This is a genomic window from Bradyrhizobium sp. UFLA05-153 (assembly GCF_054185185.1).
This window is the reverse complement of the sequence record NZ_JBBIAM010000003.1, coordinates 1-57115: the sequence shown is the minus strand read 5'-3', so window position 1 is coordinate 57115 and position 57115 is coordinate 1. Positions and strand designations below refer to the sequence as shown.

General features: G+C 64.3%; 52 protein-coding genes (1 of these 52 cut by a window edge). 26 read left to right on the top strand and 26 right to left on the bottom strand.

Annotated elements, in window-relative coordinates:
• Positions 1–1097, top strand: partial view of an NAD-dependent succinate-semialdehyde dehydrogenase gene (locus tag Q2941_RS02940; protein ID WP_458191609.1) — the 3' portion only. Its footprint begins 397 nt before the window's first position; 1097 of the gene's 1494 nt are visible here — the last part of the coding sequence; its start codon lies beyond the left edge, outside the window; the stop codon is at positions 1095–1097.
• A gap of 114 nt (positions 1098–1211) precedes the next feature.
• Here Q2941_RS02940 and Q2941_RS02935 read toward each other — a convergent pair whose 3' ends face one another.
• The 3 genes from Q2941_RS02935 to Q2941_RS02925 form a co-directional block, all read right to left on the bottom strand.
• Positions 1212–3428: an SLC26A/SulP transporter family protein gene (locus Q2941_RS02935; RefSeq protein WP_027528353.1), complete on the bottom strand. Its 2217-nt coding sequence runs from the start codon at positions 3426–3428 to the stop codon at positions 1212–1214.
• Positions 3429–3769: 341 nt separating this feature from the next.
• On the bottom strand, positions 3770–4684 hold the full coding sequence (locus tag Q2941_RS02930; protein WP_458191608.1) for a phosphoribosylaminoimidazolesuccinocarboxamide synthase: 915 nt from the start codon (positions 4682–4684) through the stop codon (positions 3770–3772).
• A gap of 65 nt (positions 4685–4749) precedes the next feature.
• Positions 4750–5667, bottom strand: coding sequence for a pirin family protein (locus Q2941_RS02925; RefSeq protein WP_027528355.1), 918 nt, complete (start codon positions 5665–5667; stop codon positions 4750–4752).
• Between the two features lie 190 nt (positions 5668–5857).
• On the opposite strand from Q2941_RS02925, the gene Q2941_RS02920 reads away from it, so the two are divergent.
• Both Q2941_RS02920 and Q2941_RS02915 read left to right on the top strand, forming a co-directional pair.
• On the top strand, positions 5858–6919 hold the full coding sequence (locus Q2941_RS02920) for an AraC family transcriptional regulator (protein ID WP_027528356.1): 1062 nt from the start codon (positions 5858–5860) through the stop codon (positions 6917–6919).
• A 145-nt stretch (positions 6920–7064) separates the two neighbouring features.
• On the top strand, positions 7065–8492 hold the full coding sequence (locus Q2941_RS02915; RefSeq protein WP_027528357.1) for a serine hydrolase domain-containing protein: 1428 nt from the start codon (positions 7065–7067) through the stop codon (positions 8490–8492).
• Between the two features lie 61 nt (positions 8493–8553).
• On the opposite strand, the gene Q2941_RS02910 is transcribed toward Q2941_RS02915, so the two are convergent.
• Complete coding sequence (locus tag Q2941_RS02910) at positions 8554–9921, bottom strand: MmgE/PrpD family protein (protein ID WP_027528358.1); 1368 nt, start codon at positions 9919–9921, stop codon at positions 8554–8556.
• 119 nt (positions 9922–10040) lie between these two features.
• Here Q2941_RS02910 and Q2941_RS02905 point away from each other — a divergent pair, with 119 nt between their 5' ends.
• Entirely contained in the window at positions 10041–11165 is a 1125-nt protein-coding gene (locus tag Q2941_RS02905) for an FUSC family protein (protein WP_458191607.1), read from the top strand.
• Here the strand turns inward: Q2941_RS02905 and Q2941_RS02900 are convergent.
• The 14 genes from Q2941_RS02900 to rpsT all read right to left on the bottom strand — a co-directional run bounded on the left by Q2941_RS02900 (position 11162) and on the right by rpsT (position 30032).
• Positions 11162–12472 (bottom strand): SMI1/KNR4 family protein, encoded by a 1311-nt coding sequence (locus Q2941_RS02900; RefSeq protein WP_458191606.1) that lies wholly within the window; start codon positions 12470–12472, stop codon positions 11162–11164. The genes Q2941_RS02905 and Q2941_RS02900 overlap by 4 nt on opposite strands.
• 95 nt (positions 12473–12567) lie before the next feature.
• Entirely contained in the window at positions 12568–13218 is a 651-nt protein-coding gene (locus Q2941_RS02895; RefSeq protein WP_458191605.1) for a 2-hydroxychromene-2-carboxylate isomerase, read from the bottom strand.
• Positions 13215–13706, bottom strand: a complete 492-nt coding sequence (locus Q2941_RS02890) for a DUF2867 domain-containing protein (RefSeq protein ID WP_458191604.1) — start codon at positions 13704–13706, stop codon at positions 13215–13217. The genes Q2941_RS02895 and Q2941_RS02890 overlap by 4 nt, the downstream gene beginning before the upstream one ends.
• Positions 13703–15097, bottom strand: coding sequence for an MATE family efflux transporter (locus Q2941_RS02885; protein WP_458191603.1), 1395 nt, complete (start codon positions 15095–15097; stop codon positions 13703–13705). Before Q2941_RS02885 ends, Q2941_RS02890 begins: the two co-directional genes overlap by 4 nt.
• A gap of 212 nt (positions 15098–15309) precedes the next feature.
• Positions 15310–16605, bottom strand: coding sequence for a UDP-N-acetylglucosamine 1-carboxyvinyltransferase (gene murA / locus Q2941_RS02880; RefSeq protein WP_458191602.1), 1296 nt, complete (start codon positions 16603–16605; stop codon positions 15310–15312).
• Between the two features lie 383 nt (positions 16606–16988).
• Positions 16989–19424: a DNA topoisomerase (ATP-hydrolyzing) subunit B gene (gene gyrB, locus Q2941_RS02875; protein ID WP_458191601.1), complete on the bottom strand. Its 2436-nt coding sequence runs from the start codon at positions 19422–19424 to the stop codon at positions 16989–16991.
• A gap of 279 nt (positions 19425–19703) precedes the next feature.
• On the bottom strand, positions 19704–20384 hold the full coding sequence (locus tag Q2941_RS02870) for a hypothetical protein (protein ID WP_458191682.1): 681 nt from the start codon (positions 20382–20384) through the stop codon (positions 19704–19706).
• A gap of 137 nt (positions 20385–20521) precedes the next feature.
• Positions 20522–21313 carry a hypothetical protein gene (locus Q2941_RS02865; protein ID WP_458191600.1) on the bottom strand — a complete coding sequence of 264 codons (792 nt, stop codon included), beginning with the start codon at positions 21311–21313 and terminating at the stop codon, positions 20522–20524.
• Between the two features lie 141 nt (positions 21314–21454).
• A complete protein-coding gene (locus Q2941_RS02860) occupies positions 21455–23632 on the bottom strand; it encodes a hypothetical protein (protein WP_458191599.1) in 2178 nt (725 codons plus the stop codon).
• A gap of 123 nt (positions 23633–23755) precedes the next feature.
• Positions 23756–24892: a DNA replication/repair protein RecF gene (gene recF, locus Q2941_RS02855; RefSeq protein ID WP_458191598.1), complete on the bottom strand. Its 1137-nt coding sequence runs from the start codon at positions 24890–24892 to the stop codon at positions 23756–23758.
• Positions 24893–24966: 74 nt separating this feature from the next.
• Positions 24967–25332, bottom strand: coding sequence for an endonuclease domain-containing protein (locus tag Q2941_RS02850; protein WP_254113540.1), 366 nt, complete (start codon positions 25330–25332; stop codon positions 24967–24969).
• Positions 25333–25660: 328 nt separating this feature from the next.
• Positions 25661–26779, bottom strand: a complete 1119-nt coding sequence (gene dnaN, locus Q2941_RS02845; protein WP_458191597.1) for a DNA polymerase III subunit beta — start codon at positions 26777–26779, stop codon at positions 25661–25663.
• A gap of 253 nt (positions 26780–27032) precedes the next feature.
• The gene (gene dnaA / locus Q2941_RS02840; RefSeq protein ID WP_458191596.1) at positions 27033–28451 is read right to left on the bottom strand and encodes a chromosomal replication initiator protein DnaA; all 1419 of its coding nucleotides are present in this window, start codon (positions 28449–28451) and stop codon (positions 27033–27035) included.
• Between the two features lie 1314 nt (positions 28452–29765).
• The gene (rpsT, locus tag Q2941_RS02835; protein WP_027527812.1) at positions 29766–30032 is read right to left on the bottom strand and encodes a 30S ribosomal protein S20; all 267 of its coding nucleotides are present in this window, start codon (positions 30030–30032) and stop codon (positions 29766–29768) included.
• A 386-nt stretch (positions 30033–30418) separates the two neighbouring features.
• Between rpsT and Q2941_RS02830 the strand changes: the two genes are divergently transcribed.
• The 4 genes from Q2941_RS02830 to Q2941_RS02815 all read left to right on the top strand — a co-directional run bounded on the left by Q2941_RS02830 (position 30419) and on the right by Q2941_RS02815 (position 33071).
• Positions 30419–30736, top strand: a complete 318-nt coding sequence (locus tag Q2941_RS02830) for a hypothetical protein (protein ID WP_027527813.1) — start codon at positions 30419–30421, stop codon at positions 30734–30736.
• Positions 30737–30871: 135 nt separating this feature from the next.
• Positions 30872–31528 (top strand): peptide-methionine (S)-S-oxide reductase MsrA, encoded by a 657-nt coding sequence (gene msrA / locus Q2941_RS02825; protein WP_458191595.1) that lies wholly within the window; start codon positions 30872–30874, stop codon positions 31526–31528.
• A 254-nt stretch (positions 31529–31782) separates the two neighbouring features.
• Entirely contained in the window at positions 31783–32514 is a 732-nt protein-coding gene (locus tag Q2941_RS02820; RefSeq protein ID WP_027527815.1) for a polysaccharide biosynthesis/export family protein, read from the top strand.
• A 236-nt stretch (positions 32515–32750) separates the two neighbouring features.
• On the top strand, positions 32751–33071 hold the full coding sequence (locus tag Q2941_RS02815) for a hypothetical protein (protein WP_458191594.1): 321 nt from the start codon (positions 32751–32753) through the stop codon (positions 33069–33071).
• Between the two features lie 37 nt (positions 33072–33108).
• On the opposite strand, the gene Q2941_RS02810 is transcribed toward Q2941_RS02815, so the two are convergent.
• The 4 genes from Q2941_RS02810 to Q2941_RS02795 all read right to left on the bottom strand — a co-directional run bounded on the left by Q2941_RS02810 (position 33109) and on the right by Q2941_RS02795 (position 35809).
• Positions 33109–33588: a hypothetical protein gene (locus Q2941_RS02810; protein WP_035662825.1), complete on the bottom strand. Its 480-nt coding sequence runs from the start codon at positions 33586–33588 to the stop codon at positions 33109–33111.
• Positions 33589–33835: 247 nt separating this feature from the next.
• Positions 33836–34507, bottom strand: a complete 672-nt coding sequence (locus Q2941_RS02805) for a dienelactone hydrolase family protein (RefSeq protein WP_254109802.1) — start codon at positions 34505–34507, stop codon at positions 33836–33838.
• A 174-nt stretch (positions 34508–34681) separates the two neighbouring features.
• A complete protein-coding gene (locus Q2941_RS02800; RefSeq protein ID WP_254109803.1) occupies positions 34682–35020 on the bottom strand; it encodes a hypothetical protein in 339 nt (112 codons plus the stop codon).
• Between the two features lie 3 nt (positions 35021–35023).
• The gene (locus tag Q2941_RS02795) at positions 35024–35809 is read right to left on the bottom strand and encodes an alpha/beta fold hydrolase (protein ID WP_458191593.1); all 786 of its coding nucleotides are present in this window, start codon (positions 35807–35809) and stop codon (positions 35024–35026) included.
• A 308-nt stretch (positions 35810–36117) separates the two neighbouring features.
• On the opposite strand from Q2941_RS02795, the gene Q2941_RS02790 reads away from it, so the two are divergent.
• From Q2941_RS02790 to Q2941_RS02770, 5 genes are all read left to right on the top strand, one after another.
• Entirely contained in the window at positions 36118–36609 is a 492-nt protein-coding gene (locus Q2941_RS02790; protein WP_027523943.1) for a (2Fe-2S)-binding protein, read from the top strand.
• On the top strand, positions 36606–38897 hold the full coding sequence (locus Q2941_RS02785; protein WP_458191592.1) for a xanthine dehydrogenase family protein molybdopterin-binding subunit: 2292 nt from the start codon (positions 36606–36608) through the stop codon (positions 38895–38897). Before Q2941_RS02790 ends, Q2941_RS02785 begins: the two co-directional genes overlap by 4 nt.
• Positions 38898–39354: 457 nt before the next feature.
• Positions 39355–40449: an HD domain-containing protein gene (locus Q2941_RS02780; protein WP_254109807.1), complete on the top strand. Its 1095-nt coding sequence runs from the start codon at positions 39355–39357 to the stop codon at positions 40447–40449.
• 207 nt (positions 40450–40656) lie between these two features.
• Positions 40657–41499, top strand: coding sequence for an RnfABCDGE type electron transport complex subunit D (locus tag Q2941_RS02775; RefSeq protein WP_458191591.1), 843 nt, complete (start codon positions 40657–40659; stop codon positions 41497–41499).
• Positions 41500–41501: 2 nt separating this feature from the next.
• Complete coding sequence (locus tag Q2941_RS02770) at positions 41502–42827, top strand: DUF2330 domain-containing protein (RefSeq protein WP_458191590.1); 1326 nt, start codon at positions 41502–41504, stop codon at positions 42825–42827.
• A gap of 7 nt (positions 42828–42834) precedes the next feature.
• Here the strand turns inward: Q2941_RS02770 and Q2941_RS02765 are convergent, their stop codons facing one another.
• The gene (locus Q2941_RS02765; protein WP_458191589.1) at positions 42835–43245 is read right to left on the bottom strand and encodes a VOC family protein; all 411 of its coding nucleotides are present in this window, start codon (positions 43243–43245) and stop codon (positions 42835–42837) included.
• A 103-nt stretch (positions 43246–43348) separates the two neighbouring features.
• On the opposite strand from Q2941_RS02765, the gene Q2941_RS02760 reads away from it, so the two are divergent.
• The 4 genes from Q2941_RS02760 to Q2941_RS02745 all read left to right on the top strand — a co-directional run bounded on the left by Q2941_RS02760 (position 43349) and on the right by Q2941_RS02745 (position 46037).
• Positions 43349–44323, top strand: a complete 975-nt coding sequence (locus Q2941_RS02760) for a Bug family tripartite tricarboxylate transporter substrate binding protein (RefSeq protein WP_458191588.1) — start codon at positions 43349–43351, stop codon at positions 44321–44323.
• A 170-nt stretch (positions 44324–44493) separates the two neighbouring features.
• On the top strand, positions 44494–44940 hold the full coding sequence (locus Q2941_RS02755) for an ArsR/SmtB family transcription factor (protein ID WP_254109808.1): 447 nt from the start codon (positions 44494–44496) through the stop codon (positions 44938–44940).
• Entirely contained in the window at positions 44823–45284 is a 462-nt protein-coding gene (locus Q2941_RS02750) for an SRPBCC family protein (RefSeq protein ID WP_156944395.1), read from the top strand. The genes Q2941_RS02755 and Q2941_RS02750 overlap by 118 nt, the downstream gene beginning before the upstream one ends.
• 15 nt (positions 45285–45299) lie before the next feature.
• Complete coding sequence (locus Q2941_RS02745) at positions 45300–46037, top strand: DUF899 domain-containing protein (RefSeq protein WP_458191587.1); 738 nt, start codon at positions 45300–45302, stop codon at positions 46035–46037.
• Between the two features lie 148 nt (positions 46038–46185).
• Here the strand turns inward: Q2941_RS02745 and Q2941_RS02740 are convergent, their stop codons facing one another.
• Positions 46186–47427: a S1C family serine protease gene (locus Q2941_RS02740; RefSeq protein WP_458191586.1), complete on the bottom strand. Its 1242-nt coding sequence runs from the start codon at positions 47425–47427 to the stop codon at positions 46186–46188.
• Positions 47428–47626: 199 nt separating this feature from the next.
• Here Q2941_RS02740 and Q2941_RS02735 point away from each other — a divergent pair, with 199 nt between their 5' ends.
• The 4 genes from Q2941_RS02735 to Q2941_RS02720 all read left to right on the top strand — a co-directional run bounded on the left by Q2941_RS02735 (position 47627) and on the right by Q2941_RS02720 (position 49962).
• Complete coding sequence (locus tag Q2941_RS02735) at positions 47627–48244, top strand: hypothetical protein (RefSeq protein WP_027523952.1); 618 nt, start codon at positions 47627–47629, stop codon at positions 48242–48244.
• Entirely contained in the window at positions 48231–48605 is a 375-nt protein-coding gene (locus Q2941_RS02730; protein WP_254101172.1) for a transcriptional regulator, read from the top strand. Before Q2941_RS02735 ends, Q2941_RS02730 begins: the two co-directional genes overlap by 14 nt.
• A gap of 30 nt (positions 48606–48635) precedes the next feature.
• Complete coding sequence (locus Q2941_RS02725; RefSeq protein ID WP_027523954.1) at positions 48636–49367, top strand: di-trans,poly-cis-decaprenylcistransferase; 732 nt, start codon at positions 48636–48638, stop codon at positions 49365–49367.
• 109 nt (positions 49368–49476) lie between these two features.
• Complete coding sequence (locus Q2941_RS02720) at positions 49477–49962, top strand: cyclic nucleotide-binding domain-containing protein (RefSeq protein WP_458191585.1); 486 nt, start codon at positions 49477–49479, stop codon at positions 49960–49962.
• Here the strand turns inward: Q2941_RS02720 and Q2941_RS02715 are convergent.
• Positions 49901–50728: a metallophosphoesterase family protein gene (locus Q2941_RS02715; protein WP_458191584.1), complete on the bottom strand. Its 828-nt coding sequence runs from the start codon at positions 50726–50728 to the stop codon at positions 49901–49903. The genes Q2941_RS02720 and Q2941_RS02715 overlap by 62 nt on opposite strands.
• A gap of 159 nt (positions 50729–50887) precedes the next feature.
• Here Q2941_RS02715 and Q2941_RS02710 point away from each other — a divergent pair, with 159 nt between their 5' ends.
• The 3 genes from Q2941_RS02710 (at position 50888) to Q2941_RS02700 (ending at position 53053) form a co-directional block, all read left to right on the top strand.
• Positions 50888–51574 (top strand): DNA-3-methyladenine glycosylase I, encoded by a 687-nt coding sequence (locus Q2941_RS02710; protein ID WP_254109812.1) that lies wholly within the window; start codon positions 50888–50890, stop codon positions 51572–51574.
• Positions 51575–51628: 54 nt separating this feature from the next.
• Positions 51629–52357 (top strand): SDR family oxidoreductase, encoded by a 729-nt coding sequence (locus Q2941_RS02705; protein WP_458191583.1) that lies wholly within the window; start codon positions 51629–51631, stop codon positions 52355–52357.
• A 402-nt stretch (positions 52358–52759) separates the two neighbouring features.
• Complete coding sequence (locus tag Q2941_RS02700) at positions 52760–53053, top strand: hypothetical protein (protein ID WP_027523959.1); 294 nt, start codon at positions 52760–52762, stop codon at positions 53051–53053.
• Between the two features lie 231 nt (positions 53054–53284).
• Here the strand turns inward: Q2941_RS02700 and Q2941_RS02695 are convergent, their stop codons facing one another.
• Complete coding sequence (locus tag Q2941_RS02695; protein WP_458191582.1) at positions 53285–53746, bottom strand: hypothetical protein; 462 nt, start codon at positions 53744–53746, stop codon at positions 53285–53287.
• Positions 53747–54294: 548 nt separating this feature from the next.
• Here Q2941_RS02695 and Q2941_RS02690 point away from each other — a divergent pair.
• The gene (locus Q2941_RS02690; protein WP_458191581.1) at positions 54295–55401 is read left to right on the top strand and encodes an OmpA family protein; all 1107 of its coding nucleotides are present in this window, start codon (positions 54295–54297) and stop codon (positions 55399–55401) included.
• A gap of 189 nt (positions 55402–55590) precedes the next feature.
• On the top strand, positions 55591–56007 hold the full coding sequence (locus Q2941_RS02685; RefSeq protein ID WP_458191580.1) for a VOC family protein: 417 nt from the start codon (positions 55591–55593) through the stop codon (positions 56005–56007).
• Positions 56008–57115: the final 1108 nt, after the last annotated feature.

The window sequence follows — 57115 nt, the reverse complement described above, 5'->3', positions numbered from 1 at the left end:
TTGCCCAGGAGGCCCGCCGTGTCTATGGCGAGACCATCCCGACTCAGCGTCCCGACGCACGCCTGCTTGCGATCAAGCAGCCGATCGGCGTCTGCGGCGCCATCACGCCGTGGAACTTTCCCTGCTCCATGATCACCCGCAAGGTCTCGCCTGCGCTCGCGGCTGGCTGCACCGTGGTGCTGAAGCCCGCGAATGAAACGCCGCTGACGGCGCTTGCGCTGGTCGCGCTCGCCGAGAAGGCCGGCGTGCCGAAGGGCGTGTTCAACATCCTCACCGGCAATTCGTCGGCGATCGGCAAGGTGCTGTGCGAGCATCCCGCCGTGCGCTTCGTCGGCTTCACCGGTTCGACGGAGGTCGGCAAGATCCTCTATCAGCAGGCGTCCGTCGGGGTGAAGAAGCTCGGCCTCGAGCTTGGCGGCAATGCGCCGTTCGTGGTGTTCGACGATGCCGATATCGATGCAGCGGTTGAAGGTGCGATCGTCTCGAAATATCGCAACATGGGTCAGACCTGCGTCTGCGCCAACCGCCTCTATGCCCAGGACAAGATCTACGACGAGTTCGTCGAGAAGCTTTCCAAGAAGGTCGCGGCGATGAAGATCGGCGACGGCACCGAGACCGGCGTGGTGCAGGGGCCGCTGATCAATTTGGACGCAGTGCTGAAGGTCGAAAAGCACATCGAGGATGCAGTCAAGGGCGGCGCCAAAATCGTCACCGGCGGTAAGCGCCATGCGCTCGGCGGCAGCTTCTTCGAGCCGACGGTGCTTGCCAACGTCAAACCGGATGCACTCGTTGCGCATGAAGAGACCTTCGGCCCGCTCGCGCCGGTGTTCCGTTTCAAGGACGAAGCCGAGGTGATCGCGATGTGCAACAACTCGCCGTTCGGTCTCGCCTCCTACTTCTATTCCCGCGACCTCGGCCGCGTCTGGCGTGTCGCCGAAGCGCTGGAATCCGGCATGGTCGGCGTCAACACCGGCCTGATCACGACGGAAGTCGCGCCCTTCGGCGGCGTCAAGGAAAGCGGCCTCGGCCGCGAAGGCTCGCATCACGGCATGGAAGAATATGTCGAGATCAAATACGTGATGATGGCGGGGATTTAGGTTTGTAGCCGCGGATGGAGTGCCGTAGCCCGGATGGAGCGAAGCGAAATCCGGGATTCCCGAGTCTGGTGAGAAACCCGGATTGCGCTTCGCTCCATCCGGGCTACGCTTTCGTCAGCGCCGCAGCACCGCGATCGTCCTGTTTGCAAAGCTCAGCCGCTCGGCCATGACCGACACGAAATAAGTCAGGAGCTTATGGCTGAGCTCGGGGTCTTCGTCCCTGATCGCATCGAACTGGTGCGTGTTCAGTACATAGAGCACGCTCGCGACCTCGGCCTGGATGGTCGCGCTGCGCGGCGTATGCGACACCAGACCCATCTCGCCGATCGTGGTGTAGCGGCCAAGGCTGCGCACGCGGGTGGTCCGGTTGTCCTCGGCCGGGACCATGATGCCGACACGTCCGTCGAGGATGAAGTGCATGGAATCGGCTGGGTCGCCGGCGTGCACGATGACCTCCCCGGCGTCGACCTCGATACGCTGGCAGCGGCGGATCAACTCGTCGGCGTCACGCTCGCTATCGAGAATCCGCGCGAACCAGTCCCGCAGGTTGGCCTCTTCCTGCGCCAGCCCCTGATGTTGCGAGATGATCTCGTTCTCACACCACTCCAGCGCATGATCGAGCTCGGGAATGATGGTGACGCCTTCACTGATGAAATCGCTGGACCGCAGCACCTTTTCGGCCGCGGCCGACAGATGCACCAGGATCAGCTCGACGCCGAGGTCGCGTGCGCTGCGCTTGATCTGGGCAAAGCTGTAGGCGGCTGACGAATCGACGCCGGTCACGAGCTTGAAGTCGAACAGCAGATAGCGGCACTCCGGCCGCTCCTGGAGCAGGCGCTTGACGTGCTGATAGAGCCGGTTGGCGGAGCCGAAGAACAGGTAGCTCTGCAGGTTCAGGCCCTGGATCGTGCCGCCATGGGCCAGCAGCACCTCCTGGTCGTCGCGCGAGCGGTCGAGCGAAGAGCGGTATTCCGAGCCGTCAAAGCTGTACTTGATCGACTCCACCCGCGCCGCGCTGAACGCGAATGTCAGGCAGCCGATGATCACCCCGATCAGGATGCCCGGCACGAAGCCCCAGCCGACAATGATGATGATGATGGCGATCAGCGACAGATATTCGAGCTTCGACAGCCGCTTGCGCGATTCGATGATCCATTTGTGGAGCTGATCGGCGCCGAGATAGAGCAGAAGGCCGCCCAGCACGAATTTCGGCATGAACCCGAGCAGGTCGGGGCCGATGGCGAGCATCAGCAGCGACATGGCCGCGACGGTGAGGCCGGACAAGCGTCCGCGGCCGCCGCTGCTGAAATTGAGAATCGAACGGCTGACCGAAATGCAGCCGGTATAGCCGCCGATTGCCCCGGTCAGGATGTTGGCCGCGCCCGTGATGTTCAGCTCGCGCTCCAGATTGGCCTCGCGATGCACGGCGACCTCGATCCCCGTGGTGTTGAACAATGTGCTGGACGCCGTGACGAAGATCACGGCAACCACGTTGCCGAGCAGGTCCGGCACGGCGGACCAGGGATAGCGGACGAGATCATCGCTGTGCCAGGGCAGCATGAAGGCCGCCGGCGGCGGAGGCTGGAAGGTCCAGCCCATGGCGCGCGCGTCCTCCGGCGAGATGCCCGCGATCCAGAACGCCACATGCGCCGTGAGCATGCCGCCGACAAGGATGATGGGCAGTCCGAACGGGCTGCGCGAGCGATGCCAGGTGAGGTACAGCACCAGCGCCATGGCGCAGGCCGCTCCCAGTTCCGACAGGGTGACGCCGCTGGTGAAGCGCAACAGCGTCCCGAGCTGCACCGGATGATTGGTGATCACCCGGATCGCGCCCATGACGATCAGAAGTCCGGTGGCTCCGAGGAATCCGCCGACCACGGGATAAGGCACGTAGCGGATCGCCCGGCCCATCCGCGTCAGCCCCAATCCGCACAGCGTGATACCGGTCAGAACGGTCGACAGGCCGAGCGTGATCAACACGGACGAGAGCAATGGTGCCGGCAGATTCGCCGCATCGATGCGCTCGACCAGCGAGGCGGCCAGGATTCCCGTCACCGCAGCGGTGGAGCTGTCCGGCGCGGCAATCGCAAAGGGCAGGGAGCTTCCGAATCCGATGACGGCCGCAAGCACGGCGGAGCTGATGAAGGTCGCGGCGATTCCGTAGGACAGATAGGGCGAGAGCGGACCGGCGAAGATCAGCAGGGCATAGGAGAGCCCGAAGGTGACGGTCAGCACGCTCGCGGCGCCGCCGCCCAGTATATCATTCAGCGCACGCTTGAGAGTCGGATCGAATCGAGTGGCTGGATCGTAGGTGATTGCTGGATCTGTCACGCCCTTGCGCTCGCCTCTGAAAATTCCCGTCCGAGACGTAGACGACTGCGAGCCTAGCGCAAAAGGATTCTTGCAAATATGAAATCGCCAACAGTTTGGGCGATCTGAAATGATCGGTCGAAGGCGCCGTGTCAGCCTCGGTGTCGTCCTGGCGAAAGCCCGGACCCATTACCCCAGGGAGAAGTCGTGGAGCGAACGTAACCGCGAATCTTCGCCAAACCCTGTCCTGTGGTAATGGGTCCTGGATCAACGCTCGCTCCGCTCGCTTGTCCAGGACGACAGCGGAATGTGAATGGCGGTCAACGTCGGAGTGCGTCCCCGACGATGACTCGCGAGGAGAGCTAGAGCTTCAGCTCCGACCCCGTAATCCGCCGATACGCTTCCAGGTACCTCTTGCTCGTCGCCTCGACGACGCTTGCCGGCAGCGGCGGGGGCGGGGCGTTGCCGTTCCAGCGGCCGGCGCGGCGCTCGACATCGAGATAGTCGCGCAACGGCTGCTTGTCGAAGCTCGCCTGCGGCTGGCCGGGCTTGTAGGCGTCGACCGCCCAGAAGCGCGATGAGTCCGGCGTCATCACCTCGTCGATCAGGATGATGCGGCCGTCCTTGTCGCGGCCGAATTCGAACTTGGTGTCCGCGATGATGATGCCCTGTTCTCGCGCCAGCTCCTCGCCGAGCGTGTAGATCGCGCGCGTCATGCTTTCCAGCGTATAGGCGACCTCGTCGCCGACGATCTCACGCATCCGCGCGATCGTGATGTTCTCGTCATGGCCGGTCTCGGCCTTGGTCGCCGGGCTGAAGATCGCAGGATCGAGTTTTTCGCTCTCCACGAGCCCCGCCGGCAGCTTCTCACCGGCGAGCGTGCCGGAGGCCGCGTATTCCTTCCAGGCGGAGCCGGAGATGTAGCCGCGGATCACGCATTCGATCGGAAACACCGTGGTGCGCTTGCACAGCATGGCGCGGCCGAGGATGTCGGCGCGGTGCGCTTTCAGCGCCGGCACTGCTGCGATGATCTCATCCGTGTTGGCGCTGATGACGTGATGCGGCACCACGCCTTCGAGCTCCCTGAACCAGAAGGCGCTGATCTGGGTTAGCACCGCTCCCTTCATCGGGATGGTCTCGCCCATCACGACGTCGAAGGCGCTGATGCGGTCGGTGGTGACGAGCAGCAGGCGGTCGTCATCGACGGCGTAGATATCGCGCACCTTGCCACGCCCGATCTTGGGGAGCGGCAGGTCACTGGAGAGCATGGTGGTCATCGGCAGGGGGCCTTCGGACAGGAGATCTTAAGCCGCGCGAAAAGGCGGCCCAAGATCGGGATAGCCTATTCCGGCAGCGGAATGAACTCGTGTTCCTGCGGAACAGCCGCAAAGCGGCCGGTTTTCCAGTCCTGCTTGGCCTGCTCGATCCGCTCCTTGCTGGAGGAGACGAAATTCCACCAGATGTGGCGCGGACCCTCCAGTGCATCGCCGCCGAGAAACATCATCCGCGTCGGCCTCACGGCCTTCACGGTGATGCGGTCGCCGGGCCGGAAGATCAGCAGGCGCGGCCCCTCATACCGCTCATTGGCGATCTCGACCTCGCCGTCGACGACATAGATCGCGCGCTCCTCGTGATCGGGGTCGAGCGGCACGCTCGCGCCTTCCGCCGCCGTCACCTCGGTATAGAACCAGGGCGAGACCATCGTGACCGGCGAGGTGATGCCGAACGCGGAGCCGGCGATCACCCGCGCGGTGAAATCGCGCTCGGAGATCATCGGCAGGTCGCCGGCGGCGTAGTGCTGGAACGACGGCGCGATCTCTTCCGATGCTGCCGGCAGCGCGATCCAGCTTTGCAAGCCCAGCATCTTCTGACCCGAGGCGCGCTGCGTATCCGGCGTGCGCTCGGAATGCGCTATGCCGCGGCCGGCGGTCATCAGATTCATCGCGCCGGGCGCGATCTCCTGGACGTTGCCCTCGCTGTCGCGATGCATGATCGCGCCGTCGAACAGATAGGTGACGGTGGCAAGGCCGATATGTGGATGCGGCCGCACGTCCATGCCCTTGCCGGAAACGAACTGCACCGGGCCGAAATGATCGAAGAAGATGAAGGGCCCGACCATCTGCCGCTTGCCATGCGGCAGCGCGCGGCGGACTTCAAATCCATCGCCGAGATCGCGGGTGCGCGGCACGATGACGAGATCGAGCGCATCGCATGTTTTGGGATCGCCGAGCACGGGATCGTTGTCGGGCATCCAGCTCATGGGAGAACTCCTGTTGGCCGTCTTTGGCGCAATCGTAGCAGGATTTGGCATTGCCGTCGCAATAATACCCGGACCGCTCATCGCATGCGCGTGATGAGGCGTCGCTAACTCTGATAACCTGCGGGTGCTTGAAAAAATCGGCCTGACGGACGATGTTCGGGCTGCCCAAACCCATCGGTCGCAACATTTGATGACTACAGCCGCTCTCGAGCTTGCCTTCCGCTCCGCCAGCGTCGCGCTGCTACTGGTGCTGGCTGCGTCATTGGTCGCCGATTTTCGCAACGTGTTGGCGGGGCGGCTCGGTGCTGCTCTCGCACTGGGCTTGGCCGCGCATGCGGTTAGCTATTCGGTTGGTGTCACGTCGCGGATCCCGGCATCGCATGCGCCGCTAATTGCGCTATCGACCGGCAACATCGTGGTGTTCTGGCTGTTCACGCGCGCGCTGTTCGACGATGAGTTTCGCTTGAGCTGGTGGCACGGATGGGTCTGGGCGCTGGTGACGGCGTTCAGCTTCGTTGGATGCCTCTGGATTGCACCGGGCGGCCACGTGCGGTTCTCGGTGACGGTGGTCAATCTGATCGTGCTCGGCTTCATCGCGCTTGCGATTGGGCAGACGATCGCCTCGTGGCCGGCCGACCTGGTCGAGCGCCGCCGCCGCGTTCGCGTCTTCCTCGTCTGTGCCGGCGCGCTCTATGGCGGAGTGAATGCACTGCTTCAGATCTCCGTCGCGGGTTACCGCGTCGGCGATGCCGCCGACACGATCAATGCCGGCGTGCTCGCCTGCATCGTCGCGGCCATCGCCTATGCCATGATGCGCGTCGATGCCGCCGATCTGTTTCCGGTTGCCGCGGAGGCCGCACCGGCGGTCATTTTCAGCCCGCAAGGAGCCGAAGATGCCGCTGACCAGAAGCTGATCGATGCCCTGATGCGGCTGATGGCGGATGAGCGGATCTACCGCCAGGAGAACATCACCATCGGCGTGCTGGCGGGCCGGCTGAAGATCCCGGAATACCGGTTGCGTCGGCTGATCAACCAGCGGCTCGGCTACCGCAACTTCAATGTGTTCCTGAACAACCACCGGATCGAGGAGGCGAAGGCCGCGCTGGCCGATCCCACCCAGGCCGAGGTTCCCGTTATCACCATCGCGATGGACGCCGGCTTCCAGTCCCTCGGCCCGTTCAACCGCGCCTTCAAGGCGGTGACCGGCGTGACGCCGACGGAATATCGCCGACTCAAGGCCGATGCGGCTTAGATTTTTAGATCATTGAAATCACAGATAAATTTCAAAATCGGCTAGGTCCGATCAGTTTCAACCAGGTCATTTTCCAAATCCGGCGAGCGCTTCCCGCCCGCATCCGGCTCCCTCTCCGGCACTCGCCTCGAACCGGAGAAAGCCTGTGACCCGCCGCCGAAAAATCCTCCTCCTCACCACCGCCATTGCCTGTGCCGGCCTCGCGCTCGGCGCGGCGCGGGCGCGCGATGTGCCCAAGGTTGCCACCGGCTTCATCGCCGACACGCTCTGCGCGGAAACGTTCGTCTCCGGCCTCGATCCCCAGCACAATCTCGCCGAGACCACGGATGCGATGCCGGGCGCCGGTCTGTTGACCTGGGCGATGGATTTTCAGGTCGATCGCGTGCGCAAGGATGTGACGGTGTCACTGTTCGGCATCGGTCGCAGCCACGCCGTCTATCGTGAGGGGCTCGGCTGCACGCTCGAGCACGGCCAGCGGATCACCGACGTGGCACTGCCGCCTGACGACAAGCAGCCCGCCTTGCTGCCGGAGATCGCCGGCCCGGGACTGGTGGAGCCGCAAAGCGAAGGACTGTCAACCGCGCTCGACCGCGCTTTCACCGAACCCGCGCAGCCGCCCTATCGGCGCACGCGCGCGATCGTCGTCATGAAGGCCGGCCACATCATCGCCGAGCGGTATGCCGACGGTGTCGGACCGCAGACGCCGCTGCTCGGCTTCTCCATGACCAAGTCGGTGACCTCGGCGCTGACAGGCATTCTAGTGCGCCAGGGCAAACTCAAGCTCGACGGGCCCGCGCCGATCGCCGCCTGGCAGAATCCGGATGATCCGCGCCATGCCATCACCGTCGACCAGTTGCTGCGTCACACCGCTGGGCTCGCGCTCGGAAGCTCGTTGCAGGCCTCGCTCGGCTCTGCGCTCGAGCCGGTCAACACGATGAAGTATGCGGAAAACGACATGGCAGCCTTTGCCGAGCGTGCGCCGCTTGCGACCGCGCCGGACACGGCCTGGAATTATCACGACGGCAACTTCGTCATCCTCGCGCAGCTGATCCGCAATGCCGCCGGCGGTAAGCCCGGAGATGCGCTCCGTTTCGCGCGCCGCGAACTGTTCGCGCCGCTCGGCATGGTCAACGTCACGCTTCAGCTCGACGGCGCCGGCACGATCGAGGGCTCCGGCGAAATGCTGGCGTCCGCACGCGACTGGGCTCGGTTCGGCCAGCTCTATCTCAACGACGGCGTCGTTGGCGGCAAGCGTATCCTGCCCGAGGGCTGGGTCAGCTATTCGGCATCGGCGACGCCAAATGCCTGGGTCGGCATCGGCGCCGGCTTCTGGACCAATCAGGGCGACAGCTTTGGCGCGAAATTCCGCATCGAACATGGCTGGCCGCGCGATGCGTTCTTCGCCAAGGGGACGATCGGGCAATATGCGATCGTGATCCCGTCCGAGCGCCTGGTGATCGTGCGCCTCGGCCGCTCGCCGAACTGGCCACCGGAGGTGGACGGCGTGTTCGACCTCGTCCGCGACGTGGTCGCAGCCACGCATGACAAGAGCAAGATGGCGGGTGGGAATTAGTGGGCTCTTCCCTTCTCCCTTTGCGGGAGAAGGTGCAGCGCCGATGCGGGGCGAGCTGGGCTTATTGCCTCCCCAGCTCCGTCGCCTTCGCCACGCGATCGAATCGTTCCAGCGACAGGATCGCATCGGCAAATTGCTGGGCACGCGCGTTCAGCACGGGGCGTGCCAGCGTCAAGAATTTCTGCTGCATCGCCTGCGCATCCGGGAACGAGTTCGGTTCGCCCGAGGGATCGGCGTAGAGCCGCTCGTGCACGCCGTCGTCGGTGGTGATGCTCACGCGCGCGCCGAAGGGATGGACGCGGCCTTCCAGGCGGGCATCCTGCACGACGTCGAACTTGTCGGCGAGCGCATCGATTGCGGCATCGCCGAGCCTGCCATAGTCGTCCCAGCCGAAGCTGCCCTGGTCGAGGGCGAGCGCGCCGGTGAAAAACATCGAGAACTGGCCGCCGACGATCGAGCGCGGGTGCCGCTTGGTCGCGGCATCGCCGGTCAGCGTGATGCCGTTGCGATGCAGGCCGATCTCGACACGCTTGACCTGCTCGGGCGTCAAATTGTGCTCGCGCCGCATCGCGATCAGCGCGTCGATCGCGGCGTGGGTGTAGCGGCAGCTTGGATAGGGTTTGACGCCGATCTTCATGGTCTCGTAGCTCTTGCCGAGCTCGGCGACCGCTTTGTCCGGATGCGCATCATCTGTGTAGCCGACCAGGAGGCCGTGCTTGCCCTCGACCGATTCCGTCGAGCCGATGAAATCGTTGCGCGCCAGCGTCGCGGCGATCACGCCGTTCATCGCGGCGGCGCCGACCTGGTAGCGCTTGTTCCAAGCGCCGTTGAGCAGAAATTGCAGCGAGCCCGCGGCCTGGCTGCCGGAGACGCCGAAGGCCGAGATGATCTGCTTTTCGCTGAGGCCGAACAGCTTGCTAGCTGCGGCCGCCGCACCATAGGTGCCTGCGGTCGCGGTCGGATGGAAGCCGCGGGCATAATGTGAGGTCGGGTCGAGCGCGTTGCCGAGCCGGCAGCAGACCTCGTAGCCTGCGACGATCGCGGTGAGCACGTCGCGCCCGGAGGCGCCGACCATCTCGCCGACTGCGAAAGCCGCGGGCACCACCGGCGCGCTCGGATGCAGCGAGGAATCCGCATGCGTGTCGTCGAAATCGAGGGAGTGGCCGAGGGCGCCGTTGAGGAGCGCGGCGACCGCCGGCGTCCAGGTTTTGCTGTCGCCGAACACGGTGGACTCGCCCTTGCCGTCGAGCGCGAGCACCTCCAGCATCTTCAGCAGCGACGGCGTCGATTCCGCCTCGCGGCGCGCGCGAATCGCGCTGCCGAGGAAATCGAGCGTCAGCACTTTTGCGCGCTCAAGCACCTCCGCCGGAATATCCTCGTATTTCAGGTTGCAGACGAAGGCGGCGAGCGTTGCGGTTTCGTGGGCCATCGTGTTTCCTCGTTTTGGCCGGCAGGGTAGGCGGGCGGATTTTTCCTTTCAAGCCGCCTGGCGGCTTGCGGGTATCAGCTATGCTTTGGGCCGGGTTACGGGGATCGGGATATTCGACGATGGCATTCGCACGGCAGCTATACGACCGGGTTCGGTCGCGAAGGACGCAACTGGGGCTGGCGATCCGGGTCACGGTGGCGGCAACCGCGGCCTATGTGATCGCAACCGCGCTGCACCTATTGCTGCCGCTCTGGGCGGTCCTGACCTCGCTGATCGTGACCCAGATGAGCGTCGGGCGCTCGCTGAAGGCGACGCGCGACTACATGCTCGGCACGATCGGCGGCGCCATCTATGGTGGCGCCATCGCAATCCTGATCCCCTATTCGAGCGAAGCCGGGCTGTTGGGGCTTCTGGTCTTGTCGGTCGCCCCGCTCGCCTTCATCGCCGCAATCAATCCGAGTCTCAGCGCTGCGACAGTGACCGCCGTGATCGTGCTTTTGGTTCCCACCTTGCATCATTCCGATCCCATGACTTCGGCGATCGATCGCGTCAGCGAGGTCGCGGTCGGCGCGATCACGGGGCTGCTCGTCTCTTTCCTGGTGCTGCCGTCGCGCGCGGCCCGGCAGATTCGTGCCGGCGCTGCGCGCCTGCTCGAGCTGATCGCCGACGCTCTCACCGAACTGATGGCAGGCCTGACGCGCGGCCGCGACAACGACGCGCTGCATCGGATCCAGGACGGCATCGGCACCGCGATGGTGGGACTCAACGCCACTGGCGCCGAGGCCGAGCGCGAGCGCGCGGCGCGCCTGTCGAGCGGGCCCGACACCGGTCCTCTGCTGCGAACAGTGCTGCGGCTGCGCCATGATGTCGTGATGATCGGCCGCGCCACCGTGGTGCCGCTGCCGGCCGATGTGCAGGTCAGGCTCGCCGCGCCCTTGTCGGAGGTCGGCACGGTGATCGCGCAATTCCTGCGCTCCGCGGCTGCGGCGCTGCGGGCCGGCGCCGGTGCGCCGCCGATCCATCCCGTGCACGTTGCGCTGCAGACCTACGCCGATGCGGTCGCCGCCGTTCGTCGCGACGGCCTGATCCGCGGCCAGCCCGGCGATACCGCCGAGCGCTTCTTCGCGCTTGGCTTCTCGCTGGAGCAGATGCACCAGAATCTCAGCGACCTCGATCGCGTCATCGGCGAGTGGTCGGAGGCGGCGGCGGACAAGCCGGCGCGGGTTGCGGATCAGTCGAGCTAGATGTTGAGGAAGCCGAGGGTCAGCTTGTCGCGCTGCTCGATTCCCTGAATGAGGGCTGCGAGCGCTGCATCAAAATTCGGTTCCGGCCTCTCCAGCTCCCAGGCGCCGTCATGATCCCAGCGATAGCACCAGCCGTAGCGCTCGCCCGGTTCGAGATGGAGCAGAAGGCAACGGCTGGCCTGTGCCGGCTCGGCTACGGGCAGCAAGTGCCGGAGCGAAACGCCGTATTCCGCGCGGAAATGCGCGACGGCCTCCTCGAGCTGCTCGGCGTCCGCGAAAGAGACAAAGCTGAGAATGTTGCTGCGCTGGGTGGCGAGATCCGCAGGCCGATAGAAGCGAAGCTCGGCGGAGTCCTCGGGCAGCCGGACCAGGAGCTCGGTCTCGCCGCGCGACAGCAGGAATTTGCGATAGTCGTCCGGTAGCTGAAGGCCGAGCTCGGTTTCCGCCTTGCGCACCTCTTCTTCGCGCGCGGGTTCAGCGGCCTTCCAGCGCCACTGTTCGTTTGCGTCCGCTTTGCGCCGCGCTTCGTAGTCGGCGTAACCGGGCAGCGCCATGATGTCCTCATAGCCGCCATAGCGTGACCGGCGATAGGCATCGTCGAAGGCATCCTCCGTGCGCTCCGGAAAATAGACGCAGAGGATGACGACGCGCTGCAGGATGCGCTTGTGATTGGCCGCGACCCTGCAGGCCCGCTCGATCGCCGCGAGTCCGGCCGATGGATTGCCCGCGCGCACATAGGCGTCGCTGAGCGATTCGAGGATACGCCCCTCCAGCTCGCTCTCGTAAATCGACCAGGCGTAATGCGGTTGTTCTGCGGCACGCCGCGCAGCCAGCGTATCGCGCGCCCGTTCGGCAATGTGCAGCGTCCGTTGCGCGTCCGCATCGGCCGCGAGGCCGTGATGAGCGGCAAGCCACAGATACAGCGGCTCGTGCTCGGCCGGCGTGCCCTTCAGCGCCCGGAGATGTTTTGCCTGCTCGGCGAGCGGTGCGCCCAGTGCGGCCATCATCAGTTCGTCCAGGCCCTTCTGCCAATCCGGCTTGGCTTGCGGATCGGGCAAGAGGTTGCGCAGCGTATATTTGGTGTGGCTGGTCTCGAAATAGCCGGCGTCGACGAGCCTGGCCCCCTCGCGCCGGAACGAGGAGATCGCCACGGTGACGTCCGAATAGGTCTCGCGCAGAAACTCGTCCGATCCGTACTCTCCCTCGCGCATGTGGATGCCGATGATCATGGGGTCGCCGCCCAGGATCAGCAGCAGCTCGCGGTCGTCATCACCAGGCGGACGATGGAAGAATTTGGCCAGATACATCGGATCTCCGAACGCGAGCAAAACGTAGGCCGGCATAGCTGCCGGCCGTCACGTCTCAGTCGCTTGCGCGGAGAAACTGGTTCACGGTCGCGGGGTTAGCGCCGCCTCAGACCCTTGCTTTGCATGCGCCAGACCAGGAGATCGATGCGGTCCTGGCCGAAGAACGGCTCGTTCTCGAAAACGAAGGTCGGCACGCCCCAATGGCCGGAGGCCGCGTGATCCCTTTCGTTGTCAGCGATCACCTGCTGGTAGCTATCAGGATCGGCGCTGATCGCCGCATCCATCGCGGCGAGATCGAAGCCGGCTTTTTCGGCGGCACGCGCGAGATGGTCGCCTTCGTTCCATCCCTCGACCGAGCCGTCCCACAACACGCACGCGATCGCGGAGGTAAATTCGAGCGCGCGACCCTCGAGCTGGGCCATGGCGCCGAGCCGGGTCAGGCGATGGATGTAGGGTTGCTCCGCCGCGACCTCCAGCGTCGTCCTGTCCTGTACGACCGGGTCGGGACGGGGAAAGCGGAACGGAATGTTCTCGTGCTGAGCCACGCGGCTGCTGTCAAGGATGACATAGGGGATGAACTGCCGGTTGGTTCTCTTGAAGAAGCCGGGCACGCGCACCGCGAGCGGATAGACCGGCCGCAGGTTCACCGTGAGATCATAGCCCGCGACGAGTTTCAGCGTTCTGGGCAGCGCCAGATAGCTGTAGGGACTTCGGAAGGAGAAGAAGAGGTCGACTGAGAGGGTCATCGGACTGCCTCCACGATCCGCCCCATCATGCTGCGGACCACCAGCTTGTGGAAGGGCATGATCAGCGTGAGATAGCTTCGGCCGAGCAGATTATGTGTCCGCACCAGCGTGGTCGAGGTCACCTGCTTCTGCTTCTGCGTCGCGTCGCCGGCGACATCGACCACGATGCGGAAATCGAGATGATAGTCATCGAAGCCGGCGACGAGTCGCTCCGGCGTTTCGCTGACCACCGGAAACAGCCCGATCAGGCCTCCCGGCGCCGGCGCGCCTTCGCCCGACGTCTTGAGCCCGAACGGCGTGACCAGGATGTTACGCAGGCGCAGCAGCGCATCGATCCAGCGCGGTCCGTGCAGCACCATTCGGACACAGGCCTCGCGGGCGGTAAGCACCTTCCCGCCGATCTCAACGCGATGGGCGTCGATGAATTGCGCGCCGGCAAGCAGTGCGTCGGCGTCGACCTCTGGGGTAACTTCGCGGACGGGCGTCATTCCCCCAATCTGCGCGCCAGCCGCTGGAAGCGCAAGATCAGAAGGGCGGCGTAGACGAAGGTCCCGAGCGACAGCCCGATCCAGACGCCGACCGCGCCGAGATGGATGTTGAAGGCGAGCAGCCAGGCACTCGGGAAGCCGACGCACCAATAACCGATGATGGCGAAGACGAGCGTCATCGTTGTGTCGTTGAGGCCGCGCAGCGCCCCGCCCATGATGGTCTGCAGACCGTCGGCGATGAAGAAGGTCGAGCCGACCAGGAGCAACGTCGCGGTCAGCTCGATCGTCTCCGAGCTCGTCTCGCCACCGCCGAAGAACAGCCGCGCCAGCGCATATCGGCCGATCATGATGGCAAGCGTTAGCGCCGCGACGAGCGCAACTCCGAGCAGCGCCGCGACGAGGCCTGCGCGCTGCACCGCCGCCGGCTCGCTGCGGCCAAAGGCGTGTCCGACCCGCACTGTCGCCGCCATGCCGATGCCGAGCGGGATCATGAACAGCACGGCGGTAACCTGGAGCGCGACCTGATGGGCGGCAAGCGCGGTCGTGCTGATCAGTCCCATCAGAAGCGCGGCCGAGGAGAACATGCCGTATTCCATCAGCAGCGCAAACGAGATCGGCGCGCCGATCGCGATCAGCTCGCGCGTCAAGGGCCAGTCGCCACGCCAGAGGTGTACGAGCGGATGATAGTCCGAAAACGGCTTTCGAAACGCGACGATGGCCAGCGCTGCGAAGAAGGTGCCGAAGTTGATGAGCGTGGTCGCGAGCCCTGCGCCGAGCAGGCCGAGCTGCGGCAGGCCGAACAGGCCGTGGATCAAGAGATAGACCAGCACCGCATTGGCGGGGATCGCGGCAAAGGTGATCCATAGCGGCGGTTGCGGCCGGTTCACGGCGCCCATGAATCCGCGCAGCGCAATGAAGCCGAGCGCCGGTGCGATGCCCCAGGCAAGCCCGAACAGATAGCGCTGCGCCAGCGCGGCCGAATGCGGCGTCTGTCCGAGCGCCAGCAGGATCTCTTCGCCATAGAGCGGGGAGGCAATCATCGGCAGCGAGATGAGCAGCGCGACCCATAGCCCGATGCGCAGGGAGCGCCGGATGCGCCCGACGTCTCCGGCGCCAAAGGCCTGTGCCGCCAGTGGTGCCACGGCGGCGACGAGGCCGAGGCCGAAGGTGAAGCTGATGAAGTAGACCGTGTGTGCCAGCGCTGCGGCCGCGACCGCGTCCTGGCCGAGCCGGCCGATCAGCGCGAGGTCGGTCGTCATCATCGCGATCTGCCCGAGCTGCGTCAGCATCATCGGCACGGCCAGCCGCAACGTCTCGCCGAATTCATCGGCGAGGTGGTTGGGCTGCATACCGAGTTGTGGCTGCGGACGAGGTTCGACGGTATCGAGCATGGGCGCACGATAGCATCGCCACGCGTCGAAAACATGGCCTGCGCTTTTCACCCTCTCCCCTTGTGGGAGAGGGTGGCTCGCCGCGTAGCGGCGAGACGGGTGAGGGGTCTTTCTCCTCGCGCGAATCTCTCTCAGTCGTCGTGCGGATAGATACCCCTCATCCGGCGCTTCGCGCCACCTTCTCCCACAAGGGGAGAAGGGACGTCATAGCCTCAGCTCTTCCGTTCCGGCACGCGCTTGATCCTGGCGCCGAGCGCGTTCAGCCGCTCGTCGATGCGCTCATAGCCGCGCTCGATCTGGTCGGCATTGTTGATCGTCGAGGTGCCCTCGGCGCAGACTGCCGCAAGCAGCATCGCCATGCCGGCGCGGATGTCGGGCGAGATCATCGAGGCGCCGCGCAGGCGGCTGGGTCCCGCGATGATCGCGCGGTGCGGATCGCACAGCACGATGCGCGCGCCCATCGCGATCAGCTTGTCGACGAAGAACATCCGCGATTCGAACATCTTCTCGAACATCAGGATCACGCCTTCGCATTGCGTGGCGGTGACGATCGCGATCGACATCAAATCGGCCGGGAAGGCCGGCCAGGGCTGGTCCTCCAGCTTCGGCACGTGGCCGCCGAAATCGTCCTGGATCTTCAGCGTCTGGTTGGAGGGCACGATCAGGTCGTCGCCCTCGACGCGACAGACGATGCCGAGCCGCTCAAAACCCATGCGGATCGAGCGCAGATGCTCGACGCCTGCGCGGACGATGCGCAGGGGCGAGCGCGTCACGGCGGCAAGTCCGATCAGCGAGCCGACTTCGATATGGTCGGGCTGGATCGCGTAGGTCGCCGAACCGAGCGGCGCCTGCCCATGAACGATCATCGTGTTGGTGCCGATGCCCTCGATCTTCGCGCCGAGCGCGACCAGGAAATTGGCGAGGTCCTGCACATGCGGTTCGGAGGCCGCGTTGCGCAAATAGGTGACGCCGTCGGCAGCCACGGCCGCAACGAGCGCGTTCTCGGTCGCGGTGACGCTCGGCTCGTCCAGGAACACGTCGGCGCCGGTCAGCTTTGGCGCGCGAAACTCGAGCCGGTCGGTCGCGGTGACCTTGGCGCCCAACTGTTCCAGCGCCAGCACATGCGTGTCCAGCCTGCGCCGGCCGATGACGTCGCCACCGGGCGGCGGCAGCATCACCTCACCGCAGCGGGCGAGCAGGGGGCCCGCGAGCAGGATCGAGGCGCGGATGCGGACGCAGAGCTCGGGATCGAGATCGGCGGCGCGGATGCTCTTGGCGTGAATGACGAGCGTGTTGCGCTCGCGCCATTCGGCCGACGCGCCGACCGAGCGGATCAGTTCGACCAGCGTCTCGGTGTCGCGGATGCGCGGCACGTTCTGAAGCGTCACCGGATGTTCGGTGAGCAGGGCAGCCGCGATGATCGGCAGCGCCGAGTTCTTGTTGCCGGACGGCTCGACCGAGCCCGAGAGCCGGTGACCGCCCTCGACGATATATTGAATGGGCGCCACGTCGGTTTTCTCCGTCCTGTTGCTGTGGGGCGGGCTGCTTCGGGAGCGGAAACTACCGAGAATTGAGCAGGGTAGCAATTCTGCACTTGTCGCGGCGGGAGGCCGCTCATTGGCCCCGAACAGGCCCGCTGGACCCGGCGTTTAGAACAAGCCGATGATATTGGCCACCACATAAAGGATGACGATCAGCATCAGCACGCCCATCGCCAGGAAGGAGCCCCCTCTCCCGCTTACGGGAGAGGGGCGGGGAGAGGGTGTCTCCACAACGGGGCACTCCCCAAGAGGAGAAAGCCCTCACCCGGCGCTTCGCGCCGACCTCTCCCGCAAGCGGGAGAGGTGCAGCGACGCCGTGGCCAGCAGACATAATCCGAAGCCGCTTCGCCTCAGATATCGATCGTTGCGCTTAGCGAGTGTTCCTGGATGAAATCGCGGCGCGGCTCGACCACATCGCCCATCAGCTTGGTGAAGATGTCGTCGGCCTCGTCGACCTCCCTGACCTTCACCTGGAGTAGCGAGCGCACTTCGGTGTCCAGCGTGGTTTCCCAGAGCTGCTCCGGGTTCATCTCGCCCAGACCTTTGTAGCGCTGCAGCGTGATGCCTTTGCGGCCGGAATCGGTGACCGCCTCGAACAGGTCGACCGGGCCGTGGACGACGTGCTCGCTGTCCTTGCGTCGCAGCTTGCCGGAGCGGGCGTAGACGTCCTGGAGCTTCGTCGTGTACTCGTCGAGCTTGCGGGCCTCGGCCGAGCCGAGCAGCGCGTCGTCAATGATAGCCGCTTCCTTGACGCCACGCACGGTGCGCTCGAACAGGAAGCCCTGGCCCTCGACGAATTGCCCGACCCAGCCGCGTTCGACCTCTTCGGCCTGGTTGTCCAGCCGGCTGGCGATGTATTGCGCGGCGGCCGTGGCGTTCTCGGGATTGCCGTAGATCGACTTGTTCAGCACGCCGGTGATGGCGGCCTGCTCGACGACCTTGCGGTTATAGCGGCTGTGCAAATTGCGCAGGATGCTGCGGACGACGCGGGCGTCGTCAACCAGCGAGCGCAGGTCGCGGCCGGTGCGATCGCCGCCGGTTCCGGGAACGAACACGCAATCGTCGAGCCCGGCGTCGATCAGATAGTCCTCGAGCGCGCGCTCGTCCTTCAGGTACTGCTCGGACTTGCCGCGCGTGACCTTATAGAGCGGAGGCTGGGCAATATAGAGATAGCCGCCGTCGATGATGTCGCGCATCTGCCGATAGAAGAAGGTGAGCAGAAGCGTGCGGATGTGGGCGCCGTCGACGTCGGCGTCCGTCATCACGATGATCTTGTGATAGCGCAGCTTCTCGACCGAGAAATCGTCGCTGATGCCGGTGCCGAGCGCGGTGATCAGCGTGCCGATCTGCTCGCTCGACAGCATCTTGTCGGGGCGCACGCGTTCCACGTTGAGGATCTTGCCGCGCAGCGGCAGCACCGCCTGGAACTCGCGATTGCGGCCCTGCTTGGCGCTGCCGCCTGCCGAGTCGCCCTCGACGATGAACAGCTCGGACTTCGCCGGATCCTTCTCCTGGCAATCGGCGAGCTTGCCGGGCAGCGAGGAGACCGAGAGCGGGCTCTTGCGCGTCAGCTCGCGCGCCTTTCGCGCGGCCTCGCGGGCAGCGGCGGCCTGGATCACCTTGCCGACGATCATCTTGGCTTCGCTGGGGTGCTCCTCGAACCACGCCGCAAGCGCCTCGTTGAGCACGTTCTCGACCACGGGACGCACTTCCGAGGACACCAGCTTGTCCTTGGTCTGCGACGAAAACTTGGGATCCGGCACCTTCACCGACAGCACGGCCGTCAGGCCTTCGCGGCAGTCATCGCCGGTCAGCGCGATCTTTTCCTTCTTCGCGTTGGCCTCGGCATAGCCGTTGACCTGGCGCGTCAGCGCGCCGCGGAAGCCGGCGAGATGGGTGCCGCCGTCACGCTGCGGGATGTTGTTGGTGAAGCATAGCACGTTCTCGTGGTAGCTGTCGTTCCACCACAGCGCCGCCTCGACGCCGATGCCATTGGCTTCCGAGCGCACCATGATCGGCGAGGGCACGAGTGCCTTCTTGTTGCGGTCGAGATATTTGACGAATTCCTCGACGCCGCCGGAATAATGCATCTCCTCGCGCTTCTCGACCGCATGGCGCATGTCGGAGAGGATGATGTTGACGCCGGAGTTGAGGAAGGCGAGTTCGCGCAGGCGATGCTCGAGCGTCGCGAAATCATACTCGACGTTCTTGAAGGTATCGGTCGAGGCCAGGAACGTCACTTCCGTGCCGCGCCTGCCCGGCGCATCGCCGACGACCTTCAGCGGCGCGACGGCATCGCCATGGGCGAACTCGATGTAGTGCTCCTTGTCGTCGCGCCAGATGCGAAGCCCGAGCTTGCTCGACAGCGCGTTGACGACGGAGACGCCGACGCCGTGCAGGCCGCCGGAAACCTTATAGGAATTCTGGTCGAATTTTCCGCCGGCGTGGAGCTGGGTCATGATGACCTCGGCCGCCGAGATGCCTTCGCCCTTGTGGATGTCGACGGGAATGCCGCGGCCGTCGTCACGCACGGTGACGGAATTGTCGGCATTGAGGATCACGTCGACGCGCGTGGCGTGGCCCGCGAGCGCCTCGTCGATCGCGTTGTCGACGACCTCGTAGACCATGTGATGCAGGCCCGAGCCGTCGTCGGTGTCGCCGATATACATGCCCGGGCGCTTGCGGACGGCATCGAGCCCCTTGAGCACGCGGATCGATTCCGCGCCGTATTCGCTCGCGTTGGAGGGCTCGTTTTCGGCACGCGGCTGCCGAGCAGGTTCTGTCATGAGAGGCCTTCGAGGTGACGTCCGAATCAGCGGCGCAAAGGCGCTGATTTGGGAGGTATTTGTGCCATGAAAGGAGGATTGCGCCTAGCGCAAAGTATCCTTCCGCAACCCTTTGAGCAGATAGGGATTTTTAGGCACTTTTCAAGGCGCTCGAAGCCCGATTCTCAGGCTCACAAAAAGCCCGATTCGAGGGCGCGTTCTTGGCTCCCGAAGGAGTGGATTTTGCGGGCCGGAGAAGCGCGTTCCGAGATGCCGTAGGCCTCTGGAACAGCCACGGGTTCAGTATATCTGGGACGGCTCCTTATCGTCGTGAAGATCCCAGGTCTCGCCTGAGGCCAGGGTGATGGTATCGGTGCGCACCAGATGGCCCGACACGAGCAACTGGTAGGAATACGTGCCGGGCGGCAGATCCAGCACCTGTGGATGATTTTCGCCGCCCGCGATCTTGATGGTCTGATCGTTGATCACAAGCGAAGCCACGTCCGGCACGAGATAGCCGAATATCAGCCGCGCTTGTCCTGATATCGGCAGGAAGTTGGCCTTGGCTGCGGCCTCCGTATTCCGCTGCACCAGGCTGACCGTGGTCTCGCCCTTGGCGTGGTCGAGCGTCAGCATGCCCGGCCCCTTCGGGGAGGCGAAGACGAGCCGCGCGCGATCGGCGGCGACCATCGCGCCCGCCGGCTTTTCCCGCCAGCCGTGCTTTCCGAGTTCCGTGCGGTAGAAGGCCAGTACGTCGCTGAGCTCCGCGGGCACGTGGGCTTTGAGCTCGAGCTGTAACGGGACTTCGATGCCGGTCTTGTGCGTGGTACTGAAGCTTGTGTGGCTGGCTCGCGTCGGCACGGGCATGTCGGCGTTGGGATCTGCTGCGGTCAGCGGCTCCTGCGAGCAGCTTGTGAGAAGAGCGAGGCCGCACACCCACAGTCGCCATCGTGCCGGGACATTCGTAGCGCGCTTGACCATCGTCACACTCACTCTCCAGGGATGTCGCGCGTCTTGATCCTCGCGCGACGCCGCTTGCATCGCCAGCTGCCGCTGGACGCTAGTCGCCCCACGGATCGGCCAGGTTCAATTTGACCGATTCGGCAAGGGCTGCGGGGTCAGTACAGATGGAACGGCGACCGGACGTCTCCGTCGCGCCCCACCGTGAGCTCCCAGGCGTCGCCGACGGCGAGCGTGAGGGTGTCGGTGCGGGTCGGATGGTCCGGCACGCGCAGCTCGTAGGAATACTCGCCCGGTGGCAGATCGAGCCTCAGCGCGTGTTGGTAGCGGTCCGCGATCGTGATCGTCTGCTCGTTGATGGTGAGCTCCGCTTCGTTGTCGCCGGTATTGGCGAACACCAGCGCCGCCTGGCCGGGTTTGGGCATGACGTTCGCCTTGGTCGCGGCGTCCGAGTTCTTCTGCACGAGACTGACCGAGGTGTTGCCGTTCTTGCGACCGAGCTTCAGCACCGCCGATCCCTCCGAGACGGTGAAGGCAAGCTGCGCCTGATCGGCGGCGATCACCGTGCCGTCCGGCTTTTCCTGCCAGCCGAGCTTGCCAAGCTCCGTGCGATAGAAGGCCACCACGTCGCCAAGCTTCGCGGGCACGCAGGCTTCGAGCGTGCTCCGAAGCGGAGCCTTGCTTCCGGGCGTCACGGTCGTGTTGAAGCTGCTGAAGCTGGATGCCGTCGGCACGGGCACGGCCTTGTCGGGATTTGGCGTGAGCGTCTGCCAGCCGATCGCAGCCTTGATCCTGGCGAGCGGGCTCGGCGCGACGCAGTTGCGATAGGCCTCGACGTTCACGTCCATGATGGCGCCAGCCTGTGCCGCGATTGGCGAGCCCGCCAAGAGGAAGAGGCTGCACGCAACCCGCCGCCATCGTGCCGAAACCTTCATCCCGCGCCTGACCATCGTCGTACTCACTTTCCAAGGGTATCGCGCGTCTTCGCGCGATGCAGAGGCTGCGACACGGTGGCCGCAGCCTCTAGACGACTAGTCGCCCCTCGAACCGGCCAGGTTCAACCTGGCCGGATCTCGGCAAAGGCGGCGAGGTCAGTACATCTGGAGCGGCAGCACCTCGCCGGTCGGACCCACCATCAGGCCCCAGGCATCCCCGGCGCCGAGCTCGATCGCCTCGTTGTGGGCCGGGCGCCCCGCGACCTTCAGCGCGTACTGGTACTTGCCGGGCGGCAGATCGAGCATCGGCACTTTCGGCGATTGCGGTCCGCCCGCGCCGGCGGCGATCTTGATGGTCTGCTTGTTGATGGTGAGCACGGCTTCCTGGTTGCCCATGTTGCCGAGCAGCAGCTTGGCCTGGCCCGGCTTGGGCATGATGTCCGCTTTCGTCGCGGCATCCGGGTTCTTCTGCACCAGGTTGACCGAGGTCTCGCCATTGGCGCGGCCGAGCTTCAGCGTTGCCGGCCCCTGCGGCGAGGCGAAAGCGAGCTGCACGCGATCGGCGGCGACCACCGCGCCATCCGGCTTCTCCTGCCAGCCGAGCTTGGTGAGTTCGCTGCGATAGAACGCGAGCACGTCGCTAAGCTCCGCGGGCACGCTGGCTTCGAGCTCGCGACGGAACGGGGCTTCGATGCCGGGCAATTTTGCCGTGCCGAGTGAGGTCGAGGTGCGCTGCTTCGGCACGGGCAGCGCGGACTCCGGGTCTGCTTCGAGTGGCGCGGACGCTTTGGCCTGCGCGCCAGCCTGATCGCTGCCGGCCTGCTTGCCGGTGGACGCAGGCTTGGCCGCGGCCATGCGCAGGCCGGACCCGTCGGCGCTGACATTCACCTTGGCGCCCATCTGCATCACCGTGAACGAGATCGTCTTGCCGCCCTTGGCGAACTCGAGGACCGCCATGTTCGGCTGGTTGATCACCGAGGGCTGCTCCTTCCAGCCCGCCTGCTTCAGCGCTGCACGGTAGAAGGTGGTGATCGCCTTGACGCTGGAGGTGGAGTTGAATTCGAGCCGGCCGTCATCGCCCTTGAAATCCACCTCCTGAGCGTTCTCCGGCAATGGCACCGGCGTGGTGCTGCCGGCCTGCGCCTGCAACGGCGAATCGGACAGCGTAGCGGCCTGCGCCTTGCGCCTGACTTCGTCCGCGGCGATGACCTGTTTCGCCATCTGCTCCGCGTCTTTCATGAATTGGTCGTCGGCGTCCTTCTTTGCCTTGGCGCGGGCGGCCAGCACGGACTCCTTCACCTGCGCGGTCAGCGTGACCATCGTGAAATCATATTTGCGGCCAAGGTGCAGCACGCCGGCTTCCTCGGGCGAGGAGAATTTCAGCGCGACGTCATCGCCTGCGGCAAGAGGTGCATTTCCCTCTTCGGTCCAGCCGCGCGATGCAAATTCGCGATGGTAGAAAGCGAGCACGGCGGGCAGTTCGGCAAGGGCGGCGACCGTCAGCTCGCGCCGGTTCGATCGGGCATCGCCCCGGCCACTTGCGGACTTGCGAGGGGTTGGTGCCGGCAGACCGGCCATGTCCTCGGCGCGAAGATCGGTCGGCAAGGCGAACGGCGCGATCTTGATCTCGACATTGGTGCGGCCGTCGTCGCGGCGCATCAGCGTCAGCATCACCGGCTTCTGACGATAGAATCCCGTCGCGTTGTCATCGGGATGGTCGTAGAACGCGCGGACGCCGTTCGGCATGGTTTCGGTCAGGTCCGCATTCGGCCAGCTTGCGGCCGTCTCGGGCGTGAGCTTGCGCCAGCCGATGGCGGCCATTTCCTTCGTGTAGAACGCCAGCGTCGCATCGAAAGCGGTGGGCGCGATGCAGCCGAGATAGGGCCGGGTCTCGTCGAACACGAGATCGATCGCGCCGTCGGGGAAGGGCACATTCGAATAAATGCGGTCCGGGGAGTAATAGACCGCCGATTGGTCGGGGCGACCGAGCCACTGCGTGAAAGAGACCGACAGTCCCTGCCGCCCCTTCTTGAAGACGAGACCGGTATTGTTTTCGTCGAGCGGCCTGACATAAGGTACCCAGCCGTCGGCTGCGAGCATCTTCTTGACGGCAGCGCGCGTCACCGCGACCACAGTCGGCACGCCATACTGCATGCGATTGGGATCGGGGCGGGAATTGTCCTCGAACGCGCCCTCCAGCCTGGGAAGCCCGTGGACGTCGACGATGCCGTCGTCGGCCCTGGCCGAAATCGATCCGCTTGCGAGAAGAGCGAGGCCGCACGCAAACAGCCGCCATCGTGCCGGAACTTTCGCCCCGCGCCTTACCGTCGACATCGTCAAATCTCCAAGGATGTCGCGCGTCCAAAATCCTCGCGCGATTGCAACGGCTGCGACACTGCCGGCGCGGCCTTAAGAGACTAGTCGCCGGGGGAACCCGCCAGGTTCAACGGTGAGACCCTACCGGCGCGCCGTGATGCGTCCGTTCTCGACGTCGAACACCTCGCCGGAGCTGCCGATCTCGGCGAAGGCGGCCGGGTCCGCGCCGGTCAGCCACACCTGCGCGCCGAGCTTTTGCAGTTCGGCAAACAGCGCGGCGCGGCGGTTGGGATCGAGATGCGCGACGACCTCGTCGAGCAGCAAGAGCGGCGCGATGCCGGTCATCTCGGCGACCAGCGTCGCATGCGCCAGCACGAGCCCGATCAGCAGCGCCTTCTGCTCGCCGGTCGAGGCATCGCGCGCCGGCATGCTTTTCGGCGCATAGACGACCTGGAGGTCGGTCAGGTGCGGACCGTCTGTGGTGCGCCCGGCGATCGCATCACGCGGGCGGTTGCCGCGCAGGATCTGGCGGTAGCGGTCCTCGACCGAGGTCGCGGTCTCTGTGAGCAACGCGTTCTCCATCCAGCCGTCGAGCGCGATTTGCGCCGACGGGAAGGCGGAGGATTGCGCGCGGGCATTGAGCATCTCGGTCAGCTTCGCCGCGGTCTGGCCGCGCGTCGCTGCGACCGCGACCGCTAGCTCCGCGGTCTCGCGCTCAATGGCGTCGCACCAATGGTCGTCATAGTTGCGTACTTCAAGGAGCCGGTTGCGCGAGCGCAAGGATCGTTCAAGCGCCGAGATGCGGCTGGAATGCTCGCTGTCGATCGCAAGCACCAGGCGGTCGAAGAAGCGCCGCCGCTCCGAGGCCGCGCCCATGAACAGGCCGTCCATCGCCGGCGTCAGCCACACCATGCGGATGTGGTCGCCAAAGGCGCTCGCCGAGTTGACCGGCTCGCGGTCGATGCGGCAGCGCCGGCTCGCCGCGCTGTCGGCGCGCGGCGCATCGATGCCGGTGCCGAGCGTGGCAAGGCCCAGCGCGCCCTCGACCTGCGCGGAGACCGCCCAGGAGCCGTCGCCCTGATTGTCGGCGACGTCTTCCAGCGTGGCCCGTCGCAAGCCGCGGCCCGGCGACAGAAATGAGATCGCCTCGATGCAATTGGTCTTGCCCGCACCATTGGGCCCGACCAGCGCCACCATGTCAGCAGCCGTCTCGAGCCCCGCCGCCCGGTAATTGCGAAACTGCGTCAGCGTGAGGCTATGAATGCGGGAAGGGGTCATGTGGGTCCTCTTACCCTCCCCCCTTGTGGGGGAGGGTGGCGCCTCACGAAGTGAGGCGACGGGTGAGGGGTATCTTACCGCGCGCTGAGCTTTGCAAGAATGTCCTCCAATACGGCCGCGGGTTGTTGCAACACATCGTTGTTCCAGTAGCGCGCGATTTGAAACCCCTCCGTGGCGAGCGCTGCATCGCGTCTCGTGTCGCTTTGCAGTTCTGCGTGCTGACTGCCGTCGATCTCGATCACAAGCCGCTTCTCGAAGCAGACGAAATCGAGAATGTAGTTCTTGAAAGGAACTTGTCGGCGAAACTTGACAGTGGAGAGCCGGCGATCCCTGAGCAGCCGCCACATTGCGGCTTCTGCATCCGTCGGTTCTTGTCGCATCTTCTTCGCGAATTCACGCAGATGCGTGGCGGTCGGTCGATGATGCGGGTCTTGCGGCACCAACCCCTCACATCGCACATCTGTTCGTGAAGCGGCGGTGGTGTGCCTTCACCTTCTCCCACAAGGGGCGAGGGCACAGCAACGCGCATCACGTCTTTGGCGTGAGGCAAAGCCGGTGCTTCACCCTCTCCCCTTGTGGGAGAGGGTGGCTTCGCGAAGCGAAGCCGGGTGAGGGGTTGCCTCCGCATTGCAGGTGCGGAGAGAGGACCCCTCACCCGAGTGAGGTTGTGTCGACGAGCGGAGCTGCCCTCTCCCGCAAGGGGAGAGGGCACAGCAATACGCAGCGCAATCGGTTCATGAGTTTGGCGTCGACGCGGAGCCACGCGGCTCACACCCGCATCGGCATCAGCACGTAGAGTGCGCTCTTGTCGTCGCGGTCCTGGACGAGGGTCGGTGAACCCGGGTCGGCGAGCTTGAGGGTTGCGACTTCGCCCTCGATCTGGGCGGCGATGTCGAGCAGGTAACGCGAGTTGAAGCCGATATCGAGCGCATCCGAGGCGTATTCGACCTCGAGCTCTTCGGTCGCGCTGCCGGAATCCGGATTGGTGACCGACAGCACCAGCTTGCCGGCGGAGAGCGAGAGCTTCACCGCGCGGCCGCGCTCGCTGGAGATCGTCGAGACGCGGTCCACCGCGGCCTCAAAATCCTTCTTGTCGACGACCAGTTCCTTGTCGTTGTTCTGCGGGATGACGCGGCCGTAGTCGGGGAAGGTGCCGTCGATCAACTTTGAGGTCAGCACCACATTGCCGATGGTGAAGCGGATCTTGGCCTGCGACAGCTCGATCGTGACTTCGGCCTCGCTGTCCTCGATCAGGCGCTGCACCTCGCCGACGGTCTTGCGCGGCACGATCACGCCAGGCATGCCGGCGGCGCCCTTGGGCTGCACCAGATCGAGCTGGGCGAGGCGGTGGCCGTCGGTGGCGACGCCGCGCAAGGTCGCAGCCTTGGCTGAGCCCGCGGCATGCAGATAGATGCCGTTGAGATAGTAGCGCGTCTCCTCGGTCGAGATCGCGAACTGGGTGCGGTCGATCAGCCGCTTCACGTCCTTGGCGGCAAGATTGAAGGAGTGCGACATGTCGCCGGCCGCAAGATCGGGAAAATCATTCTCCGGCAGCGTCTGCAGCGTGAAGCGCGAGCGGCCGGCGCGGATCGCCAGCACCGAGCGGTCGCCGTCGCCTTCCAGCACGATCTGCGAGCCGTCGGGCAGCTTGCGCACGATGTCGTAGAACATGTGCGCCGGCACGGTCGTGGAACCGGCGGTCGCGGTTTCGGCGGCGAGCGTCTCCGTCACCTCGAGATCGAGGTCGGTCGCCTTCAGTGACAATTTCGCGCCCTCTGCGCGGAGAAGCACGTTGCCGAGGATCGGGATCGTGTTGCGGCGCTCGACCACGCGGTGGACGTGGCCCAGCGATTTCAGGAGTTGCGCGCGTTCGACCGTAACCTTCATTGCACTACCCGCCCGATCCCAGGATGGAAAAGCCGGGCGGCCGAAAGCGGCGCCGCGGCACGGAAGAAACCCGACAAAGCCGGATCATCCAGCCGATATGATCAAAGCCGTCAGGGTCGCGCAAGGTGGCGCGTAAAGCCATCCGATTCAAGGGATTGGGGTGCTGTTCCCCACGATTTACATCCCGATTTTGCCCCTCGCCCCGGCGGCAAAGCCGGGACGATCGATGGCAGGTCGGAATGGCCTTAGGGGTTTATTCCTGAAGCTGGCGCTTCAAGGATTCGACCTCTTCGGACAGCGCCGCATCCTTGCTGACCAGTGCCTCGATTTTGCGCACTGCGTGCAGCACGGTGGTGTGGTCGCGTCCGCCGAAGCGGCGGCCGATCTCCGGCAGCGAGCGCAAGGTCAGCGTCTTGGCGAGGTACATCGCGACCTGCCGCGGCCGGACCACGTTGGCGGTACGGCGCGAGGACAAGAGGTCGGAGCGGCTGACATTATACTGCCGCGCCACCACGCGCTGGATGTCCTCGATCTTGATGCGCTTGGGCTCCTGCGGCCGGATCAGGTCGCGCACCTCGCGCTCGGCCATTTCCAGCGTCACCGGCTGGTTGTTGAGCTTCGAATGAGCAAGCAGCCGGTTGATCGCGCCTTCGAGGTCGCGGCCGTTATGGGTGATGGTGCGCGCCAGATAGTTCAGCACCTCCTCGGGCACGTCGAAGCTTGCATGATGGGCGCGGGCGGCTGCGACACGCGACCTGAGAATGCCAAGCCGCAAGTCTTCCCCGAGCGATCCCATCTCGACCACGAGGCCGCCGGCGAGCCGCGAGCGAACGCGATCGTCCAGGCTCTCGAGATCGGACGGCGGGCGGTCGGCCGCGATCACGACCTGGCGGCCGGCATCGATCAGCGCATTCAGCGTGTGGCAGAACTCGGCCTGCGTCGACTTGCCCTGGAGGAACTGGAGATCGTCGATGACAAGCACGTCGATGCCGCGCAGCGCTTCCTTGAAGGCGAGCGCCGTCTGCGTCTTCAGCGCAGCGACGAAGCCGTACATGAATTTTTCCGCGGTAAGGTAGAGCACCTTGCGCTCGCTACCGGAATTGCCGGCCCAGGTCACCGCCTGGAGCAGATGCGTCTTGCCGAGGCCAACGCCGGCATGGATGTAGAGCGGGTTGAACATCACGGGATCGCCGCGGCGTCCTTCCGCGACCTGGCGTGCCGCCGCATGCGCCAGCGTGTTGGCGCGGCCGACGACGAAGCTTGCAAAGGTCAGGCGCGGATCGAGCGGCGAGCCACCGAGCGCGTCATGGCTGGCGGAGACTGGCGCGGTCGCGGTTGCGCGCAGCTCGGCCGAGGGGCGGCCGTCCATGCGCTTGGCCTCGATCGGCGCCGGCGCTTCCTTGAGCGCGATGGTCGGGCGCACAGCGGTGCGCACGGTGAGGTCGATACGATGCACTTCCGGCAGCTCGGCCTGCCAGCAGGAGAGCACACGCTCGGCGTAATGCGCCTGGATCCAGCTCTTCAGGAAGCGCGTAGGGACCGACAGCCGCACGCTCTCCTCCTGCACCCCTTCGAGATCCATGCGTGCAAACCAGCTGGTGTAGACGTCCTCGCCAACGCTCGAGCGCAGCCGCCCCTTCACGCGTGACCAGCGATCCTGTTCCGATGTCATTGTTTGTAAACTTTTCTTTGGAGATAAGGTTGCGTTGCGAGTGCCGTTGCAGGTTTCCTGCCACGGCACGACCTCAAGCGAGGCCATCCTGAAGGCACAGGTCACCCGTTCGGCGCGAACGCCGCGAGGCAGACCAGTGATGTCAAGGATGGAGGGTTCGCGAGGTCAGCGCGTACTCAGCGCACAAGGACTCGCCGGAGGCTGGTCGGAGGACGAACTCGAAACGGCATCGTTGGATGATGAGATGTGATTCAATACCGCGTTACGTTCGTTCGACATGGTGCCTCCCCGTCCTGCCGTGATTGCTCACGGCAAGGTCCTGCGTGTCGTCTATGAACTTCGTGCAGGAACTCCACATTCCCAGCACGAGGCCCGCCCGTCTTTCCTAACTCGTCCGCGTGGCGCTGCCTTCGCGCTTGTCGGGTCGCCCGTCGCTGTCTCTCCGTTGCGTCTGAACGCGAACGAGACACGAATGCCCCGCTAGGAGACATTTCGACAAAGAACCACCCTTCCCATATTGCTATGGGTTTCAAACCGACAATCGCTTGGTAAAGCGTCGCCCACGTGCACACCGCCGCCGATTTGCACGCTCGCCCCGTTTCTAAAACCGCGCTGGTCTCAAGATCGTGGGCGCTGCGGACGGCTTTAAGAAATACACGATGCGCAGAGACTCGCAACGGAATTGATTCACAGTTGAGGAGCTTAAATCCTGATCTGCGTTAACGCGGCGCGGGAGTTGTTCACAGGGTCGAGAACCAAGTTTTTGAATCGCCGTGCAGAATCGAAAGCAATGCGCGTCATGTGACAATTCTCCGACAGCGCGCAAAAAAAATTTACAAAAGCGTCACGCGAGTGCCGTGTGAGCCAATTTTCCAAATGCTTCCCGGCGCTATGTGGATAAGTGATTATCGAGACATCGTTTTTCGAGTCTCGTTTTGCAGGGTAACCCTGTCTTTGCACAGCTCCCGTGGAAACTACGGTGTTCAAATGCCGAGGCAGAAACTCGTTCTGCCGCGCCACACGGGCCTTTCGCAACTGCGATGAAAGTTTCCGGTGTGACGGAATCGCCAGCAGGTAAACTACGAGAGGTAAAATAGCGCGCCGAAAAATTTTTCCAAGAGCCCATCCAAGAGCCCATCCAAGAGCTCGTATCTATCGGCGCGCTTGTGTCAAAGACCAGGTATCAACGAGCTCCGGCCGCAGAGCTCTGAATCAGAAGCCCCGGCTCGCTCTGATATTCGTCGCGTGCAGCAACAAAAAGAAAAAGCCCGGCGCGTGCCGGGCTTCATCCGCGTTCCGCGATGTGCGGTCGGATCACTTGCCGAGCTTGGCGATCTGATGCGTCAGCCGTGACACTTTGCGGCTCGCATTGTTCTTGTGAATGATGTTGCGCTGCGCGGCACGCATCAGGGCGGGCTCGGCGTTCGCCAGCGCCTTCAGCGCGGCGGCACGATCGCCGGACTTGATCGCCTCTTCGACGGTGCGGACTGCGCCGCGCATCTGGGTGCGACGCGACTTGTTGACGGCGGTACGACGGGCAATCTTGCGCGTCGCTTTCTTGGCGGAAGTGGTGTTGGCCATAGTCTCAAAAATCCTCTGCGGTGACCGGTCGCTTCTTGCTCGGATTAGCGCCGGCTGCTTGAACCGCGAAATCGACGCTCGGTTTTAGGGTGTTCGGTTGCTAAGGCTATTCCCGGAGCTTGCGCGCCAGCCTTACGGCCATTGCCTTATACGGCTGCCTCACACGGCTCAAAGAACAGCGGCGGCGGGATTGCGCCCGCCGCCAGTTGGCGCCCTTATAGAGGGGGCCTGCGGCACCGTCAACGGCTTCGGGAGGCCGCAAAGGCCCCCCCTGCCAGCCCGGGAACTGCCGTAACGTACTGACGAGGTTGAATTTCCGCTCTCGCCCCGGTATTGGCTGGCGGCGTTCGCCTCGTCCCGGCCGGACGGGCATATTAAGGTGATGCATGATCCGCGGCTTTTTCCGACTGATCGGCCTGTTGCTGCTGGCTGGCGGCTTCATCTTCATGGTCTATGACGGCGCCCGCTGGGTGGCGGACCAGACCCTGCGGTTCACCCGGTTCGGCCAGTTCTGGAACGATATCCATCAGTCCAGCCAGCAGGCGTTTCGGACCTGGGTCGAGGCCAAGGCCCCCTGGCTATGGACCTCGGTGATCCGCCTGGTGCTGGACCAGCCGGTTTTCGCCGTGCTGGGCATTCTCGGCATCCTCCTGATGATCCTGTTCCGGCCGCGGAAACCCCTGATCGGCTATTCGCGGGACTGACCGCTCCTGGATAAGGAGGCGGCGTAACAGGGCTGCCTCTCCAGCCGTAAATGCCTATATTCAACTGGCATCGCGAGCACGCCGCCTCAAGCACCCCTGCTTGGGCGACGGACAGCTCGTTTCGGAGATCCGACCATGCTGTTCATGCGCAAGACCACTGCACTCCCGAGCGCAGCCGAGGCGCTGCCGGGCCGTGCGCAGCCTTTACCGACCGCCACCACCCATTTCGTCAACGGCCAGAAGCTCAAGCCGCCTTACCCCGCGGGTCTCGAGCAGGCCGTGTTCGGGCTCGGCTGCTTCTGGGGTGCCGAGCGCAAATTCTGGGAGCTCGGCGAGGGCGTCTACGTCACCGCGGTCGGCTATGCCGGCGGCCATACGCCCAATCCTACCTATGAAGAGGTCTGTTCGGGCCGCACCGGCCACACCGAGGTGGTGCTGGTCGTGTACGATCCGAAGAAGATCTCTTACGAGCGGCTGTTGAAGGCGTTCTGGGAGAACCACAACCCGACGCAAGGCATGCGCCAGGGCAATGACGTCGGCACGCAATATCGAAGCGCGATCTACACCTATAACGATGCGCAGAAGAAGGCGGCCGACGAGTCCAGGGCGCTCTATCAGAAGGCGCTCGCAGCCAAGGGGCTCAGCGCCATCACCACCGAGATTGCGCCCGCCGGCGAGTTCTATTTCGCCGAGGACTACCACCAGCAATATCTCGCCAAGAATCCGGCGGGCTATTGCGGCCTTGGTGGCACCGGCGTGTCCTGTCCGATCGGCGTCGGTGTGAGCGCGTGATCTAGCCACGAACTCGGTGCACCTCTCCCGCTTGCGGGAGAGGTCGCATCGCATCGTGAGATGCAATGCGGGTGAGGGCTCTCTATTCAAAGAGCGTTCATTGCGGAGGCACCCTCATCCCAACCCTCTCCCGCAAGCGGGAGAGGGAGCGCACCGCGCCCGTTGGCCGCATTGTCGGGCCCTACGACCCTCAACGCTTTATTAACCATAACCGGTGCAAGACTGGAGCTATCTCGGTTCAAGGGATGGCTCCAGTGCGGGTTGCGCACGCGTTTCGATTGTCGATCCTGGCAGCGTCCGCCGCGCTTGCCCTTGGCGGCTGCATGCAAACCGTCGGTCCCGTCGCGGTCGCGCAGCCGCGCAGCGATCTCGACTACATGGCCTATGGCCAGCCCGCCGGGCCGCAACCGGTCGCCGTCGTCGACAATTCCGGTGGCGGCGCCATCGGCGCGCTCCGCAATTCCTTTGCCGCAGCTCCCGCGCCTGCAGCGGTCGGCTATGCCGCGCCGATGCCGGTGCGCTATGACGCGTCCTATCATCTCGATGCCGGCGACAAGCTGCGCGTCGTGGTCTACGGCCAGGAAGGTCTTACCAACACCTACGCGATCGATGCCGGCGGTGCGATCACCATGCCGCTGATCGGCGCGGTGCCGGCGCGCGGTCGCACCACGGCCGGGCTCGCCTCCGAAATCGGCGTGCGGCTGCGCAACGGCTATATCCGGGAACCGTCGGTGGCGGTCGAGATCGAGGCTTATCGTCCCTTCTTCATTCTGGGTGAAGTCGCCGCGCCCGGCCAATATCCCTACGTGCCGAACATGACGGTCGAAAGCGCCGTCGCGATCGCCGGCGGCTTCTCGCCGCGCGCCAAACGGGACGTGGTCACGGTGACCCGCAGCGATGCCGGCGGCGCGATGCGAGCCGTGGTGCCGCTCGGCACTCCCGTCGGCCCCGGCGACACCGTCTACGTCGGCGAACGCTGGTTCTGATCCTCTCTCATCACCGTCAGTCCGGGGCGCGAAGAAGTCGCGAGCCCGGAATCCATTTTGCCACAGTCTTTGGGGCATGATGGATTCCGGGCCTGCGCCTTCACGCATCCCGGAATAACATCAAGCTGATCCTGCAATTGGCGGCGCAAGAACGCTCGCCGGCGACGATGCCGCGCGGCAGCTCTACGATACGCGCGTGATCGGGTACTGATCGGACATAAGGGAGCAAAGAACGAATGATATGTCTGCTTTACGAGGTCCGGCCGTCGGTCGAGCAGGTCGGGCATGTGTACCCCGACGACATCGGCGCCTCCATGGACCAGTTCGTATGGGCTTCCGGTCCATCGGAAGCCGTCAGGCTGTGGCGCGATCACTGGGGCATCGACGGCGACCTCGGCATCACCGAACCCGTGATGGTGATCGAGTGTCCGGTCATGGTGCAGGGCTCGCCTTCCACGGTCGTGAGCTGGGATGATATTCTCTCGTTTCTCGCCACCGTCACGCAATACGAGTTCGTCGAGCCATTCCACATCGCGCAATTGCGCAATGTGGAATGACGACGTTAAGAGTTGTGTTCCCGCCAAGACCCACGCCTCACCGCCTGAAATCAAGTCGCCCGTTCGGAAAGCATCCGTCGATGCGCGCCGCGTCGACCACGCGCCCGACCCATGGCCGCGTGATGCCGGGGTCCGTCAGGTTGATGTATTTTCCGACCAGGCGATCTGCACCGTCGCGCACGGCATCGATGAGCCCGTGCCTTCGGCCATCGTCCCAATCGAAGCGCAGATAGATCCGGTTCCCCGCGACGCGGAGCTCGGCGCGGCCCTGTTTCCACTTGTCCGGCGCATCGCCCAAAATGGTCGGATCGGCGCCGCCGCTCCACCGGCTCGCCCAGGCGCCGTCCAGAGGATCGGATGCTGCAGGCATCGAGGCCCATTGTGCCGCGTTGCCGTCGTCCTCGCCGCCGCCGAGTGTCGCCGTCGCGGCATAGGTGATCACGTCATGGTCGTTGGGTTCCGGCACGTCCATTGTGCCGAACGGGTTGCGGATGACGCGGCGCATGGTGTCTTGCATGACGATGTCCCGAGATGAGTTGGCTTTGAAACAGCTCTATCGCCAGGACCAGTCATCGCCCACCCGATTTCCGCAAAGGCAAACGCGATCCTCCCCCTCCGTCATTCCGGGGCGCGACGAAGTCGCGAGCCCGGAATCCATTTCGTTACGATCTCTGAGGCGCGATGGATTCCGGGCCTGCGCCTGTCCGCGCATCCCCATTGCGCAAGTGCGCAATGTGGAATGACGACGGTGAGAGAGTCGCGCTCTACTTCAAATGCTTCGCAAAGAACGCCATGCTGCGCGGCCAGGCGATGTCGGCGCTGGTCTTGTCGTAGCTCGCGCGCTCGTCGCAGTGGAAGCCATGTTGAGCGCCGGGATAGATGAAGACCTCGACGTCCGCCCGCTTGCCCTTGATGGTCTCGACGTCAGTCAGGGGAATGCCGGCGTCTTTCTCTCCGAAATGCAGCTGCGTCGGCACCTTCGGCTTCTCGTCGGCAAAGCGCACGACGGCGCCGCCATAATAGCCGATCGCGGCCGAGAGGCCGGACAGCCGTGCCGCCGCGACATAGGCGATGCTGCCCCCCAAGCAGAAGCCGATGATGCCGACCGGGCCGACACTCTTCACCGCGTCGATCGCGGCCTGCGTATCGTGCAGCATCGCTGCCCAGTCGGGGTTGACGACGAACTTGCGTGCCTCGGCGATCTCGTCGGGCGAATAGCCCGACTGGAAATTGGGCGAGGTGCGATCGAAGATCGACGGCGCGACCGCGACATAGCCTTCCTTGGCGAGCCGGTCGCACACCGAGCGGATGTGATGATTGACCCCAAAAATCTCCTGGATCACCACCACCGCGCCTTTCGGCGCGCCGGTGGGGTCGGCGCGATAGGCGCCAAGCTGGAAATTGTCGGAGGCCGTCAGTTGGATGTCCTGTCCCACGAGGTTGTCCTTCGTTGTTGGTTGTTGATCCAGAATACCGCTCCGACTCGTCATCCTCAGGAGCGTGCTCTTGCGCGCGTCTCGAAGGATGAAGGCCCTGTTGCTTCAGCGGGGGCTGCATGGTTCGAGAGGCGCCTTCGGCGCTCCTCACCATGAGGAGTGAGAGTCGCGGTTCTACTCCCACATCCAGTTCTCGCCGTAGTCCTCTTTCCAGCCTGCGAGGCGACCATGGCGGAATTGCAGGAACAGGCGGTTGCGGTGGGGGATGAGCCGGCTGCCGCCGAGATTGCGCAAGGCGAGGTAGATCTCGTTGCCGGGGCGTCCGCGAACATATTGCAGCGGCTGGCCCAGCGCCTGCGCGGCCTGGGCGGCGTCCATCCCGAAGGCGAGCGGCGTGGTGTTCGACAATGTCGTGACGAAGGGCAGGCGCGGCGGCGTCCATTGCTCGGCTTGCGCCGCGGCCGTCATCATGCCCAGCACTATCGCGACAGTTGCCATCATCGTCGGCTTCATCGTTCAGGTCCCTTCGCGGCCCGCCTCGTGCGGCAGATTTTTCAGGAAGGGGACCACTGCGTCAACAAAAGCCTGCGGCTGATCGATGTTGACGGCATGCCCGGCTGCGGGAATCACGACCTTGTGTGCGCCGCGGATTTTTGCCGCCATGTAGTCGGACGCGGCGAGGAACGGGGTGTCGTCGGCGCCGACCACGATTAGCGACGGCACCTCGATGTCCGGCAGCAGCTCCATCACCTTCGCGTCGCGCTGGGTCAGCATGCCGCGCGCGGCGAGCGCAAGCCCCCTGGCGTTGCGGTGGCTGGCGGTCGCGCGCTCGCGGGTCGCCGATGTCAGCACCTCGAGACCTTCGCGGTCGAGCTTGTCGGCCGTGGCGCGTGCGCGCGCGTTCCAGGCCTCGCGCGCATCGTCCTTTTTGAAGCCCGGACCGGTGTCGACGATCAGGAGCGCACGCACGCGCTTCTGATGCGCGCGATAGAAGGCGAGCGACATGTAACCGCCGAGCGACAGCCCGCCGATGATGGCGCGCTGCGCGCCGACCGGATCGAGGATTGCGGCCATGTCGCCGACGGTCAGCGCTTCGCTATAGGCATTGGGGTCGTCGGGATAATCCGACTGGCCGTGACCGCGCATGTCCCACAGCACGAGCGTGGTGTGCCTGGCGAGCGCATCGATCTGCCCATGCCACATCGCCGACGTCGATGAATAGCCGTGGGTCAGAAGCAGCGGCGGCCCGCTGCCGTGGACTTCGTAGTGGATGGCAACTCCGTCCCGATCGATCCGTGGCATCGCGCCCACCTGTGTTGATGTCGAACATCCTAGCGTGATGAGTTACTTCGAGGAAACTGCCTCAGCGTGACGGCATGCATGCGTCATGCGAATTTTACGCTTATTCCGTCAGGCGGTTGCGTCAGATCGTTGTGGCAACGCACAACGGTGATGCCAGCATCATGTTTGTTTCGATCGTTTCCAAATTGCATTTGCCTCGGCAAACGAACGCGATCATTCTCGCGCCCAAGGCCGACGCCAGCCCGGTGGGTTTCGGTCAGACAAGTTGCCGCCGTAAGCGGCTTCATGCACCGGCAGGGGAAGAAACCATGCCTACTCTCACCATCAACGGGCGGAGTATGTCCGTGGATGCGGCGCACGATACGCCGCTCCTTTGGGCGATCCGCGAGCAATTGCAGATGACCGGCACGAAATTCGGCTGCGGGGCCGGTCTGTGCGGTGCCTGCACCGTGCACGTCAACGGCGAAGCCGTCCGCTCGTGCCAGACCATGGTCGGTGACGTCGCCGGCAAGAAGATCACCACCATCGAAGGCCTCTCCGCCAAGGGCGATCACCCCTTGCAGAAGGCGTGGATCGCCGAGCAGGTCCCGCAATGCGGCTACTGCCAGTCCGGTCAGATCATGCAGGCCGCAGCGCTGCTGTCGAAGAACTCGAACCCGACCAAGGAAGAGGTCGTCGCGCATATGGACGGCAATCTCTGCCGTTGCATGACCTATTCGCGGATTCAGAAGGCGATCATGCGTGCCGCATCCGAGATGCGCACCGCGTCCGCCTCCGGCAATGAGCGGAGGCCCACATGAATCAGCACGTAAAGAACGTCACCGCCGAGACGACTGATCTCAGCCGCCGCTCGTTCCTGGTCGGCACTGCGGCCACCGGCCTCGTGCTTGGCTATGCCGGCGTCCCCGGCGTCAGTGAGGCGCTTGCCGCGCCTTCGAATTTCGAGCCGAGCGTCTGGTACTCGATCTCGCCCGAAGGTCTCGTCACCGTGACCTGCGGCAAGGCCGACATGGGCCAGCACATCGCCTCCACCATGGCGCAGATCGTCTGCGAAGAGCTGGGCGCGAAGTGGAGCGACATGCGCGTGCAACTCGCCTCCAACGATCCGAAGTTCAACGACCCCGTGCTGGGTGCGCAGATCACCGGCGGCAGCTGGTCGACCATGATGAACTTCGACGCGATGAGCCGTGCGGGTGCCGCGGGCCGCATTGCGCTCACGGAAGCTGCGGCCGCCGCGATGGGCCTGCCGCCCTTCTACAAGGACGAGCTGGTCGTGCGCGACTCCGTGATCTCGCATCCGAAGTCGAAGAAGCAGATGACCTTTGCCGAGATCGTCAAGAGCGGCAAGGCGACCAAGACGTTCACGGCCGACGATCTCAAGGCCATCAAGCTGAAGACGCCGGACCAGTACACCATGATCGGCGTGTCGGTGCCGCAGCTCGACATCCCCTCCAAGACCAACGGCACGGCCAAGTATGGCATCGACGTCATGCTGCCGGGCATGGCCTACGGCAAGGTCGTCACTCCGCCGGTGCGCTTCGGCGCCACGGTGAAATCGGTCGACGACAGCGATGCCAAGAAAGTGCCGGGCTTCATCAAGGCGGTCATCGTCGACGACAAGACGCAGACCACCTCGGGCTGGGTCGTGGCGGTGGCCAACACCTACGCGCAGGCCCGCAAGGCGGCGGACGCGCTGAAGATCGCCTATGACGGCGGTCCGAACGCAAAGCTGTCGAGCCAGTCGTTGCTGGACGAGGCGAAGCGGCTCCAGGGCCTCGACGATTCCGGACAGTATTTCGTCAAGGACGGCGATCCGAACGCGGCGTTCGGCTCGGCGGCCAAGGTGCTGGAGGCGGAATACACCACCAACATCAACATCCACGCGCCGATGGAGCCGATGAACGCCACCGCGGAGTTCAAGGGCGACATCCTGCACATCTATTCCGGCAACCAGTTCGCAACGCGCTCCGGCGCGATCGCCGCCGGTGCCGCCGGGATCGATCCGAAGTTCGTGGTCATGCACCAGATGTGGCTCGGCGGCGGCTTCGGCCGGCGGCTCGATGCCGACATGATGGTGCCGGCGGTGCAGGCGGCCAAGGCCGTGGGCAAGCCGGTCAAGGTGATCTACTCGCGCGAGAACGACATGACGATGGATTTCTCGCGTCCGCTCACCTACCAGAAGGTCAAGGCCGGCGTGGACGGCGACGGCAAGATCGTCGCGATCAGCCACGACGTAGTCTCGGCCTGGCCGACCGCGCGCTGGGGAATCCCCGATTTCCTGACACCCTCGGTCGACAAGAAGGGCCCGCTCGATAGCTTCACGGTGAACGGGTCGGACTTCTTCTACACCGTGCCCAACCACTATGTGCGGGCGATCAAGAACGAGATGGCGCACAACGCCACCCCGTCCGGTCAGCTGCGTTCGGTGGCGCCGGGCTGGACCTTCTGGGCCGTCGAAAGCATGATCGACGAGATCGCGGCTGCGACGGGCAAGGACCCCGCCCAGCTCCGCATCTCGCTGCTCGACGGCGCAGGCAAGAACGACGGCGGCGCGCAGCGGCTGCGCAACACGCTGCTCGCTGCGATGGGCCTTGCCGGCTACGGCACCAAGAAGCTCCCCAAGGGAGAAGGCATGGGCGTGGCCTGCGTGTCGTCGCAGGAGCGCGCCACCGCAAGCTGGACGGCGTGCGTCGCGCACGTCGCCGTCGCGCCGTCAGGCGCCGTGACCGTGAAGAAGCTCACGGTCGCGACCGACGTCGGCACGCAGGTACATCCCGACAACATCCGCGCCCAGGTCGAGGGTGCGGCGCTGTGGGGCCTGTCGCTCGCGTTGTACGAGAAGGCGACGCTGAAGGACGGTGGCATCGAGCAGACCAACTTCGACAGCTACACGCCCTTGCGCATGAGCCAGATGCCGGAAGTCGCGGTCGCCGTGATCGCCAATGGCGAGAAGGCGACTGGCGTCGGCGAGCCCGCGGTGACGGTGGTCGCACCCGCCATCGGCAATGCCATCTTCAACGCCTCGGGCGCCCGCGTGCGCAGCCTGCCGATCACGGCGGAGGCCGTGAAGGCGAACATGAAGGCGTAAGGCCGGCCGCAGACTGCAATTGAGACGATCCGCCGGAGGGCGACCTCCGGCGGATTTGTTTTGCGGGTCGGCCTTGCCACAAACTCAACGTCATGCCCCGCGAAAGCGGGGCATCCAGTACGCCGCGGCCTGTCCGTATCCTCGCGCTGTCTCTGGAATACTGGATCACCCGCTTTCGCGGGTGATGACGGCCGAGAGTGGGGTTGGCATCCAGCACGGTCTCTTTGGCCGACCTGTCAAATGGCTTCGGCGACTGCCGCGTTACTTTGCATGGGGTTGTTTTCGACATTTTTGGCCGAGCCGTCGGCACCTCGGCAAAATCCCTCAAACTTTAACAAACCCCGCAGGTTCCCGTTCAGCACGCGCATTAAGGGCCGGAGAACCTGATGCCGCTAGGGTGGTGCAGTCGAGCGCAGTGCTCTTTTCAGTTGCCTGTTCAGTTGCTTTTGGGGAAGCCATGACCGCCTCAGCCAAACCCGCCGCCAAACGCAGGCTCCTCCTGGCCTCCGACCGCAGCGACCAGAGCAGCGAGCTCGCCCACATCCTGCAGTCCGTCGGCGACGTCGCAACGGTCTCGACTGAGGAGATCCCCGAGCAGCCGGCGCGCGATCTCTCCGGCATCGTCGTCGACATCAACCTGCGCTCGCCCGAGAGCGTGCAGCGGGTGCGCAACAAGCTGCGCGGCGATGCCTATCGTTCGATGCCGCGTCTGTTCGTGCTGGCGGATGCGCTTCACCACGGCACCATGCAGGCGTGGGCGCTGGGCGCCACCGACACGATCTCGCGGCCACTGCAACCCGAGGCCATTTTGCAGCGCATCCGCGCCGCGTTTCCGGACACCACCACTTACGACGCCAGCGATCGCGGCAAGACGCTGAACCGTGGCGTCGAGGCGGCGCATGGCGTGCTGGCGAAAATGTTCGAGAAGCTGCCGCTCGGCGTGCCCCTGACCTTCGACGACGTCATCGCCGCCGAGAGCAAGATCCTCAAGGCGATCAAGCATTCCTCGCTGCGCGAGTGGCTCACCACCGTCGGCTGCCATCATGTCGGCAGCTACCGGCACTGTCTGTTCGTCACCGGCTTTGCGGTTGCCTTCGCGCAGCATCTCGGCATGCGCGAGGACGACCAGCGCCGCCTGACCCGCGCCGCTCTGCTGCACGATGTCGGCAAGGCCTTCGTGCCGTCACAGCTTCTGGACAAGCCCGGCAAGCTCACCGACGAGGAGATGGACGAGGTTCGCCAGCATCCGCGCCGCGGTTACGAGGCGCTCGCGGCGCAAGGCGGCTTTCCGCCGGAAATGCTCGATGTGGTGCTGCACCACCACGAGTTCCTCGACGGCAGCGGCTATCCGAACAAGCTCTCGTCGAACCAGATCAGCGACATCGTCCGCCTGACGACCATCGTCGACATCTACGCGGCGCTGGTCGAGAAGCGCGCCTACCGCATGCCCTTCACCCATTCCCGCGCCTTCGCGATGCTGGAGGGCATGGCCGGCAAGCTGGACCAGCAGCTCGTGCAGGCCTTCCGCCCGGTGGCGTTGGGATCGTTCTGATGAACTCGCGGCCGTAGGGTAGGCAAAGGCGCGCTCTTCGCGCACCGTCCCACCCCATGTCCTCCCGTGCAGCCTGCTTGTCGTCTGCGGCCGCTTTCATTGGTCCCGTCACCTTTCTGCCATCGGAATAGTCGCCAAACAAACATGGCCGACCGTATTGGTGTCGCAATTTGCGGGAACCTTCCCGCTCCGGAGGCAGGAGCGGTGATGAACAAGTCGGCGTTGCAGGACGGAAGGGGCGGCTGGCTGTCGCGCAGTCCCGACCCGCGCTACTTTCAGATCGCGGCACTGGCGTCGCTGCTCGCCGTCAATTTCGTCCTGGTCGATTTTGGGGCGCGGCCGCTGCCGACGCTCGCTGCGATCGGCGGTGCGGTGCTGACCCAGCTGGTATGCGCGAGGCTCGCCGGCCTGCCGGATCTCGATCTCCGTTCGCCGTTGATCACCGGCTTGTCGTTGAGCCTGCTGCTGCGTGCCGATGCGGTCTGGCTGCATGCGGTCGCCGCAATCATTGCGATCGGCTCGAAGTTCGTGATCCGTCTCAACGGCAAGCATGTTTTCAACCCGGCGGGATTGGCCATCGTCGTGCTGCTGCTGACGGCCTCCAGCCATATCTGGATCTCGCCGGGACAATGGGGCACGGAGATCTGGTTCGCGGTGTTGACCGGCTTCTTCGCCATCCTGGTGCTGAGCGCCTCGCGCCGCGCCGACATCGCCGTCTTCTTTTTCGCAAGCCACGCAGCCTTGCTGCTGGTACGCGCGTTCTGGCTCGGCGATCCCCTGGCGATCCCGTTGCATCAATTGCAGAGCGGCTCGCTCCTGATCTTCACCTTCTTCATGATCTCGGATCCACGCACGTCCCCGGATTCGATGCTAGGCCGCTTCCTGTTCGCGTTCGCCGTGGCGGCGTCGGCGCATTATCTCGCCTTCTTCATGCAGATGCGGCCGGCGCTCTATATCGCGCTCATCGCGCTCTCGCCGGCGACCATCCTGCTCGACCACCTGATCCCCGCAGCGCAATTCCGCTGGAAACAGTCCCCTCAAGGAGCCTGATGATGAGCCGCAAGACCAAGCAGTCGCTGAAAGGTTCGGTGGCCGCACTGGCCATCCTGGCCCAGCTCGCGAGCGGTCCGGCGCAAGCCTTCTGCGGCTTCTACGTTGCACAGGCCGACGCCAAGTTGTTCAACCAATCGTCCAAGGTCATCCTGGCCCGCGACGGCGACCAGACCGCCATCACCATGGCGAGCGACTATGAGGGCGACGTCAAGGAATTTGCCGTCGTCATTCCCGTGCCGACCTTCATCGAGCGCAAGCAGATCGGCGTGGTCGATCCGAAGACGGTCGATCATCTCGATCGCTACACCGCCCCGCGTCTGGTCGAGTATCACGACCCCGATCCTTGCAATCCGCCGGTGATGATGTTGAGGCCGGCGGTGGCGAGCGCGGACCCGATGCTGTCAGCCGAATACACCATGCGCAGGCGCGCCAAAGGCGTCACCATCGAGGCCAGCTACGATGTCGGCGAATACGACGTGCTGATCCTGTCCGCGAAGGAGAGCACGGGCCTGGTCGAATGGCTCGTCGACAACAAGTACCGGATTCCCGACGGCGCGGAGGCCGTGCTCGGCAGCTACATCAAGCAGGGCATGCGGTTCTTCGTCGCCAAGGTCAATGTCGAGCGGATGAAAGGCATCGGCAACGGCTATCTGCGTCCGCTGCAGGTCCGCTACCAGAGCGCAAAATTCATGGTCCCGCTGCGGCTCGGCACGGTCAATGCCAGGGGGCCGCAGGACCTCATCATCTACGCGCTGACCAAGAAGGGTCGCGTCGAGAGCGCCAATTATCGCAACGTTAAAATTCCCTCGGACATCGACGTGCCGCTCTACGTCAAGGATCAGTTCGGTCCGTTCTACAAGGCGGTGTTCGACAAGGCTGTCGCCAAGGAAGGGATGAAGGCGGTGTTCGTCGAATACGCCTGGGATATGGGCTGGTGCGATCCCTGTGCCGCCGATCCGCTGAGCAGCAAGGAGCTGGTCGAGATGGGCGCGCGCTGGCTCGACAGCGACGCCGACGTGCCGTACCGGGCGCCAAGAGGTTCGAACGCCTATGTGACGCGGCTGCATGTCCGCTACGACGCGGCGACCTTTCCGGAAGATATCGCCTTTCTCGAGACCGCAGACCGGACCAACTTCCAGGGCCGCTACGTGATGAACCATCCCTGGCGCGGCAGTGCCGCCTGCGCGGCGGCGGAGGCCTACCGCAAGCAGCTGCCCGAGCGTTTTGCCGCGCAGGCCAAGAACCTCGAGAGCATCACGGGCTGGCCCCATGGCCAGGTCGCGGCGCAGATGGAGAAGACCGGGCAGCCACTCGAGGGCAAGTGAGGCCGGCTCAACCCTCGTACGAGGAGATCTCGATCAGGCTCCCGTCCGGATCGCGGCAATAGACCGAGCGCAGCGTGCCGCGGGAGCCTTGCTTCTCCACCGGGCCTTCCTCGATCGCGACGCCATGCGCCGTCAGATGCGCCACCACCTCATCGGGCGTGGCCGTGGTGAGGAAGCACAGATCCTCGCTGCCGGCAGTCGCGTGGTTCGCGGTGAACCACTCCACCCTGTCGGCATCGCGCGGCCGGACGTTGATCTTCTGGTTGCCGAACTGAAGCGAGGTCCGCGGCGCTTTGCCGCCGCCCGGATCGAACACCCTCACTTCCATGCCGAGGATTTTGCGGTACCACTCGGCGGTAGTTGCGACATCTGCGACGTTGATGACGAGGTGATCGAGGGCCTGGACCTTGACGGACATGCCTTATCCTTTCGTCGCGATGCAGCTAGCGCACTTCTCGTCGCTGGCGCGCTTTGTTACAACGCGCTGCCTTCAAGAACAACAAACCGGGAGACGACTTCAGATGATCACACGCCGCACCGCGCTGCGCCTGCTCGCCGCCAGTCCGCTTGCAACCGCGCCGTTCTCAAGGGCCTTTGCGGCGGAGTATCCGGCGCGGCCGGTGAAATGGGTCGTCGGCTATCCGCCGGGAGGCGCCACCGACATCCTGGCGCGGCTGATCGGCCAGCGGCTGTCCGAAAAGTTCGGCCAGCAGTTCGTGATCGAGAACAAGCCCGGCGCCGGCAACAACATCGGCACCGAGTCCGTCGTCAATGCCGAGCCCGACGGCTACACGCTGCTGCTGGTCAACCCGGCCAACTACATCAACGCCTCGCTCTACGCCAATCTCAAGTTCAACTTCGTGCGCGACATCGCGCCGGTCGCCTCGTTCCAGCGCGTGCCGAACGTGATGACCGTGAACAAGGACGTGCCGGCGAAGAACGTCGCCGAGTTCATCGAGTATGTGAAGGCCAATCCCGGCAAGGTGAACATGGCCTCCTCCGGCAACGGCACCTCGGTGCATCTGTCCGGCGAGATGTTCATGGCGATGACCGGCTGCAAGATGCAGCACGTGCCCTATCGCGGCGCAGCGCCCGCGATCACCGACATGCTGGGCGGTCAGGTGCAGGTGATCTTCGACAACATGCCCTCGATCATCCAGCACATCCGCTCCGGCTCGCTTCGCGCGCTCGGCGTCACCACCGCCGACAGATCCTCGCAATTGCCCGACGTGCAGGCGATCGCGGAAACCGTTCCGAACTACGAGGCGAGCGCGCTGTTCGGCATGGGCGCGCCGAAAAACACGCCGAAGGAGATCATCGCGAAGCTCAACGGCGAGATCAGCGCCATCATGAAGGAGCCCGACATGACCAAGCGCCTGGTTGAGCTCGGCGGCGAGCCGCTCGTGCAGACGCCGGACGGGTTCGGCGACATGATCAAGGCCGAGACCGAAAAGTGGAAGAAGGTCGTTGAGTTCGCCGGCCTGAAGGTCGACTAGCGATCTCGGCTAGCGCATCACGACGCTGACGAAGCCCCGCCGCGAGGCGGGGCTTTTTAATGTGCGGTCCGGAACAGGTTCCCGAGCCTGCGCGCGATCACGCACTCGTGCGGAGGAGTGTGCGCGCGGTCCGGCTTGACGTCCTCGCGCTTTCGCTTATACTAAACCATATGGTTAAGTATCAAGACGAGACGCTGGACCGAACCTTTGCGGCGCTGTCCGATCCGACGCGGCGTGCGCTGCTGGCGCGGCTCGGCGAGGAGGACAGCCTGTCGGTGAGCGAGCTGGCCGCGCCGTTTTCGATCTCGCTGCCCGCGATCATGAAGCATCTCGAGGTGTTGTCGGATGCAGGCCTGATCGTGCGGGAGAAGACCGGGCGCACGGTCGCCTGCCGGCTCACCGCCAAGCCGATGGAGCAGGCGATGGACTGGCTCAATCGCTACGCACGCTTCTGGTCCGACAATTTCGATCGCCTTGCAGCTTTTGTGGAGGACGACCCATGGCCATCAACCAAGCAGCCGCCCGCGCCGATGAGCGCCCAAGCCTCACCCTCACGCGCCGCTTCCGCGCGAGGCCGGAAAGGGTCTACGCCGCGTGGACGCAGGCCGAGCAGCTAGCGCAGTGGTTCGGCCCGCCGAACATGAAGCCCGCGACGGCGCAGGCCGACCTCGACGTCCGCACCGGCGGCCGCTACCGGATCAGCTTCACCCGCGACGATGGCGAATATTTCGAGGCCGGCGGCATCTACCGCGAGGTCGTGCCGAACGAGCGGCTGGTGTTCTCCTGGGCCTGGCACTCGACGCCGGAACGCGAGTCGCTCGTCACCATCTCGTTCAAGCCCGACAACGGCGGCACGCTGATGATCTTCCACCATGCCCAGTTCTTCGACGAAACCGCACGCGACAACCATCAGCGCGGCTGGAGCTCGTTCTTCGACAAGCTCGATGCCTTCGTCGCCTGATCAGCGGAGTTCATCATGCAGCAACATCAGATCGTTTCCCGCCAAGAGTGGATCACGGCGCGCAAGGCCCATCTGGCGCGTGAGAAGGAGCTTTCGCAGGCGCGCGAGCGCCTCGCTGAGGAGCGTCGCCGGCTTCCCTGGGTCAAGATCGACAAGGAGTACGTATTCGACGGCCTGAACGGCAAGGTGACGCTCGCCGACCTGTTCACGGGACGTCCGCAGCTCGTCATGCAGCATGTGATGTTCGCACCCGACTGGGAGGCGGCCTGCAAGAGCTGCTCGTTCTGGGCCGATGGTTTTGAGCGCATGGTGCCGCATCTTGCCGCGCGCGACACCACCATGGTCGCGATCTCGCTCGCGCCGGTCGCCAAGCTCGAGGCGTTCAAGCAGCGCATGGGCTGGACCTTCGACTGGGTGTCCTCGGGCGGCAACGACTTCAACCATGACTTTGGCGTGACGTTCACGCGCGAAGAGATCGAGAAAGGCGAGCCGAAATACAATTTCGGTACCACGCCGTTCTACGGTCCCGAGCTGCCCGGCATCAGCGTGTTCTTCCGCGACGAATCAGGTGCCGTCTTCCACACCTACTCGTGCTTTGCCCGCGGTCTCGACATGATGAACGCGGCCTACCAGTACCTCGATCTCACCCCGCTCGGCCGTCACGAGGAAGGCCTGCCCTATCCGATGGACTGGGTGCGCCTGCGCGACCAGTATCAGCCAGAAGCGGCGAAGGCGGGGTGCTGCCATAGCTAGATCCCGGACGGCGCTGCCGTAGGGTGGGTAATGGCGCGAAGCGCCGTGCCCACCATCTCTCCGAGATTGCGAGAAAAGAGGTGGGCACGCTTCGCTTTGCCCACCCTGCGGCTCCTGAGTTGAACGGGTCGTCCTGAATACGCGCAACCTACCGCTTCGCGTCGGCCTGCTCCGTGCCCGTGCACGAGATCAGCGTCGTATAGGCGCGTGCGTTGCCGGCGATGTCGGTGGTCTTGAGCTCGCCTTTCGGCTCGGCGGTCTGGTATGGCACCACGGAATTGTCGAGGAAGTCGCGCACCGCCCCGGTCTTGATCGCGAAGTTGATGTTCTCGGGGATCGTCCCGGTCGCCTTGATCACTGTCCTGGCATCGAGCTTCGCCACGACGACGCCGACCAGCTGGCCGGACGTGTCGAACAGCGGGCCGCCGCTGTTGCCCGGCTGGACGGCCGCGCTGATCTGGAGGTGACGGGTGTCGTTGAGAATGCCGCTGAGCGAGCTCACGATTCCCGTCGTGACCGTGAAGTCGGAGGTCAGGAGGCCATGATAGGGAAAGCCGATCGCCACTACGGAATCGCCGGAACGAATTGAACGATCGCGGATCCTGGCAAAGTCCTTGAACGTGGCTGTCGCGGGCGCCTGGAGCAGCGCCAGATCGTTGATCGCATCGCGCGACACGACGCGCAGCACCATCGTCGCTTCGCCGGTGAGATTGCCCTTGATATCCCCGACGCAGCCGTCGATGACATGATTGTTGGTGACAATGTGCCCGCTGGCGCTGACCACAAAGCCCGTGCCGCTGTAGGTTCCGGTCTTGCCCGGCTTGGCGGCGGGCGGCGCGGCTGGTTTCTCTCCCGCCGCCGGCTTCGCCGCGACCTTGGTGAAATCGCCGGCCTTGCTGAGTCCGTCGGCCTTTACCTTGGTGACGCAGTTGGCCAGCGCCGCGATCACGGGCCCGCTCGACGTCAACTGGAATTGCAGGACGGTGTGGCCGGCCGTCGCGACCATCAGGCTCGCCTTCTGAAACGACCGCACGACATTCGGCGGCATGATCGCGGTGAGCATGTCGGATCGATTGGCTGTGGCAAACACGCGCGCTTGCTCCTGGCCGTCGAAGATCACGTCGATCGCTGCGTTCTCGCCCTTGTTGAATTTGTAGCCGGGACTGGCGAAGCTCAGCAGCCACGAGCCCGCTGCATTCTGGGCGACGACGAGAATGACGCCGTTGGCATAGGGCGCCGTTGCTGCGCAATGCGAGAACGCGCCGGACTCATCATTGCTGAACGCGCCGCCGACCCAATTGCCGATATTGACGGACCCGAACGGCCCCGCGGCATTGGCAAACCCGACAAGAAGAACGTGCAACACGCACGCAACAGCCCACTTCAGCATCGCAAAGCCCCCGGAACGCCCTTGGGCCGCATCTTACCTGTCCGATCCGGCCAGGCGCAACCGGCAGTTGTCCGGCGCCGGCCGTCGCCCGGCCGGACGGCGGCGCCCTTGCATTTACTTTGCGACACGGTATACTTTGCATCACAAAGTAAGGCTCGCACCCGTGGGTGCGAGGGTGGAACGAGGCTCGACGTTGCAGATGCGCGATCTCGACAAGGCGCTGGCGGATATCGTGGCGATCCGCAGCCAGATCGCAGCCGGCACCGCCTTTCGCGGCTACGGTCCCGCGACGATGGTCGCAACCGGAGCGCTCGCACTGATCACCGCCATCCTGCAATATCTCTTCATCGACGACCCGACCACCGAGCCGCTCGCGTTCTTCCTCGGCTGGGGTCTTGCGGCGGCGCTCTCCGGCGCCATCATCTGGATCGAGATGCGCGCGCGCTCGCGCCGTCATCACTCCGGTCTTGCCGATGTCATGATCTACCAGGCGATCGAGCAGTTCCTGCCGGCCGGTGTCGCCGGCGTGCTGCTTGCGGTGGTGTTGTGGAAGTTCTCGGCCGAGACGCTCTGGTTGTTGCCGGGCTTGTGGCAGATCCTGGTGTCGCTCGGCATTTTCGCTTCCGTCCGCTCGCTGCCGCGCAGCGTGGCGCTGGCGGGCGCCTGGTATTTCGTGTCGGGATTCGCGGTCGTTGTGCTGGCGAGCCAGACCCACACGCTTTCGCCCTGGACCATGGGGCTACCCTTCGTGATCGGGCAGTCCGTGATGGCCGGGATTCTCTATGTTGCGTCTGGAGACAATGATGTCGAAGACTGAAAGCGCGCCCTTCTCCTACGAAGGCCTCGACCGCGTCATCCACGAGAAGGCGAGGCTTGGCCTTTTGACCTCGCTGATGGCGCATCCGAAGGGTCTTGCCTTCGCCGATCTCAAACAGCTTTGCGGCCTGACCGACGGCAATCTCAGCCGGCATCTCGCCGTGTTGCAGGAGGCCGGCCTCGTCGACGTGACCAAGGGCTACGAAGGCAACCGCCCCCACACCACCTGCCGGCTGACCAAGGCCGGCCGCCGCCGCTTCCTCGATTATCTCACAGTGCTCGAACGCCTGGTGCGCGATGCCGCCAAGGCCGCCGGCCGCGAGGCGCCGCCGCTCGGCCGCCTCGGCATCATCTCGACCTGATCACCCCCTTTTTTGACCGGAGACTTTGCGATGCAAAGTGACGTCACGCAGGCAAACGAAAAGCTTCACGTCGGCATCATCATGGACGGCAACGGAAGATGGGCGACACGGCGCGGCCTGTCGCGCGTCCGCGGCCACGAGGCCGGCGTTGAGACGATCAGGCGCATCGTCGAAGCGGCACCGAAGCAAGGCATCGGCACGTTGACGCTCTATGCGTTCTCGACCGACAACTGGCGCCGGCCCAAGGCCGAGGTCGCAGCGCTGATGACGCTGCTCCGCTTCTATCTCGCCAACGAGGTACAGAGCCTGGTCAAGAACGGCGTGCGGCTCTCCGTTATCGGCCGCCGCGACCGCCTGCCCGAGGGCATCGCCGCGGCGATTGCAGGTGCGGAGCGCGCGACCGCCCGCGGCAAGACTCTGCATTTGCGCATCGCCGTCGACTATTCGGCGCGCGACGCCATCCTCAACGCCGCCGCGAAGGCGGCCGCGCTGACGAGCCTGACCCGCGAGGCCTTCTCGCAGCTCGTCACCGGCGAAGCATCCTTGCGCGACGTCGATCTCATCATCCGCACGTCTGGCGAAAAGCGGCTGTCGGACTTCCTGTTGTGGGAGGGCGCCTATGCCGAGCTGCATTTCACCGAGCGGATGTGGCCCGAATTCGATGCCGGCGATCTCGCCGAGGCGCTTGCCTCCTTCCATCGCAGGGAACGCCGCTTCGGCGGCTTGCAGTCCCTGCCGCTGGAGCCCGCGCCGAGCATTTGACGCGATGCGGCATGGCGGCCGATGCCGAAAAGTTGAGCAGCTTCGCCGCTTTTATCCCTTCGACGCCGGACGTGCCGGTGCCTAGTCTCCCGGAGATGGGGATATCGATATGCGCGCAGTCCTTGACTATTGCACTGGCGGAACGCAGCGGCAGGTGCCAGCCGGAACCTTGATCCTCACCGAGGGCGGCGCCTCCGGGCACCTCTACGTGCTGATGGAAGGCAAGCTCGAGGTGATCAAGGGCGGCACCGTGGTTGCGACCATCGCCGAGCCCGGCGCCGTGTTCGGCGAGATGTCGGTGCTGCTCCAGCAACCCCATACCGCGACGGTACGTGCTTGCGTCGATTCCGTCATCTACGAGTTCGACGATGCCGCCTCGTTCCTGATCCAGAAGCCGGAGGTCGCGCTTCTGCTTGCGCGCCTGCTGGCGCAGCGGCTCAATGTCGCCAACACCTATCTTGCCGATCTCAAGCGGCAATATGCCGGCCAGGGCAACCATCTGGCGATGGTCGGCGACGTCCTGCAAAGCATGATCAATCTGCCGCCGCAGGAGGTTTCGCCAGGCTCGGATCGGCAATCCGATCCAAGAATATGAGCCAGTCGGGCGGCTGCGTGATTGCTGCCGCAGGCCGCCGCAAAGGCGCATCGAGATCGATCCATTGGGCTTCGCCCGCCGCGAGCCAAAAGGCCTTGCCCGCGTCGAGATCGAGCACGATGTGGGTCGGCGGCCGGCCGTGCTGGAGGCCTGCATTGAATACCCAGGTGGTGCCGAGCCGGTCGTACCACGAGCCTTCGGTGATGAAGGGCGATTGGTGCACATGGCCCGAGATCACCATCGCCGGCTGGTACTGCGCGATCCATTGCACGAGATCGACGTCACCGAAGAAGCGCTTGCCGCCCCAGCTCGTCGGCGAATTCGCCGGCGGCGCGTGATGCGCCCAGATCCAGCGCCGCGGTCGTCTTGCGGCGGCCTCGCGCAGTTGCTCGGCGATGCGTGCCTTGGCCAGCGGCCCGTCCCACCACGGGCAGACCGTGAACAGCGTGTCGCCGATCCTCAAGTCGTCGCCGTCGCAGGCAATGCCGAGCTCGCGCACGTCAGCGATCCAGCGCGAGATTTTCTCGCCCTCGGCGCTGCGCTCGTCGAGGTCATGATTGCCCGAGCACAGGATGACGCGCGTCTGGCGCACCAGCGTCGCGAGGTATTTTTTCACCACCACGATCTGCGCGCGAAAATCCACCTGTGAGGAGATGTCCAGCGCATCGCCTGCGAAGATCACGAGGTCGAACTGCGGCGCCGCGCTGACGAGCCAGTCGAGCTGCGGCAGCGAGTAATGCAGGTCGGCGACGACCAGGCAGCGCATCGAAAATCCGTCAGGTCAGGAAATAAGGCGCGGGAATTCCGTATCGGAAAAGCAAGAAGCAGACCAGCGCGGCCAGCCCGCGGCCGCGGCAAATTGGCAAGGGCTGGACCTTCCCGGCGAAGTCTGATGTCGTAACGCGGCCTCATCGCAGGTGATCGCATGACCTCGTTCAAAACCATTCGCGCCCGCGCCGAGAAGCGCAAGGGTGGGCCCAAACAGCTCGAGAAGCTGCTGCCGGCAAAGCCCGATGCAAAGGCGCTCGCCAAACTATCTGACGATCGCATCCTCGCGGAGATGACGAAGCGGGTGTTTTGCGCGGGCTTTGCCTGGAGCGTGATCGACCAGAAATGGGACGGCTTTGAGCAGGCCTTCCTGCGCTTCCAGCCGGCCAAGCTGAGTTTCCAGCCCGAGGACTACTGGGAAGGCCTGATGCGCGACGCCCGCATCGTGCGCAACGGCGCAAAGATTATGTCGGTGCGCGAGAATGCCGCCTTCGTGCAGGAGATTGCAAAAGAGCACGGCAGCTTCGGCAAGTTCCTGGCGAAATGGCCGGCTTCTGATGAGGTCGGGCTGCTCGATCTGCTTGCAAAGCGTGGCAGCAGGCTGGGGGGCAACACCGGCCAGATGCTGCTGCGCTTCGTCGGCTGGGACGGCTTCGTCACCTCCCGGGACGTCGTCGCGTGCCTGCGCGATGCCGGCCTCGATATTGCCGAGGAGGTGAAATCGAAGGGCGATCTCGCCAAAGTGCAGGCGCAGTTCAACGCCTGGGCCAAGGAGACGGGCTTGCCCTATGCGCACCTCTCGCGCATCTGCGCGTTGTCGGTGGGAGAAAACCGCGGGGAGTGACGGCCGCCACGCCACGGCAGGCGCGGACGAAGCGCCCAACAGGGAGAAGCGTCCATGGCAAAAGATCTGGAAGGCAAGGTTGCCGTCGTGACCGGGGCTGCGTCGGGCATTGGCCTTGCGAGCTCCGAGGCGATGCTGGCTGCGGGCGCGCGCGTGGTGCTGGTCGACCGCGACGACGCAGCCCTGAAGGCGGTTTGCAACAGGCACGGCGACGCCGCGATCCCGCTCGTCATCGACCTGCTCAATCCGAAGGACTGCGCCACACTGCTGCCGCGCGTTCTGGAGAAGGCTGGTCAGCTCGATATCCTGCACGCCAATGCGGGCACGTATATTGGCGGCGACCTCGTCGATGCCGACAGCGGCGCGATCGACCGGATGCTGAACCTGAACGTCAACGTCGTGATGAAGAATGTCCACGACGTGCTGCCTCACATGATCGAACGCCGGACCGGCGACATCATCATCACGAGCTCGCTGGCGGCCCATTTTCCGACGCCGTGGGAGCCGGTTTATGCGTCGTCCAAATGGGCGATCAACTGCTTCGTGCAGACGGTGCGGCGCCAGGTGTTCAAGCACGGCATCCGCGTCGGATCGATTTCGCCCGGTCCCGTCATCACCGCGCTGCTCGCGGACTGGCCGCCGGACAAGCTGAAGGAAGCGAGGGACTCCGGAAGCCTGCTCGAGGCCGGTGAAGTCGCGGATGTGGTGATGTTCATGCTGACGCGGCCGCGTGGCATGACCATTCGCGACGTGGTCATGCTGCCGACCAATTTCGATCTCTAGAGCATGATCCGGACCCGAAGGGCCGCGTTAGCGCAAAGTGCGAAGCGGTTTTCCCTCGCGACAAACGCGGAACGCGTTTGCGCGGAGATCATGCTCAAACAACAACCTAAAGCGCGATGACGATTCTCCCTAATCTCATCGCGCTTTAGACGCGTCCTGATCTCCAGACGCGTCCTGCGGGCAACCGCCGCAGCGTGTCGACTACGTTGAGCCGCCATCTCGATGTCGCCCCAATCATGCCACGAGCACGGCACACGCAACCGATCGCCTCGGACATGGTGGCGCGGGGGAACAATTGCGCGCGCGATCTGTTCGGAAGTCTAGGCCGGGGCGGCCAGTGCTGGAACAAAGTCCGCCACGGTTACGCCGGGGACAACAGACAAGCGCGAAATGGAGCGGCTCATGAAGCTGAATCCCATCCAGGTCAAAGAGACCATGAGACAGTTGGACGCCCAGGTGCTTCCCGACGGACACCCGGCCGTGCCTCAGCTCAACAGCCTGTTCGGAGACCATACGTTTTTCGTCGACGAGAGCGGACTGAAAGTGCTGGAGCCCACCGATTCCTCCGAGATGGAGAGCCGGACCGGCGAAGTCGTCAGTCTTGCCGACTGGAGCGATCCGGAGCTGACCAGCCTCCGGGCGCACGAGCCGGAGCCGACCGGCGTGATCGTGGTGTTCGAGCCGAGCAAGCATTGAAGGATTTCGCGCAAGCGCGACGGCCGTCGGCGCGCTGATGGGCGCGCCGCGGCCGATGACGATCGGATGACGACTGGACCCCAGATGTGCCATTGATGCCGCTCGCTAACCGGCGACCGAGCCGTCGCTCGCCCACGACAACGCGCTACTCGACGCCGGCAGCGTCGGACATTGCATGCGGAAGCTTGCCAAGGACAATGGCTGGGACGAGCGGATGTCTCAATTGACGTCTCAATTCAGGCATCTCTCAAAAAGATTTGCCTGTTCGATTTCTGGCAGGCCTTCAAATTGAACACGAATGATTTCGATCCGCTCGCCAATCTTTTGAAAGACAAGACGCACGCTGTCATATTCGTGTTGAGAGGCTGCCTTGCCGTCCGATCTGGTGATTGTAACGGGGCGCAGGGCGACCCTGATTTTCTTGCTATCAATCATTGTCGATTCAAGAACTTCATGGACCGTAGTAACGAACGCCTCGCCTTTAGTCTCCTGGACTGTCGCTGTTGCACTTCCTTCGCCAGGTGCAGCAAAAGATACCCTGGAACCCTTCTGATCAGAAATTGCTTTGCTGCAATCCGGTGACCATGTTCCCAAAAGGCCGAATTCCTTCAAGGCGCCCTTGGCGTCGTCCCCAAATGCTGGAGCGGAAAGCGTACTGGATGCGAGGACGGTCGCGACAAAGATGCGGCGCATTAGTCTCATCTCGCACGACCTCCATGCAGGAAAGCACGAGCTAGGTGTTACCCTTAAAACACCTTCTATGTATCGATTTTTTTCGCGTCATCGGCGACGCATGAACGGATGTGGACCAACCGCAGCGGCAATCAGTTAGTGGCGCGCCGCAGCCGATGAAGATGGGCACTGCTTGTTCTCCGTGGCGCCATGATGCAGCAGCCTGCTGCGCGATCCGCCGGGTGGTCGGGTTACCCCTGTAGTTGCTTCACCGATCACCACCATCGGCGGCTTGCTCTTGACGTGTAGTCGAGCACATGAAACCGTTCGCGCCCTGCGGCCATCGGATTTCAAGCTTGGTCGTTTCGTCATGTCTCCTTTTTAGGCACGTCTCGTTGTGAGACGAGGGCCAAATTGAAATAGTTAAAGGACTACGCGTGAAATCCCCGCTGCATTTGACAATCGCCATTCTTGCTCTCGTTGCTTCGACACCGGCCTGGGCGCTCAAGGGCCTTCCCGCGTCCGTTCAGTTGCCGCCAGGTGTGGTCTTCAAGAATACCGACCGCAATGTGGACGTCGAGGATTTTGGCCAGGCGGAGTTTCTGATCGAAAAGAATGCGGAAGGCTTCGATCAACGGATCGTGCAGCAGGGCAAGCACTATCAGAGCATTTTGCACATGATTCCTCGACCGAAGCCCGATGACAGCAACAAGACGTGGCAGGAGATCAAGCCCTATTGGCTCAAGGCCGGCTGGCAGATCGTGCGCGAGTGGGAAACTGGCGCGACGCTCAAGAGTTCTCAGGGCGGAGCGGAAGTTTGGGCGACGGTGGGTGTTGCCAATGATTTCGACGAGATACAGATCGATATCGTCGAGGTGGGCGGCTCGAAGGTCGCTCTGACCCTGCGCCCTCCGGGCGCCACGCCGGAAAAGGCCGGCGACAAGGATGACTTTCCTTATCTTGCGCACTTCCCCGGGACGACGCTTGGAGGCACCAGCCAGGATCCTTCGCCGCTTGATGTCACCGTGCCGCAGAAGGACCAGGAGAGAGTGCTGGCGGGAACCGGACAGGTCATCAAGAGCTATCGCTATCCTGCGAGCGTGTCGGTGCTGCAATTCATTACGGTCTACCGTGAAGCGCTAACCAAAGCCGGCTGGCAGATTCCATTTGAAAGCCAGGGCCTCTCCCAGTCAGACGGAATTCTGCTTGCGCATTACGCACAGGGAGGCCGAGACATCTGGGTCTCCATGCATATCGGCGCCGGTGAAATCAGCGTGGCTGTGGCGGATGCCGGCGCGGACGATCTCGCCGCGCGTCTGGACAAGGACTGCCATGTGCCGCTTTACGGCGTGCATTTCGATTTCAACAAGGCGACTCTGCGCGAGGAATCCGAGCCGGTGCTCAGCCAGGTGCTGGCCACGCTCAAGGGCCAGCCAAAGCTGATGATCGAGCTGCAGGGACATACCGACAATGTCGGCAGTGACGATTACAATTTGAAGCTGTCGGGGGCCCGGGCGCAGGCCGTCATGCAATGGCTGGTCGCGCACGGCACTGAAACGTCTCGGGTAAGCGCGCAGGGCTATGGCAAAAGCCGGCCGGTCGCTTCCAACGACAGCGACGAGGGACGCGCGAAGAATCGGCGCGTCGAGCTCGCGCGCAAGGGGTGCCAGCGTTGACGGGATCCAAGCTGCTACTGATCCAGGAGGTCGCGCGAATATTCTGATTGGCGCGCCGCTGCGGATGAAGATGGGCACTGTTTCGCCGTGGCGCGATGATACGGCAGCCCGCCACGCGCTGCTGTTGGTAAGGTTGCGACACCCTCGCGACGTGACGGCCAGCTTGTCGCATTTGGTTTGGTATGAGCGATGAATCGGCATCTTTCCCTCGTCAGCCTCATAGTCGCGGACTATGACGAAGCGATCGCCTTCTTCACCGGTGCCCTTGATTTCGAGCTCTGCGAGGACACGCCGCTCGGCGGCGGCAAGCGTTGGGTGGTCGTCCGCCCACCGGGCGGCGCCGGCTCCGGCCTGCTATTGGCGCGGGCAAACGGTCCGGCCCAGGTCGCGCGCATTGGTGACCAGACCGGGGGCCGAGTCTTCCTGTTCCTGGAGACGGATGATTTCGATCGCGATCATGCGCGCATGATCACAGCCGGTGTGCGGTTCGTTGAGAAGCCGCGGCATGAGGCGTATGGCGTCGTCGCGGTTTTCGAGGATCTCTGTGGCAACCGCTGGGACCTGATCCAGCCCAACTCGATGCACGGCTGCGAGACCAGCCCTTAGCTGCCGCCGCCAAGAGGCGGTTTGCTGCAGCGCGTTGTGAATGCCCCGCCGGTGAGCGGCTAGTTGTTTGGGACTAGTCATTTATCTCTAACTCTCATGTCCGGCTTGGCGTTGGGGATGCGCACTGGGATTCTTGCCTGGCACGATCGTATTGGCCGTGCGTCTAAGCAGGAGCCGACGACAATGAATTTCCGCACGTTCTGTCTTTCATTCCTTGTTGTGAGCGCGTTGGTCGGCGTCGCGCATGCCGACACTGACGCCGCGAACCCCGCTTTGCCGATCATCATCGGTCCGCTACCCCCCGTGCACGTCGGGCCTCCTCCGATGCCGTGGTGGCCGCCACATATCCCTGTCGATCCGGTGCCGGTCCATCCGTGGCCGCCGCTTCCAGCGCCACATCCGATTGTTCCTGGTCAGGGGTGCGTGCCGGCGCCGGGCACAGCTTGCCCGCTCTGAGGCAGACACCGTCTGCTCGCGTCAGCCATAGCGCGACATATGCGCAAAGTACCGGCACGGCCTTGATAAAGGGCTGCAGCTAGTCGGATGACCCCGTAGCCGTGTGGTCCGCACCCGGTAGGGGAAACCTCAGGGCGCAAGAGTCGGAGTCGGCCGGCGTGATCGTGGTGTTCGAGCCGAGGAAGCATTGAGCGAAGCTTTGCGCTGCCCGATGGAGGTGGGCCAGCTTGCTGGCGCGCCACGGCCGATGAAGATGGGCACTACTGCTTCGCCGTGGCGCTATGATGAACCATCCCGATTTGCCAAAAGCCATCCTGACTTCGCCGTTGCCGCGAGGTCATCCTCATGTAAACGCCTTAGAGGAAGCGATGTTTGCAAGCCGTATGCGCGTCGGCGCCGGCGCTCTTGTCGTCTCCGGGGTCCTGTTCGTGATCTACCCGGCACTTCGCCCGTTCTCCGACGAGAGTTCGTTGCTGGGCGCGCCGCGGCCTTTGGGTCTGGGGCATGGCTGGTTTCGCACATGCTTGCCATTGTGGCGTTTGCCTTGTCGCCGCTGGGTTTGCTGGGGCTGCAATACTCTCTACTCGGGACATCGGCCGAACCGCTGCTCTTTCTCGCCGTCCGTGCGCTCGACGGTGGCACGGCTGTTGAT

Bases quoted from the DNA above. Each gene is read 5' to 3' on its own strand.
- Q2941_RS02930 (WP_458191608.1), bottom strand. From the start codon at position 4,684: ATGACCACCATGCTCTCCAGTGACCTGCCGCTCCCCAAGATCGGGCGT.
- Q2941_RS02755 (WP_254109808.1), top strand. From the start codon at position 44,494: ATGGTTAAGTATCAAGACGAGACGCTGGACCGAACCTTTGCGGCGCTG.
- Q2941_RS02705 (WP_458191583.1), top strand. From the start codon at position 51,629: ATGGCAAAAGATCTGGAAGGCAAGGTTGCCGTCGTGACCGGGGCTGCG.
- Q2941_RS02770 (WP_458191590.1), top strand. From the start codon at position 41,502: ATGAGCCGCAAGACCAAGCAGTCGCTGAAAGGTTCGGTGGCCGCACTG.
- Q2941_RS02740 (WP_458191586.1), bottom strand. From the start codon at position 47,427: ATGCTGAAGTGGGCTGTTGCGTGCGTGTTGCACGTTCTTCTTGTCGGG.
- Q2941_RS02725 (WP_027523954.1), top strand. From the start codon at position 48,636: ATGCAAAGTGACGTCACGCAGGCAAACGAAAAGCTTCACGTCGGCATC.
- Q2941_RS02910 (WP_027528358.1), bottom strand. From the start codon at position 9,921: ATGGCCCACGAAACCGCAACGCTCGCCGCCTTCGTCTGCAACCTGAAA.
- Q2941_RS02895 (WP_458191605.1), bottom strand. From the start codon at position 13,218: ATGACCCTCTCAGTCGACCTCTTCTTCTCCTTCCGAAGTCCCTACAGC.
- Q2941_RS02700 (WP_027523959.1), top strand. From the start codon at position 52,760: ATGAAGCTGAATCCCATCCAGGTCAAAGAGACCATGAGACAGTTGGAC.
- Q2941_RS02685 (WP_458191580.1), top strand. From the start codon at position 55,591: ATGAATCGGCATCTTTCCCTCGTCAGCCTCATAGTCGCGGACTATGAC.
- Q2941_RS02885 (WP_458191603.1), bottom strand. From the start codon at position 15,097: ATGCTCGATACCGTCGAACCTCGTCCGCAGCCACAACTCGGTATGCAG.
- Q2941_RS02890 (WP_458191604.1), bottom strand. From the start codon at position 13,706: ATGACGCCCGTCCGCGAAGTTACCCCAGAGGTCGACGCCGACGCACTG.
- Q2941_RS02780 (WP_254109807.1), top strand. From the start codon at position 39,355: ATGACCGCCTCAGCCAAACCCGCCGCCAAACGCAGGCTCCTCCTGGCC.
- Q2941_RS02775 (WP_458191591.1), top strand. From the start codon at position 40,657: ATGAACAAGTCGGCGTTGCAGGACGGAAGGGGCGGCTGGCTGTCGCGC.
- Q2941_RS02745 (WP_458191587.1), top strand. From the start codon at position 45,300: ATGCAGCAACATCAGATCGTTTCCCGCCAAGAGTGGATCACGGCGCGC.
- Q2941_RS02870 (WP_458191682.1), bottom strand. From the start codon at position 20,384: ATGGTCAAGCGCGCTACGAATGTCCCGGCACGATGGCGACTGTGGGTG.
- msrA (WP_458191595.1), top strand. From the start codon at position 30,872: ATGCTGTTCATGCGCAAGACCACTGCACTCCCGAGCGCAGCCGAGGCG.
- Q2941_RS02790 (WP_027523943.1), top strand. From the start codon at position 36,118: ATGCCTACTCTCACCATCAACGGGCGGAGTATGTCCGTGGATGCGGCG.
- Q2941_RS02800 (WP_254109803.1), bottom strand. From the start codon at position 35,020: ATGAAGCCGACGATGATGGCAACTGTCGCGATAGTGCTGGGCATGATG.
- recF (WP_458191598.1), bottom strand. From the start codon at position 24,892: ATGACCCCTTCCCGCATTCATAGCCTCACGCTGACGCAGTTTCGCAAT.
- rpsT (WP_027527812.1), bottom strand. From the start codon at position 30,032: ATGGCCAACACCACTTCCGCCAAGAAAGCGACGCGCAAGATTGCCCGT.
- gyrB (WP_458191601.1), bottom strand. From the start codon at position 19,424: ATGACAGAACCTGCTCGGCAGCCGCGTGCCGAAAACGAGCCCTCCAAC.
- Q2941_RS02695 (WP_458191582.1), bottom strand. From the start codon at position 53,746: ATGCGCCGCATCTTTGTCGCGACCGTCCTCGCATCCAGTACGCTTTCC.
- Q2941_RS02720 (WP_458191585.1), top strand. From the start codon at position 49,477: ATGCGCGCAGTCCTTGACTATTGCACTGGCGGAACGCAGCGGCAGGTG.
- Q2941_RS02795 (WP_458191593.1), bottom strand. From the start codon at position 35,809: ATGCCACGGATCGATCGGGACGGAGTTGCCATCCACTACGAAGTCCAC.
- Q2941_RS02760 (WP_458191588.1), top strand. From the start codon at position 43,349: ATGATCACACGCCGCACCGCGCTGCGCCTGCTCGCCGCCAGTCCGCTT.
- Q2941_RS02730 (WP_254101172.1), top strand. From the start codon at position 48,231: ATGTCGAAGACTGAAAGCGCGCCCTTCTCCTACGAAGGCCTCGACCGC.
- Q2941_RS02920 (WP_027528356.1), top strand. From the start codon at position 5,858: ATGACTACAGCCGCTCTCGAGCTTGCCTTCCGCTCCGCCAGCGTCGCG.
- Q2941_RS02765 (WP_458191589.1), bottom strand. From the start codon at position 43,245: ATGTCCGTCAAGGTCCAGGCCCTCGATCACCTCGTCATCAACGTCGCA.
- Q2941_RS02925 (WP_027528355.1), bottom strand. From the start codon at position 5,667: ATGAGCTGGATGCCCGACAACGATCCCGTGCTCGGCGATCCCAAAACA.
- Q2941_RS02865 (WP_458191600.1), bottom strand. From the start codon at position 21,313: ATGGTCAGGCGCGGGATGAAGGTTTCGGCACGATGGCGGCGGGTTGCG.
- Q2941_RS02860 (WP_458191599.1), bottom strand. From the start codon at position 23,632: ATGTCGACGGTAAGGCGCGGGGCGAAAGTTCCGGCACGATGGCGGCTG.
- Q2941_RS02710 (WP_254109812.1), top strand. From the start codon at position 50,888: ATGACCTCGTTCAAAACCATTCGCGCCCGCGCCGAGAAGCGCAAGGGT.
- dnaN (WP_458191597.1), bottom strand. From the start codon at position 26,779: ATGAAGGTTACGGTCGAACGCGCGCAACTCCTGAAATCGCTGGGCCAC.
- Q2941_RS02750 (WP_156944395.1), top strand. From the start codon at position 44,823: ATGGCCATCAACCAAGCAGCCGCCCGCGCCGATGAGCGCCCAAGCCTC.
- Q2941_RS02815 (WP_458191594.1), top strand. From the start codon at position 32,751: ATGATATGTCTGCTTTACGAGGTCCGGCCGTCGGTCGAGCAGGTCGGG.
- Q2941_RS02735 (WP_027523952.1), top strand. From the start codon at position 47,627: ATGCGCGATCTCGACAAGGCGCTGGCGGATATCGTGGCGATCCGCAGC.
- Q2941_RS02810 (WP_035662825.1), bottom strand. From the start codon at position 33,588: ATGCAAGACACCATGCGCCGCGTCATCCGCAACCCGTTCGGCACAATG.
- Q2941_RS02905 (WP_458191607.1), top strand. From the start codon at position 10,041: ATGGCATTCGCACGGCAGCTATACGACCGGGTTCGGTCGCGAAGGACG.
- Q2941_RS02830 (WP_027527813.1), top strand. From the start codon at position 30,419: ATGATCCGCGGCTTTTTCCGACTGATCGGCCTGTTGCTGCTGGCTGGC.
- Q2941_RS02715 (WP_458191584.1), bottom strand. From the start codon at position 50,728: ATGCGCTGCCTGGTCGTCGCCGACCTGCATTACTCGCTGCCGCAGCTC.
- dnaA (WP_458191596.1), bottom strand. From the start codon at position 28,451: ATGACATCGGAACAGGATCGCTGGTCACGCGTGAAGGGGCGGCTGCGC.
- Q2941_RS02785 (WP_458191592.1), top strand. From the start codon at position 36,606: ATGAATCAGCACGTAAAGAACGTCACCGCCGAGACGACTGATCTCAGC.
- Q2941_RS02900 (WP_458191606.1), bottom strand. From the start codon at position 12,472: ATGTATCTGGCCAAATTCTTCCATCGTCCGCCTGGTGATGACGACCGC.